Consider the following 57,671-nt stretch of genomic DNA (forward strand, 5'->3'; position numbering starts at 1 on the left):
GTCGCGCTTTGGGACGGTATATAAACAAGTTCTACAATGCGGTGAGGTTACACTCCGGAATCGGGTATTGCTCACCAGTGGAATATGAGCGAATGGTCGCTTGAAATGACGAGGTGTCCATTTTATCGGGGGAAGATCACGCACGCACGGACTTTCCCTAGTACAGCAACACCGGGCAGCCATCAGGCCACCCGGTCCCAATCAACAAGCCTCGAACTAACCGCCCTACCGCTCCAACGACCCCTCAAAATAATGATACGGCAACAACACCATCGGCTGGCCGCGATGCTCTACCAGGTCCCGCAAGTACTGCTGGCGATACAAATCCCGATTGAACACAAGTGCTTCTGCACCTTCTACATCGACCAGATACCGCAAGTCTTGCAAGGATGACACACTGGGGCGTGGGCTTTCGACCAGGAATACTTTATCGCGATCGGCAATGCCTGCCTGCTGACGGGCCAGATCAATGGCGTGGGTCAGACTGCCCAGCTCGTCGATCAGGCCTGCTTCGAGGGCGTCGCTGCCGCTGTATACCCGGCCCGCTGCCAGTGCTCGCATCTCGGCAACGCTGATGCCCCTGGCTTCAGCAGCCTGGGTCACGAAGGCGTCGTAGTAGCTGTCGAGGCTGCGCATAATGCCGGCGCGCTCTGTGGGTGTCAGGTCCCGGCTTGGCAGGGTTAGCCCGGCGATTGGTAATCCGATGCCAGCGGTTGCATCGGCCGAGGCGCCCCGGCTCACGGCATCGCTGTTCAGGTGCAACCGGTCGCCCAGGCCGTCATCCCACAGGCGTACGCCCGTTACGCCGATGCTGCCGGTGATGGTATTGGGTGCGGCAACCAGCGTGCCTGCGTGCATCGATACCCAATAACCGCCTGAGGTGGCCAGTGAACCCATCGATACCACGACCGGCTTCTCAGCCTGGGTCAGCTTCACTTCCTGGCCCAACAGATCGGCCGCCAGTATTAACCCGCCCGGTGAATCGACACGCAGCACAACAGCCTTGATCTCATCGTCTTCACGCAACTCCCTAAGCGATTCCGCCAGTTCACGGGTGCGCATACCGCTGTCGGTCGCGGTCATGCCGGTGGCGTACATCACGGCAATGCGGTGGGCTGGCCCCCATTGGTTGTCGCGGGGTTCGCGCAGCACTTGCAAGCCGTCGGGCGCGACCCGGCGGGGTTCGGTACCGGTCACGTCTTCCAGTACGTCATCCAGTTCGGAATACCGCGCCAGTCGGTCCACCACGCCCATGTTCAGCAAATCATCGGCGGTCAGGGACAGGCCGCGGTCGATCAGTTGATCGAAGGCGTTGGGCGAGAGATTCCGCCCTTGGGCCATGCTGGTTTGCCAGAGCTGATAAAAGCTGTCGATCATCGCTTGGCGTTGTACCCGGTCGGCGGCCGACATGTCACTGCGCGACAGGCTTTCAAAGGCGGTTTTGTATTCGAGGTTGCGGAATTCATCGACGCCGATGCCCCAGTGGGCCAGCAACTCACCGAGGTAGGTACTGCCGGAGACAAAGCCTGGTACGGTCAGGGTGCCCATCGGGTCCAGAATGACTTCGTCGGCGGCTGAGGTGAGCAACAGCTCGGTCATGCCACCGTTTTCAATGTACAGCACCACAGTTTTACCGGAGTCGCGGAATTCATCCAGTGCGGTTTTGATTTCCCAGGCCATGGCGGCCGGCACTTGCATGCGCGTGGTGTTGACGACAATGCCGCCAATGTTGTCGTCCAGACGGGCGGCATCGATGTAGCGCAGGGTATCGAGCAGTGACCGACGGCGATCGAACAGGCCGAAGGTCTGGTAGGCCATCTCGTCGTTGAGGCTCAGTTCCAGAACATCGTCGCCCGATGTCGACCAGGCATCGAACACATTGCGGTCCCAGCCACCGGCGCGCAGGGTGTACGATTGGTAGTTGTCGCCTTCATCCAACTGGTGCGACTGAACGCTGAAGCCGGTGTGGCCGAGGCTCACTTGCAGGCCGGCCGTGACGGTTCCGGTATCAAAATAACGGCCGGTAACTCGAATGCCCGGCATCACTTCGGTTGCAGCGCCAGCCGACCAATGGCCGTCTTCAAAGTCTTCATCGTTGCCCAGGGCGTAGTCGGCAAATACCGTCAGGGATTCATTGCCAAAGGGTCGTACGGCCACGTCTACGGTGCCCTGATAGTATTGCGTATCGGTCGCCAGGGTGCCGGTCAGGCCAATGGAGGTGTAGCGATTGGGGCGGTTGATTGAACCCAGCGTGAAATGTGTGCGCAGATCCTGGCTGTCGGTATCGCCACCGTACCAGCCGATGGAAAGCCCGCCGGCGCTGGCGTCGGTGCCGCCGCCAAAGGCCAGCTTATATTCCCGTATGGTGTCCGCGCCTCTGTGGTCCCGGCCGAAGCTGAAGCTCACCCCCGGCGCGGCGAGCGTGGCGTTCCAACGCTGGTCGTCATACAAGAAGTCATCACTGGTCCAGTTAACGGTGACATCGCCTTCGGTCAGGTAATGCAGCCCGGCCGGGTTGTCGTAGCCGTACAGCCCGAATTTCATCGCGCCTGGCGACGTCAGTGAAAATTCGTTTTGCTGGTAATACCGTTGAAAACCGGTTTGTTCAGCTAACGCAGGCAAGCTGGCACACACCAGCAAAGGCAATATCGTTAATCGGCGGGGCATGGCTCACGTCCTTATTGGCGATGTCAGACATTAGCTTAGGCCGATGTACCCGTCTCAAACAGTAACGAAAGTCCTGTTTTTCACGGCGATGCTGCAAACGTCACTGGGCACCTCGAATGGGAACATCCGGGTCAAGCACCCAGCAACGATCATTGTGCTGGTAGCCCAGGGGTTCGTAATAGGCGCTGGCCGAGGGAGCGGCAAGCAGAATCAGTTTACACCGCGGCCCAAGCTGCTGCTGAGTGACGGCTTGTAACTGTTTGCCAATGCCCGATTTTTGCAGGCTGGCATCGACCGCCAGATCAGACAAATAACAGGCGAAGTGAAAATCGGTGACGCTGCGGGCAATGCCCACCAACACGTCACCGTCCCAGGCAGTGACGGTTAAGCTGGCGTTGGTCAGCATGCCTTCTATGCAGGCGCGGTCATCCACGGGCCGGCGTTCCGCCAGGGTTGACCGGTGCAGCAGATCAATGAACTGATCTGCGCTGACCGGTGCGTTTATGCGGTATTCAATGGTCATGAACTCGCCCTCCTGTTTGGTAAACGCGGCGGATCTTTCTGAACGGTCTTCAGACAAACGTGAAGTCAGGCAAGGCATCCACAATGATCTGGTGGTCATCCACGTCTTTTAGGCCGGTCACCGTGATGGTCCCGATCAGGCCAGCACCGGTCACCACAATCGGAATGCAACCACCTTTGGCGATGTAGTCATCTTCGCTCAGGCCAAAGTCAGCCGCCAGCGTTTTGCCCATTTCTTCCAAATCGAGCCGCACCGCCAGCGAGCTTTCGGCAAAATTCAGCGTTGTATTCACTTTTCTTCGAATCCAGTTGGCTTTGTCGGCCGACAAATCATTGTCGATGAACTCGAAAACGGTTTGGTTCAGACGGCGAATCGAGACACCGATTCGGACGTCGCGCTTGCGGGCCAGTTCGATAATGGCCAGCCCCATATCCAGGGCGATCCGGTTGGTAAACTGGTCGGTGATCAATTGACGTTCCACAGGGGTTTCCTTGTTCAGTGGCAGAAGGGAGACGCCTCATTCTTCCAGTCCCGGTCGCCGTTCTCAACGTTTTTAACGTTTTTAACGTCCAGCGGCTGATGCCTGTGAAGTTGCTTTTGACCCGACCGCCCTCACCTCCCGTACCATTCGGATATCAATTCCAACTCACCGCAATCAAATTCAAGGACACACCATGAGCGATAGCAGCTACACACCCCCCAAAGTATGGACCTGGGAACCTGGCAACGGTGGCCGGTTTGCCAACATCAACCGACCCATCGCAGGCCCCACGCACGATAAACCGCTGCCGGTTGGCAAACACCCTCTGCAACTGCATTCACTGGCCACCCCCAATGGCGTTAAAGTCACCATCATGCTGGAAGAGCTGTTAGCCGCTGGCATTGCCGGCGCCGAATACGACGCCTGGCTGATCAACATCATGGAAGGGGACCAGTTTGGTTCCGGCTTTGTGGAAGCCAACCCCAACTCCAAGATACCCGCCCTAATGGACCACAGCGTCACCCCGCCGCAGCGGGTGTTTGAATCCGGCTCCATCCTGATGTATCTGGCTGAAAAATTTAACGCCTTCATACCCGACACCCCGGCTGGCCGCACCGAATGTTTCAACTGGTTGTTCTGGCAAATGGGCAGCGCGCCGATTCTGGGTGGTGGCTTTGGCCATTTTTACGCCTATGCGCCGGAAAAATTCGAATACCCGATCAACCGTTACACTATGGAAGTGAAACGCCAGCTGGATGTACTCGACCGCCACCTGGCTGACAACACCTACCTCTGCGGTGACACCTACAGCATCGCCGATATGGCGGTTTGGCCCTGGTATGGCTGGCTGGTTCAGAACAAGGTGTATGAGGCCGCCGAATTTCTAGAGGCCGATGGCTACACCCATGTGTTGCGCTGGGCTAATGCCATAGCCGAACGGCCCGCGGTGAAGCGCGGTGTGAAAGTGAACCGCACCTGGGGCGAGCCAGACGAACAGCTGCCGGAACGGCATGACGCCAGCGACCTGGACTGAGCCTCACCTGCCCGACTGAATCGGGGCTGGTTGCCGTTACTGACCAGACCCCGTGTTGAGGTACACTCTCTTACCCCCCTCTTCAGGAACCGTCGTATCATGAGTTTGTTTGAACACCAGACAGTGGAAGATGCGCTCCTGATCAACCGGCTGGACACCGAAGAGGTTCTCGGCTGTGCCATTGAGCGCCCATTTGAACTGGATGGCCATCGCTGGCTGACGGCCGAACATTACTACCAGGCCATGAAATACCCGGGGAAAAACCGTTTTCACGACATCCGCAATGCCCCAACCGCCGAAAAAGCCCGAAAACACGGCCGCGGCTGGCTAAAACGCACGCGGGAAGACTGGCCCGCTCTTCGTACCCGAGTGATGACGCGGGCGCTCTACACCCAGGCACACACCCACCCTGATTTTGCCCAGGCCCTGCTGGCGACCGGTGAAAAACCGATCCGGGAGAATTCCCTGTACGACTATTTCTGGGGCACCGGTCGCGATCAGCGTGGCGAGAATGCCTATGGGACTGTGCTCATGAATGTTAGAGAAAAATTGCGTCAGGAAGCTGGCTGAACCTCATTCCGCCACTGCCTGACCTGGCTTACATAGCCCCACTCCCGCTTGACCCTAATGCAGAAGCATCACAGAGAGCTTTGGCTCGGCCTACTCCGCTTTCAGCCCCTATTGCCCATGATTTAGCCGTCCGAGATCCGCCTTCATCAAGCCTCCCACAGCGCTATTTTCGAGTCGCTTAATCTTTTTTGCATTCGTATGCAAAAAGAGTAATATCAAGATATAAAACAACGACAGCCCACCGTGATTGGCCCAGGAGAAAACCATGGCGAGTAGCAAAACCCTGAACAAAGATGCGCTAACGTTCGTTAAAACACCCGAGCGCAATGCCCAGAGCGACAGTACGTCAGTTGAAGGGCTGGTTGCCGACATCATTCGATCGGTCCGCGAGCGAGGCGATGATGCCGTTCGGGATTATTCCGAACAGTTCGACAAGATCCGTCTGGATGCGTTCGAGGTCTCCATGGCAGACCGCGAGTTGGCCGTTGAACGCCTCGACCCGCAAACCCGGGCCGATACACAATTTGCGATCGACAACGTCTCAGCCTTTGCCAAAGCGCAATTGGGCTCGTTGTCGGAAATCAATGTCGAGATCCTGCCCGGCGTTCACATGGGCCATCGCAACATCCCGCTGGACCGAGTGGGCTGCTACGTCCCCGGTGGCCGCTACCCGCTGTTGTCGGCGCCCATCATGACGATTGTGCCGGCCAAGATTGCCGGCGTGGGCGAGGTCATAGCCTGCCTGCCACCCAATGCGCACGAAGCCATGATTGCGGGTTGTCATCTGTCCGGTGCCGATCGTATTTTCCGCATCGGTGGTGCCCAGGCGATTGCCGCCATGGCGATGGGCACCGAGACCGTGCCGGCCGTTAACAAGATCGTCGGCCCGGGCAATGCCTTTGTGAACGAGGCCAAACGCCAGGTATTTGGCCCCATCGGTATCGACCAGTTGGCGGGCCCCTCGGAAATCTTCGTGCTGGCCGACCACACTGGCGATGCCGAACTGATTGCGACCGACCTGTTGGGCCAGGCCGAGCACGATGTTCGCACCCGGGTCGGCCTGATCACCACTGATAAAGCACTGGCCGAGGCTGTGGTTAAAGAAGTCGACCGCCAACTGCAAACGCTGTCGACGGCAGAAACCGCAGCCCAGTCCTGGCGCGACTACGGCGAAGTGGTGTTCTGTGAATCCGAAGCCGACATGCTGGCCTATTCCGAGGACGTCGCGGCCGAGCATTTGCAACTGCACACCGCTGACCCCCATGCCATTGCCAAACAGCTGAACAATTACGGGTCGCTGTTTATCGGCGAGCTGGCCAGCGTGGTGTATTCAGACAAGTGCTCCGGCACCAACCACACCCTGCCCACCATGGGCGCGGGCAAATACACCGGCGGGCTCTGGGTGGGCACTTACATAAAGACCGCAACACACCAGTGGCTGACCGAAGAAGGCGTGAAACAGGTTGCCCCCTCTGCCACACGCCAGAGCAACAGCGAAGGGCTGGAAGGCCATCGCCGGGCGGCGCAGATTCGTCTGGATCGGATGAGTCAGTAAGCAGGAAAGAAGGAGCACCCAGTTGGGTGTTCGGATTTGGCTTGGTGGCATTATCCCGCGTCAGCTACCGGGTATGCCCCTGTGGGGTCGGCGTAGATCCGTCCGTGGAGCCTAGGCCGCAGCATCCCTGCTGCGGACTACCCCACAGGGGCATACCCGGCAGCCAACGCTTGCCTCTCGACCAACGGTGAAACTCGACGACAAAAGTTTTTGGGTCGGCATCCAAACTGGTGTCGGCCCTTTTTTATAAATTAGGTTTTATGACGGAGTGGTCGGTGCTTTGTTCGAACGCCTGGCCGATCTGACAGATTCGGGCTTCGTCGTTGCGCTTGCCGATGATCTGCATTCCCAGCGGCAGGCCGTTGGAAAAACCAATGGGTACGGTTAGCACCGGATGACCGGTCAGGTTAAACGGGAAGGTTCGCATGGGTGTCCAGACGGGCTGACCGTCGGTGAAGGCGGCAAAGGCCGGTGCGGGGGTTAGTGTGGTGAGAGTGATGAGCGCATCAACGCGGTGCAGCACCGCGTCCATCTCGTCGCTCAGGTGCTGTTGCATGGCTCGCGCAGCGGCCAGGTGCTCCGGCGTCAGCACCGTACCGGTGATCAGGTTTCTCAACGCCGCCCTACCATAGCGCTCAGGCATGGTGCCCAGCGCTTTCTTGTGCACCGCCAGCGCCTCGGCCTGCAAAATGACGGTACCGACCGCTTCAAACAGATCGTAATCCGGCAAATCTACCGGCTCAATTCGGGCTTCCAGCAGGCTGAGCTGGGAGGCGGCGGCATCCATGGCGGTCACGGCCTGCGGATCGACGGCCGGGTCATCGGCGAACCAGTCGCGGCCATAGCCCAGTCGCAAGCCAGCCAGGCTTTTCCACAGCCATTGGGTGGCTGCCGGGGCGTCCGCCAGTTCCGCAAAAGCATCGAAACACAGGGCCGCATCCGCTACGCAGGCCGCCAGCGGGCCTACATGATCGAGACTGTCCGACAACGGAAACACTCCCTGCCGGGACAGGCGTTCATAGGTGGGTTTGAGCCCGACAATGCCGCAATACGCGGCGGGGCTGCGCACCGAGCCACCGGTGTCGGTGCCCAGGGCACACCGAACCAGGCCACCCGCAACGGCTGCGGCTGAGCCGGAGGATGACCCGCCAGTAATGTGATCCAGGTTCCAGGGGTTACGGGGCGGCGGGTTGGGTTGGTCGAACGCCGGGCCAGTCAGGGCAAACTCGTAGGTCGCGACCTTGCCGAGCAGTACCGCACCGGCCGACTGTATGCGCTGCACTACCACTGCATCCTGCGTCGCGACTTGGCCTGCCTGCACATGGGAACCACAAGTGGTAGCAGTGCCGGCGACATCAAACAGATCTTTTAGTGCGACGGGAATACCGAGCATGGGTAAGTCGTCGCACTCCCCTTCCGTTAATCGGGCATCCGCTGCTCGCGCCTGCTGCAGCACCGCTTCCGGATTCACATCAATAAAAGCCAGCAAACGGTCATTCCGTTGCTCAATGCGCTCCAGGTGCGCCTGGGCCAGCTCGACGGCACTGAGCGTACCGTTGCGTAGGGCTTCGCCAGCTTCAGCGATGGTCAGGTCACAGGGGTGCGTCATCGTCAGCCTCCGCTGCCTGCAGTGCCGCACACACACGCTCGGCCTGTGCCAGCAGGTTCTGTGATGCTGCCAGAGCGGCGGCCTGGTCGTCTGGTGTGATGGTGAGCCCATGGCCTGACAATAAGCGGCTGAATGTTTCTGCGGTGAGTTGCCCGGTGGGGAAACGTGGCTCGGTCATGTTTAGGTCCTTGCGGCTTCAAACGCGGCCCAGGCTTGTTCGAACTCGGCAAAATCAAATGATGCCGAGCGAGCAGGTTCGAGCACCAGTTTTTCAGTAGCCAGCAGACGTTCAATGGCGTCGGCCAGTACCGGAATCACGGCGTCGGGAATGACCAGCGCGCCATGGCGATCGGCATGTATCAGATCGCCCGGGGCTACCTCCATGCCGAACACCTTTACCGGCGTGTCGAAGGCCTCAACCCGCACAAACGCATGGCTCGGTCCGATGCGACCGGCCAGCACCGGAAAGTCCGCTGGCAGGTCACCCAGATCCCGCATCACGCCATTAGTGACCACACCTGCCAGGCCAAAACCCTTATGCACGGTGGTGTTGATCTCACCCCAATAAGCGCCGACGGCGTTGTCACCATCGAGGTCTTCAATCACGACCAGCGACGGCCCGGTCGACTCCGACATGTAGCGATAGTAATCCATCCGGCGCTGACGAATCGTGGCCGGATCTTCCTTCGAGGGCGCCAGGGCGGCTATTGTTGCGGTTCGGGCGTAGCCGACCAGAGCACCGGCGTTCGGGTCTGATGACAACAACGTTTGCCGGGTATAGTTAGCAAAACCTCGCTGCCCCTGTGCCACTTCGATGGCATTACACACGGTGGGCGTGTCGACAGTTTGCAGTCGCTTCAGCAAATCGGGTGTCATAGTGCCTCCAGCCATTGAGCCATGGCTTTGTAGGTTTCAATCGGTTTTTCCAGAGAGACAAGATGCCCTGCCGCCGGAATAACATGCAGGCTGGCATGCGGCATCAGTTCACTCATAAAGTTATGGCGGGAAACCGGGCACAGCCGGTCCTGTTCGCCGCAAAGAATCATCGCCGGGCCACTGTAGTGCCTAAGTGTTTCTGTCTGGTCCGGCCGGTGCATCAGTGCTTCGGATTGCCGGATAAAAACGTCAGCACCCAGTGCTTCCGCCATGGCAAAACAAGTGGCCAGAATGGGCGCCTGGGTTGTTTCAATCGCCAGGTAATTCGGGAACACTTTGTCGACCAGCATATCCAACAACCCACCCTCCCGGGCGGTTTGCATTTGCGGGCCCCGGCCAGCCTTTACGCGAGCGTCTTCGGCCAGCGGGTTGGTATCCAGAAGGGCCAGGCCGGCCACTCGGTCCGGCGCCTGGCGCACCACTTCCATGGCGACAATGCCACCCATCGACAGACCGGCCAGTGCAAAGCGTTCCGGTGCTACAGCCAATACAGCGCGTGCCATTTCCTCAACCCGGTTGTGCCGGGTCAGGCAGGCCACCTGCACGGCACGCTCGGCCGAGAAGTAGTCTACCTGTGGCGTGAACAACCGTGCATCGCACATCATGCCGGGCAGCAAAACCAAAGGCGTCATCGGCGAATCCATCTTTTCAGAGCGGCCGGGTCAGGCCGGCAGGATCGTTCGTATTGCGCACCCGGAACAGGCTGGCTTCGCCGCTCATGGCAGGAACCAACTGGTGAGTCAGGCCAGGAGGTACTGCGCAGGTATCGCCCGGTGCCAGGGTTAGCTCACCGTCAGCCCAACTCAGTTTCCAGTGGCCGCGCATCACCATCAGCACCGAGTGCCGGTTCGATTCGATTGGTGCGTCGTTACTGGATGCGTGATTGATAAACTCCAGTTCGAAGCCAGGGCGGTCTTTCAACAAACCCTGCTCCGCAATCACCTTCACCGGGGCGCTGTCGGCCATCGCCATCATGTCCCAGTAACGGGCGACAAAATGTGGAACCACGTCAGATGCCGACGGCTCGGGAAACTGCTTCAATTCTTCGTCGGTCAATAACGGCATGGGCTGAACACCCGTTGGTAACGACTGGCCTTTTTGCTGATCGTACAGCTTGCCGTCGTCACCCAGAATCAACCCGTAGTCTTTAGCATCGGTAATCACCTGCGGTGCCCAGACCACTCCGCCACCGGCATCGTCGCCGCCGAGAATGGCCATGATCATGCCATAGTCGGTACCGATGTTTTCGAAACCGCGAAAAATACCGGTGGGAATGTTGAACACATCCCCCTCTTCCAGCACGACTTCACCGGCATCGCCCCAGCGGCCCCAGAAAAACCGCCAGCGGCCTTTCAATACGAAAAAAACTTCGGCCGTTCGGTGGGTGTGCAGACTGTTGCGGCAATGCGGCGGTTGCCCGGCGGCCCCAATATTGAAGCCTGGGGTTTCTGTGATGTGCACATACTGATCGGCACTTTCAGAGACACCGCCCCCGATGATGGTGAAGTTCTCTTTCTGGTTTGAGCCCGGTGTGTGGGCATCGATGAAGGCACTGCGACAAGGCTGTAATTCACCATATCGAACCGTACGTGACTCCATTTCCGTTTGCGTAACCATGATCGTCAATCACTCGCTTCTGTAAAGTATGAATTAGCTTTTTGGGCGCGCACGGGTAGAGCCGCGCTCAACCAGTACAACCGGTATTCTCACCTTGCTCGGTTCCGTCGCTCGACCTTCAACCATATCCAGCAACCGGTTCACCGTTTCGTCGACCATGGTGTCTACATCCTGGCGAATGGTCGTGAGATTAAACGACGGCCAGGCTGCAATGGGCACGTCGTCAAACCCGACCACGGCCACATCGCCGGGAATCGACAGATGAAACTCATGCCGTATGACATCCATGGCAGCAAAGGCCATGTGGTCGTTGCCGACAAACACCGCATCCGGCTTGGTGTCCATGCTGAACAAACGACGTGCGGCTGCAGCGGCCTGGTCGTAGTGAAAATCACCTACCTCGCGCGCGTACAGAGATTTACCCGCGGCTTTCAGCCCTTTCAGGAACCCCTGTTCGCGCAGGATCTGGGTGGACGCGCCTTCAAAACCGGCCAGATAAGCGATGCGTTCATAGCCACCCTTTACCAGCAATTCTGCGGCCAGCTCACCACCGGCCCCGTTTTCACTGGTGACTGAACTGAGCCGGTCGTCGGCCTGATCCCGGTTGAACAGCATGACCGGAATGCCCTGCGACGCGCACTGTTCCGCCAGCGTTGAGGACATCGATACCGACAACATCAGAATGCCATCGACCTGATAATCCAGCATTTCCTGAACAATGGGCTCAACATCGCCCACGGTTCTTGAAGCCATAAACACCAGAACGTGATAGCCCTTGGCCTGCAAACCGACCGACAACAACTCAATAACTTCTGGATAAAACTGGTTCTCAAAATAGGCGACGACCAGACCGACAATTTTGCTTCGGCCAGTGATCATTGAACGGGCCAGAACATTGGGCCGATAACCCAGCTCATCGGCCGCAGCTTGAATCAGCTCCGCTTTTTTCTTCGAGACCGATCCCCCGGGAGTGAAGTAACGCGACACCGCCGACTGGCTAACACCGGCATGGCGAGCCACATCGTGTGAGGTTACCTTGGTGTTGTTCATCAATGTGCCCTCCAGCCGCCATCGACACTCAGAGCGCTTCCTGTAACCAGGCCCGAAGCGTCTGAAGCCAGGTACAGCACCGCCCCCATGATGTCTTCAACTTCTCCAACCCGATCCAGCAAGATATTGCTCTGCAGCCATTGCACCCGCTCCGGGTCGGCAAAGGTCGATTCGGTCAGTGACGTGCGAATGAAGGTTGGGCATACGGTATTCACCCGAACGCCGGCCTTGCCCCACTCAATCGCCATGGCTTTGGTAAAGCCTTCGACAGCGTGCTTGCTGGCACAATAGACAGATCGGTCAACCCCGCCCACTGATCCCATTTGCGAGGAAATGTTGATCAGCGAACCGGGTTTGCCAACGCTCAGCAAACCACGCGCAACCGCCTGCGTGAGAAAATAGGCAGCGCGTACATTCAGGTTCATGGCCTGATCAAAAGCCTCTGGCGTGGTATCAACCGCCGGACCATGTCGACCCATGCCGGCACTATTGACCAGCACGTCGAATGGGCCATGTTGCTCGATCCAGTGGGCGGTCGCGTCAATGTCTGTAATATCCAGCCGAACCGCCTCGGCGGATTGCCCGCGTTGCTTGAGTTGGGCGACGGCCTCGCTCAGTTTGTCTTGCGAGCGAGCCGCCAGATAAACCTTGGCCCCGGCCCCGGCCAGTGCCGCAGCACAAGCCAGGCCAATGCCCGAGGAAGCGCCGGTAACCAGCGCAGTCTTACCGGTTAGTTGAAAAGACGGTGTTTGGGGAAGTGTCATTGCGCAGCGGTCCCATACTCAACGTGTCGGTTGCCATAGCGACGAACTCTGACATTGGCTTGTTCGGCATGGCCTACGAAACCTTCGAGTATACACAGTCTGGAACAACGGGCACCTATGTCGGCTGCTGCCTCATCGGTGGTGATGCGCTGGTAACTGTGGGTTTTCAGATACTTGCCCACCCAAAGCCCACCCGTGTACCGGCCCGCTTTTTTGGTAGGCAGCGTATGGTTGGTGCCGATCACCTTGTCGCCGTTGGAGACGTTGGTTCTCGGGCCCAGAAACAGAGCGCCGTAGCTGTGCATATGCTCCAGATACCAGTCATCCCGGTCCGTCATGATCTGAACGTGTTCGTACGCCATCTCATTGGCCAGGTCGAGCATTTCTTCGTGAGTCGAGCAGAGGATAACGTCACCGTAATCTTCCCAGCTTTTACGGGCGGTTTCCGCGGTCGGCAGAATGTCCAGCAAGCGGTCAACTTCCCTGAGTGTCGCCTCGGCCAATTCTCGGGAGGTGGTCAGCAATGCCGCCGGAGAGTTATATCCGTGCTCTGCCTGGCCCATCAGATCCGTCGCGCAGAGTTCGGCATCGACGGTATCATCGGCGATCACCATGGTTTCCGTCGGGCCGGCGAACAGGTCGATGCCTACCCGGCCAAACAGCTGCCGTTTGGCTTCGGCAACAAAGGCATTGCCAGGGCCAACCAGCATATCGACCGGTGCGATGCTTTCGGTACCAATCGCCATGGCACCGACGGCCTGAATACCACCGAGCACATAGATTTCATGAGCACCGCCCAGATGCATGGCAGCAATAACGGCCGGGTTGGGTTTGCCATGAAACGGCGGCGTCGCCGCGATGATGCGTGGTACACCCGCCACTGCCGCGGTGACCACCGACATATGGGCCGATGCCACCATGGGAAACTTGCCCCCGGGAATGTAGCAGCCGACCGACTGCACTGGAATGTTCTTGTGGCCCAGTATCACGCCAGGCAATGTTTCGACTTCAATGTCCGTCATTGAATCACGCTGCGCCTGGGCAAAGTTCCGCACCTGGGTTTGAGCGAACTTTATGTCGTCAAGGTCCTGCGGCGATACCTGTTGAATCAGTTCATCGATCTCTGACTGGCTCAAACGAAAAGAAGCCGGGCTGTAGTTGTCGAATTTTTCAGACAACGCCTTCACTGCATTGTCGCCGCTCTGCTCGATATCGGTCAGTGTTTTCTCAACAATATCGCGTACTTTTTGGTCATCGGCGCTGCGTTCGGTGCTGGGTTTGTTTTTCTTTAGATACTCTATGCTCATGGGATCGAGTCCTGTGTTGCGTTTATTCTGTTTTATTAAATATCTTGAGATATTCGGTCGCCGCTGTCGGCATCGAACAGGTGACAGTGACTGGGGTTAATCCCGATACTGACCTGTGAACCGATTTCGGCCCGAAAATCCTTGGGTGCTTTGATGTTGATCAGCTCCCCGCCGACCATCAGCGCGATCATTGATGAATCACCCAGCAACTCCATGGCATACACCGGTGCATTGATCGCGTTTTGCGCATCTTTCAGTTCAGCGTCCTCGGCGCGAAAACCGAGGGTGATTGAGCCCGAATGCTGGCTTGGCAGGCCTTCAATGCGAATGTTCTCTGCGCTAAAAACGCCGGATTCAATCGTGCCCCTGATCAGGTTCATCGCCGGGTTACCAATAAAGCCGGCTACAAAGGTATTGGCCGGGTTATCGTAAATCTCGGTCGGTGTGGCAATTTGCTGAATGCGGCCAAGGTTCATGACGACTACGCGATCCGCCAGCGTCATCGCTTCGATCTGATCGTGGGTGACATAGATGGTGGTGGTCTTCAACCGGAACTGCAGGTTCTTGATCTGTGCCCGTGTCGACACCCGCAGCTTGGCATCCAGGTTCGACAGCGGTTCATCCATCAGGAACACCGTGGGCTTGCGTACAATGGCCCGGCCGAGCGCAACACGCTGACGCTGCCCGCCCGACAATTCGGCCGGCTTACGATGCAGAAAGTCCACAAGGTCAACCATCTCCGCGGCCTTCATCACCTGCTCGTGATGCAGCTCTTTGGGAACTTTGCGAACCTTGATCGGAAAGCGAATGTTTTCATACACGGTCATGTTCGGGTACAGGCCATAGCTCTGAAACACCATGGAAACATCGCGGTCTTTGGGCTCAAGTTTGTTGACCATCCGGTCGCCCAGCCAGATTTCTCCGGAAGAGACATCTTCAAGGCCGGCGATCATTCTCATGGTGGTCGATTTACCACAGCCCGAGGGGCCCAGTAATACCAGGAATTCCTCGTCTTTAATGTGAAGATCAAAGTTGTCGACACCGGACACTTTGCCCCAGCGTTTACAGACGTTGTTCAGGCGGATCTCAGCCATCTTGTTACCCCTTCACTGCGCCAGCGGTCAGACCGCTAACGATCTGTCTTTGAAAAAACATCACCAACATAAACAGCGGCACGGTTGCCGATACCACCGCTGCGACGGCATACATCACAGCGCCTTCGGTTTGCACGGTGCCGAGGAAACTTGCAATTTTGGGGACCATGGTCTGGTTATCCTGATTCAACAACATGGCGGTTACCGCGAAGTCGTTATAGGCCAGCAAAAAGCTGAACAACCCGGTGGTGATCACCCCTGGCCACATGACCGGAATAACCACCTGGCGAAACGCCTGAAAGCGGGTACAGCCATCGACCATGGCGCTTTCGTCCAGGTCTTTGGGAATGGACAGGAAAAAACTGTGCAGCATCCACAAGGCAAACGGCTGGTTGATCGCGACCAGAACAATAATGGCCGTCGGTAAGGCACCCCAGACATTCCATTCGAAAAACGGCAGCATGTAGCCAGACACCAGCGTAATGTGTGGCATGGCGCGAAAGACCAGAGCCGTAATCAGAATCCACAGTGTATAGCGCCGGGCTGACCGGGCCAGTGCATAACCACCGAGTGTTCCCAGCACCAGGGAAATGGCAGTAACAGATACCGTGACAATCACGGTATTCCAGGCCGCTTTCCAGAAATCACGCTCTATCCAGGCACCCTGGTAGCCGTCTCCGGTAAACGCACTGCCTGTTTGCCCGATGGTGTTAAGACCGGTGATGGCCAACTGCCAGTTTTCGCGCGAAAAGAAATCGGCTTCGACTTTGAACGACCCCCAAACGGTCCAGAGAAACGGAAAAGCCGCCACGATTAACCACAACACCAGAAACAGGCTTGAGGTGGTCGACAACAACAGCGGTCGACGATTAACGGTTGATTGTTCCATATCGAAAACCTCACTACGCCTTGCGATTAAAGTCGCGCCAGAGCCGGATCAGTACAGGCATCAGCAGTACAACAACACCGAATACAGTAAGCACCGAGGTAGCAGCGGCTGAACTGTACTGCTGATCGACTTGTCCGCGCAGATCGTTAAATATGTTCCAGGATAGCGACGTAGCGTTGGCTTCGGCACTGAAACCAACGATGGGTTCAAACACCCGGAAATTATCCATCAGTTGAACCAGCGCAACGAAGGTAGCCAGAGGAATCAGATGAGGGATAACCACATAACGAATACGCTCCCATCGGCTGGCGCCATCGATTTTTGCCGATTCCAGAGTATCCGACGGTACGGTTTGCAACCCGGCATAAAACACCACAAAGGAGAAGGGCGCCATGCTCCAAACCCCGTAGACAATCAGCGTCACCCACGTCAGTAACGGGGAGGCGCGCAATGACAGGTCCGGATCATCAAACAACAATTGCAGATTCGAGCCAATAACGCCCTGGGTGTTGATCATCCAGAATAAGATCAGTGATCCTACCAGTGGCGTCACAATCATCGGCAACAACGAAAAGAAAATGATGGGGCCTTTAAGAATTTTTGGAATGGAATTGACCGCAAGTGCGATCGAGAAACCCAGTGCCATTCCCAGCGGAGTAACAATAAAGGTGTAGACCAGTGTAAACGACAACGCCTTGTAAAAAGGCAGGTTATACATTTGCCGTGCTATATCCGCCACACCCTCATTGTCACTGAATATGCGACTGACTTCTTCAGTGGCCAGGTGCCGGCGGTCAAAATAGGTTCCCAACCCGTTGAACTGCCCCATAGGCTGCGCTTCCTGCAGTGCCTGAGTGGCGGCGGTATCTACCCGGGTTTCACGTTCACAGCCAAAAGGACCACAATTTTCAACCTCTACCAGAACCCGGGGATGCTCTACGTGCAACGATTGCACAACGATGGATCCGATGGGTAAGGCGATGAACAGGATCATCGCAAGTAGAGAGGGAAAAATGAACGCAAAGAATGTTTTATGAGTCATGTTGAAGCTCCATGCGCCTGGAAGTGGGAGCTGCCACCGACCGTGGCAGCTCCCCTGCTCTGATCAGTCTGCCAGACCGGCCTCTCTGACGGAGGCAAGGTAACTTGCTTCTACATCCATCAGTGCCTGTTCGGCACTTTCACGGCCCTGCATGAAATCAGACAGCTCAGTACCCAGGGCAGCGTGCATGTACCCCATGAACGGACTCATTGGATAGCCACGAGCACCCAGACGGGCAGTTTGCAGTACACCCTGAGCGGTGTCTGGCGCATCAAAATCTTTAATCAGCCAGGTCGCCGCATTGGGGTTTTGTTGGGCCATGTCAGGACGAATGCCGTACATCATGGCCTGGAAGGACGCTTCGGCGTCTTCGTCACTGATGTTTTTGGCAATGCTAAACCCGTCCCACCAGAGTGCCGCTGCCGGTGTACTGTTGCCATGAGCGGTAGGTGCCGGAGCCAGAATAGTGGCTTCGGATATTTGTTGATTCCCGCTGTCTTCACCCAAATGGCCCGCAACCATGGAGCCCCACTGGTTCATGATTGCCACTTCGCCTGCCAGATACATCTGCTTCATTTCGTCGGCGGTCACCGTCAGGTACTCGGGTGACATGTAGTCGGTCAGTGTTTTCATCATTTCCAGAGTACGGACGCCCGCCTCGTTATTCAGCGCTGGCTGAGCCGACCCTGCTTCAAAGAACTGACCGCCCATGCCCAGATGCATGTTGACGAACTCGGCCGCCAGGTACCAACCGGCCTCGTAAGTGGCGGCAAGCGGGTATTCCATGATGCCTTCGCTGCGAATCATTTCCGCGACATCAATAATCTCTTCATAGGTTGCAGGTGGCGCCACACCCAGGTCATCCAGTATATCGCCACGCATAAACAAGTGCTGAGCATTGCCCATGAAAGCAATGGCAACAATGTCGTCGCCGGTTCGGATGAGCTGGTTCGGCAGCAGGTCTTGCCCGTGTTTCTCGACCAGATCATTCAGTGGACGCACCAGATCCGCAGAAAGAAGCGGGCTGATTGAGTTGTTGGCAATCAACGCGACGGTGTACTCCGCCGGGCTGATCGTCAGTGCTGGAACCTGAATGTTTTTATGCTCGGTGGTCAGGTTCACGCGAACCGTGGTACCTGAGGAGGCGCAGGTGCTGGCCTGGTCAGTCACCGTGCGTATTGAATCAAAATCGTTACCCAGGATGCGGACGGAGCCCGAGCTGATATTGCACTCAGCAATGGCGCTGCCTGCGAACAGGGTCAGCGTCGCACCGACCAGCGTTGTAATTGTAGCTTTCTTCATGACACTCTCCGTACAGTTGCTTTTATTGGACGTTCTGTTTTGGAAAGGGAGAAAAAACGCTTCCTCCCGGGCGTTAAATAAGTTTCATCGGTTAGTCGTGTGTCGGCTCCTCGCTAGCCTGAAGATCCTGTAACTGAGCCATCTTCAGTTGCATCAGCACCGAGAGTTCATCGTACACACACCACTCGTCGACGATTTTTTCGTTCTTATAGTGGAAGTGAGAGATACCCATCACTTGCAGACGCTTGCCAGTCGGATCGCCCAGCGATTCCAGGCCACCATAGCCAAGGTGATGCCCTTCAAGTACCCAGCGAACAGCCACTTTGGTGCCACCTTCCACACACTCGACTGAACTGACGTGTTGCGGCTGGAAAACGGCATCGGGCAAAGAGCCGACCAGGCCGATGACCTGATGCATGACCGCTGCAACACCGTAAAGTTCTTTCATTAACGGGCCGTGGTACATAACCGTTGGAGCGTACACATCCTTGATGGTGCCAAACATTTTCCGGTTCCAGACATCGTGCAGCCATTGCAGTGTCCGCTCTTCCAGTGCGTTATTGGCGATGCTGAGATCGGCCGTTTCAGCAGGCGGGTACTGGCCGATCATCAGGCGATTTTCGCCAATATCGAGGTTGGTCAGACCCTGGGCTACTTTGCCCCTGGCGATTTTTTCAGCAAACGCATGAGCATCCAGACCCAGCTGTTTGAAAATAGCCATCTGATCTGCGACAACCCACTCGCGATAAATCTTGTTCTCATAAACCATGCAATCAGCAATGGTACGGGAATGAAAGACGCGGCCCGTCGCCGGACCCAGGTGTCCGTTCTGGCTGTGCCGGCCAGAACCGGTCACCAGATGCGAGGTGTAGAAACCATCGGTGTCGTTACCGTTCCAGATAACGTGAGTCGCCATACCACGACGCTCGGGAAAACTGACCAGGCGTTGAATGGTATCGCGCACCACATCTTCCCGGTTGTACATCGTGCCCATGGTTCCGTAGAGCACGCAATTGTGGGTGTAATGGGTGTAGATAAGCCCCACATCCCGTTCATCCCAAATCTTGTGAGTGCAACGCACGATGTAATCGACAATGTCGGTGTAGCAATCATCAAAGCCTTTCATCGACTGCACACGCGGGCGGTCTTCGGGTACAAGGTCGACAAAATCCAGGCGCTCGCACTGCAGGACAGCGGTGTCCTGTAGCGCTGATGTGCTGGATTTCCGGGCTTCCGACTTGGAGGGACGACTGTCGTTACTGTCGGCTTTGGGGCTGGTCATGGAGGCGGCTCCTGAGGCTGCGTGATTGGGTTGGCACGGGTTTGAGGGGGCTCAAAACACCTGGGCATAAAACTACAATAGACTTTTTGCATACGAATGCAAATATTTTTATCAGTGTCTTTCAACGGATGGAAAGCGGGAGTGATAAGGGAGTCTGAGCGAGCGAATAGGCGTCAACAGCGAGGGCTGAATCAACCATTTAAAATCAGGAGGTTAAGAGAACAGCAGGGTCCCCGCGAACACTTAAGGCACCCTTAGATGTTGACCACATGGTCAGAGCTGCGGTGATTTAGACGATGAAACTCACCACCGCCTCTCGACTACTTTTTCAGAAACAGATAGAGGCCGACTGCAAAACTTACGGCACCGCTTAGGTAGAACATCATGACTCGATCGGTCTCAGAACCGGTAACGAGCTCAGTCACTTGCGAGCCGACCGATTCCGACAACTGGAATCCCCAGAATGCCAGCCCCGCTCCCAGTACCAATAATGCAATGCCGATTGCCCTCAACGGCAGCCCTGAACGTCTACTCATGGTCGTCTCCTTGTTGTTGGTCTGTGCCAGTTGCTGACCCTATTCATCAGAGTCGCACACCGATCGTACCTTACATTGCTCCTTTGGCCACGATACTGCAATATCGAAACGAGACCTCGATAGCTTCTGCCCAGTCAATCACTTCGGGCTCTGTGGTGACATCGACACATTGGCGATAGCACCGTTTGACCATGCTATGGCTGGCTGCTTCATAACACGGTGTGTGACGCACCGAATGTCTGGAAGCCGGGCAATGCCAGCGGCGGGTGTCACCCCGCCCAAGTCACACCGGGCTGCGCCGGCACTCTGCCTTGCATGGCCGTTGCCAGAAACTCGACAAATGCCCGTAACCGTTGAGGGGTGTGCCGGCGGTGAGGGTAGACGGCGTAAAAGTCGGCCCGACTGCCCTGCCATTCTGGCAACAACTCGATCAGGTCACCTCGCGCCAGATCTTCATGCACATGCCACCAGGACCGGTACAACACGCCATGACCATCGAGAGCCATGCGTTTGATCACGTCGCCATCGTTACTGGCCAGCCCCCCAGAGACTTTTACCGATTGAGCCGCATGTTGCCCTGCGCGATGTTCGAATCGCCAGACCGCGTAGTCCGCTTCGTTTTCACGAATCAACAGACAGCGGTGGCGGGTTAGATCCAGCGGTTCTTTTAGCGGTTCTGCCTGCTCGAGGTAGCTTGACGCGGCACACAATACGCGCCGATTCGGCAATATACGCCGGGCGATCAACCGTGAGTCTGGCGGCTCGCCAACGCGAATGCCCAGATCAAACCCCTGATCACTCAGGCTGGCGGGGTAATTGGTCAAATCCAGCAACCCCTCTAGTGCTGGGTGTCGGGTGCAAAATTGAGAGAGCAGCGGCGCAACGTGATGCCGCCCGAATCCGAAGGTCGCATTAATGCGCAACCGGCCCTGTAAATCAGCCTGCTGGCTCGCCAGTTGTTCCTCCAATTCACCCAACTCGTCAAGAATGGCAACGCCCCGTGCAAGGTACAGCTCGCCTTCGTCCGTCAGCGTCAGCCGACGTGTGGTTCGGTGGGCCAGGGCCACCCCCAGACGCGCCTCCAGTTGTTTCAATCGCTTGCTGATGGTGGACAGCGACACCCCCAGCTCCCGGGCCGTTACAGTCAGGCTACCGGACCGGGCCAATTGCCGGAAAAAGGCCAGATCGTCTAGTGGGCTCATGCATTATCTACTCAGGTGCAACAATAGCTTTCAGTATACTGGGATTATCGACTCGCACCCAGCCGCTACACTCTCAGTTCAGAGCAACCCGCTACTTAACCCTTGTACGCCAGGAGCAGTCACATGTCACAGTCCATTGCAGTCATCGCCGGCGACGGTATCGGTAAAGAAGTCATGCCCGAAGGGTTGCGGTGCCTGGAGGCCGTTTGCACGCGCTTTAATGTGCCACTCACCACAACAACCTTCGACTTCGCCAACTGCGACTACTACCTCGAGCACGGGAAAATGATGCCCGACGACTGGTTTGAACAGCTCAAAGACTACGATGCCATTTTCTACGGCGCCGTTGGCTGGCCCGAGACTGTGCCGGACCATATTTCACTCTGGGGATCTATCCTGCAGTTCCGCCGCGACTTCGATCAATACATTAACTTGCGCCCGGTCAAGCTGATGCCCGGCGTTCCCAGTCCATTGGCGAATCGCAAACCGGGTGACATTGATTTCTTTGTAGTCCGGGAAAACACCGAGGGAGAATACTCAAGCGTGGGCGGTAAAATGTTTGCCGGCACCGAACGGGAAATCGTAATTCAGGAAACGGTGATGACCCGAATCGGCGTGGATCGGGTGCTGAAATACGCTTATGAATTGGCCCAGAGCCGACCACGTAAAAAACTGACGTCAGCCACCAAGTCGAATGGCATCGCCATCACCATGCCCTATTGGGATGAACGCGTAAAAGCCATGGGTGAGCAATTCCCGGACGTTCAGGTCGACTCCTTTCACATCGATATACTCACAGCCCAGTTCGTCATGCACCCGGACTGGTTCGACGTCGTCGTTGCCAGCAATCTGTTTGGCGACATTTTGTCTGATCTGGGCCCCGCCTGCACGGGCACTATTGGCATCGCGCCATCCGCTAACATCAACCCCGAAGGCACCTTCCCGAGCATGTTTGAACCGGTACATGGCAGCGCACCGGACATCGCCGGTAAAGGCATCGCCAACCCGATTGGTCAGATCTGGTCAGCGGCGTTGATGCTCGAACACCTGGGTTACCACGACGCCGGTGACGCCATCGTGAAAGCCATAGAAAGCGTTCTGGCAGAGGGTAACCCAAACATCCTGACGCCCGACCTTGGTGGCCAAGGCACAACCGAGGGGTTGGGCAAGGCCATTGCGGTTGCTATTGCCACGCAATGAACCGGCTGCACATGAGTTCATTTGCACAAACACCTGTTGGGTGATTGGCCTGACTGGTTAATCGGTCTACGACCGCTTGTCATCGTAACCCGGGCAGGCGGGTTCTCAGAAATGGCATGATCCACCGGTCCAGGCCAATCAACCCTGTGTTTCGGCTGCCCGACAACAGGATAAAACTGACCAGTATCATTTGCGGGTTCACGCTGATCGCGCCCGACAACAGGAACGAAAAATTCATGACCATGCCAAAAAAAACAGCCAGCAAACTGAAAGCGCCAACAATCAGCCCCAGGCCAACCAGCACTTCACCCCAGGTGATCATAAATTCAAACAGCGCTGCGTTGGGTAATGCAAAGTTTTCCAGAAACGACGCCCACCAGGCTTGTACCAGGGGGCGCTCGCCCTGTGAGTTGGCAATCGCACCGCGCAGAAAGCCCACAGCGCTGAACTCGCCGGTCACTTTATGCCAGCCTGCCATCAGCCATTGATAACCGAGCCAGAGTCGGGCCACGGTCAGTAAGTAGGAAGCGACGGTCGCTTCCCGAAGCCAGGTTCCAATCATCTGTAAACTCCTGTGTTGTGTGTGTCAGGGCTTAACCGAAAACCAGGCTGAGCAATATTGCCAGCACCAGTATTCCGCTAAACAGCTTGTTGTAGTTGAATGCAAAGGCAACGAGATACAGTGGCCAAACGTCCTCGGGTATTGTCTCCGGCCGCTCCTGCGGGCGAGGTTGGCGAAACCGTTTAACCGTGACAATAAAGCGGGGCAACGCCAGCCAGACCAGTAAAAACCAGATGCTCAGCACCCCTGTCAGCGCGCCCAGTGTCAACACCAGATACTGCACGGCCCAAAGCCCGAGTGTTAGATTCCGGCTACCGGTCTCTCCCAGAATCACAGGCAGTGTGTGTACCCCTTTGGCACGGTCCTGTTTCAGTTTGTCGGTGTGTTTTCCCAGTAACACCGAGGTTGGGCCAATGCCATAAACCAGCGCGATCCAGAACTGAAACGACGTCAGTTCTGCAGACACCACATAGGCGGACCCCAACACCATCAGCGGCCCCCATACCAGCCAGACCGCGGGCTCGCCCAGGCCGATGTATTTCAGCGGCCAAGTGTAAAACAGCACAAAGAAGGCGCCCGCCAGCATGAAGTACAGCGTCGTGAGATCGGTCCGCACCACCAACGCGGCGCCAATGGCCAGAGCCGCGGCACCGGTGAGCCCGATGTAGCCCATCATTTGCCGCTCGGTCAGCAAGCCATTTTCCAGTGGTTGCGGACCGTATTGGGTTCGAAAGTAGTTGTCTTTATCCACCCCTTTTTTTGAGTCCGTCCAGTCATTCAGCAGGTTGTTGGTAGCGTGAGCCAGCACCAGCCCCAAGCACACGAGCGCAGCGTTGATCAGATCAAACTGACCGGCCGGAATGGCCAGCAACATGCCAATACCCGCTGAAAACAGTGTCATTACAAACACGGCAGCCCGGGTGGCCACAAACCAGCGTTTTGCCAAGCCCATGGCACCCCAGTCCGTCGCATCGAGTCGGGGAATTTTGGTCATTATTTCTGGCCAGGTTGGGATCATGGTGGTCGGATAACTCCTTAGAAAAATTGCGATCGCTCAGTAGGGTTATTAACGCACTGCCTTCGGAACTGCTCATGCATCAAAGTTTATCGAACACGGTAGCCGAAAATGTGCCGTCTGTTCTCAGGATCAGCCAATCAATTGATACAGGTCACTTTATGAGGATGATCAAACGCCAGCAGGGCTCAGCAAGGCCCGGTGATCGGTTTATTATTAGATTTATCTAATATATAATCCCGATGAACTTCTGAATGAGAACCAACCGATGGACTACACTCGCAAATTTCAAGCAATGGCCGACGCCGCGCGCGCTCAAGTCGAGGAAGTCGCACCAGAACAAGTCGATGCGTTGATGGCCCAAGGCGCCATCGCACTCGATATTCGCGACAAGGAAGAGCACGACAAAGGACACATACCGAATTCGCTCAACATCAGCCGCGGCAAGCTGGAAATGGTGATTGAGAAGAACGTCCCGGATTTGAACACGGTGCTTTTGTGTTATTGCAACGCCTATAACCGCGGGTCGCTCTCAGCGGCGTCACTACAGAGCATGGGCTACAAGAACGCCAAAGTCATCGCCGGCGGATTGAACGCATACAATGCACTGCAAAAAAGCTGAGACAACCGTTCACAGCCGTGCCCCGGACCTGCTTATCCTGATTAAAAAACGCTAGAATCGACCACTGTATATCACTTCAGAGGTCACCCATGTCTGTCGACCAATACCGAGCCACGTTTCGCGGCTGCCCGATCAATGCCAGCCGCCACGAACCCGAGTCGATCAAAGCCACCTTGCAGCGCCTGGCCGATGCCACTGGCGACGATGAACAGATCGACAATTACGGCAGTGGCGAACTGATCGAATCGTTCGAGCGAGAGGTCGCTGCCTTGTTGGGAAAAGAAGCCGCCATCTTCATGCCCAGCGGCACCATGGCACAGCCGATGGCGCTACGTATCTGGGCTGATCTGGCACGAACCGACTATGTAGCCCTGCACGCCACTAACCACGTCGCTCTGCACGAGCACAACAGCTATCAGGTTCTGTGGCAGCTGAAAGGGTGCGAATTGGGTGAATCACATCGGGTTCCGTTGCTGGACGATCTGAAAGCGGCCGCTCGTGACCCGCTGGCCGCTGTTTTACTGGAACTGCCCATGCGCGAAATCGGCGGCCAACTGCCACCGTGGGATGAACTGGTGCGCCAGAGCGGCTGGGCACGCGCTCAAGGCATCAAGCTGCACATGGATGGCGCCCGCCTGTGGCAGTGCCCGGCCGCTTACGGAAAATCTCTGGCGGACATCGCCGCCCTGTTCGATTCCGTCTATGTCAGTTTCTACAAAGACTTGGGCGGCATTGCCGGTGCCATGCTGGTGGGCGATGCGGACTTCATTGCCCGCGCCAAGGTCTGGCAACGCCGGGTAGGTGGCACCCTGTATGCACTGTACCCTTATGTGATCGCCGCGAGGGAAGGACTGGCCAGGCATCTGCAGGCACTGCCTGAACGTCGCCAGCAGGCACGCTGGCTGGCTGAACAACTGAACCAGCTACCCGGTGTTTCCACCTGGCCCAAAATTCCGCACACCAACATGTTCCGCATGCGCATTCGCTGCCAGCCAGAGGCCTTTCTGGTCAAAGGCGAGCGCTGGATGCAGCAACACAACATCGCCCTGATTCCACCGCCCTACCGCACCGATGACGATGCCCTCCACTGTGAAATCAATGTCGGCGATGCCTTCGACTTCCTGGAAAAAGACGAGTGGGCAACCTGGATACAGCAGTTTGGCAAAGATATGGCGGACACACTCTCGGCCTGACCACGCATCGGGCAAGGGCTCAAACAGCGCATCGGTCACGCAACCAGCCACGATGTACATCATTGGCAACGGGTCGGAACGGGCCTCGCGCTGGATCTCGACCCCGCCTTGTATGAAGAGCATATTCCCGGACACTGGTATGACCGGGCGCTGCGTGATCCCTGGGTCATCAAAGACCCCGAAAGCAAGGGATGGCTGATGTTTTTTACGGCGAGGGTGCCCGATCGTTGCGAAGCCAACGAAGGCGGGGCCATCGGGCTCGCCACGTCGGATGACCTCACTCACTGGCAACTGCAGCCTCCCGTGTTCACCGGCTACTTCGGCCAATTGGAAGTGCCTCAGGACTTTGAATACGGTGAGCGCTGGTCACAGCGGTACACCGAATCAACCGCTCAACATCCGGTCGGTGGCACTCATTACCTGATCACCAGCCATCCACGGGCCCCTGGGCAGTGGCGCCCAGCCCTTTCCTTGACGGTAATAACCCAATAATCCGTTATGCCGGTAAGATCACCCTGCACAACAATGAACTCGTTTTCATGGCCTTTATGCATGACTCCCCTACCGGTGAATTCATCGGAAAAATAACCAATCCGATGCGAGTCACTGTCCATCAACACCAGGGGCTGCTTCACCTGTCCGAATAACACGGCCCTGCCACGAAGAACGCCCCCATACCCGAGCAGGCCATTTCAAAAAAGAGCCTGCCTTTAATAAACGGCTTCCTTGTCTATACTGATAAGAATGTCGAGCGTCCGGGTGACGCAAACGGACGTGATAGCTAATCTGATCCACGGATAACCCCTACTGATGAGGTATCCATGATGGCCGCCAACGGCAATTCTCCAATGTACATGCTACAGGCCATCGTTCTATTACTGGGCTTCCTCAGCACACAGCCGTCAGTCAGAGCCGACACTCCCGATTTTTGCTTTTCAGATGACCAAAAAAGTATTTGCCCGATCACACCCACGGACATCCCAGAATTCAGTTCCAGCTTCGACTATCGCTTCATCGCACCTTCCGTGCAAGCGCCCTTCGACCGGTTTTCCTGGCAGGCGTTTATCGCATCACAGTGGCCACTGGATGAAACCGGCACGCCCATTTCCAACGGTTTCCTAAACCCCAACAACGGCACACCTCGCTGGAAAACATACACCAACCAACACGACATGCTGGCCACCAGCGACCAGGAAGCAGCGTGCTCAAATCAGACCGGTTTACTGCTCAGCCAATTTCGTCAATCCAGCGGGGAGGCACTGGTGGATTCGGCCGGGAATTTTGTTCTCTATGAAACCCGGCTTAACCCGGCCAGTGAGGCATTTATTCGCCAACAGCGACTGGTGACAACGGAAGAGCGAAAACGTTACTCCGATTCTGGCCAGGAGATTCAATTTCCGTTGCAAAGCACAGGCGGACCCGGCGCTCAGATGCTGAAATTCGCCTGGAAAGTAATAGATGATGCGGATAATCCGTCTGACTTCCTGGTGCAGGAAGCACACATTTCCGTAGCCGCCAGGCATGCGCATACCGGCCAGCCCAAGTGCTTGAGCGTTACGGTTGGGCTGGTGGGTATGCACTTGGTTCAACGCGTCCCGAGTGGCAATGGTGACCGATGGGTATGGTCCACGTTCGAGCACACTGATACGGCCCCACTGGCGACGAATGCCAGAGGCCCCAACAGCATCATGGTTGCCGAATTGTTCCCCGATGGATGTCAGGCACCAACCGACACCGCTGGCCGCGCGCACTTGTTCTTTAATGTTCAAAGTGACGCAACGGTTAATACTGGCCACAACCAGGCGCTCTGGGGAGACCGCACCCCTTATGCTCGTGATAGCTCCGGCTTGCCCATTCAGGCGTCTCGCATCGTGCGCTGCTGGAATATCTTTGAAGGCACGCGAGCGACCAATGGCCAGTGGCAACAGGCATTGCAAGGATCAGCCTTGGCACACTACCGCCTGGTCGGAACACAGTGGGTTGGTAACATTGGGGGAGCTCCCTTTGGCACCGGTGAAGTACCCAGATACCTGTCAAACGTGACGCTGGAAAGCTTTATTCAGGATAAGCCACAGGGAACCTGCCTGGGCTGCCACAACACAGCTAACACGGATGCCGGTCAGCCAGCGAATTCTACTTTTGTACTGAATCCAAGATAGTAGGATCGGTTTCATGGGTGTGTTAAGCCAATCGATAACGGCCCCTAAAGGCCCAGTACCTGGCACCTAGGAAAGGATTCTAACCAGCCTGAGTTCTTGAATGCTGGAGTGTTTGGGGTCGGTCTTGATACGACCTTCGCGGTTAAAGCCGTTGCGTTGATAAAGCCGCATGGCGCGCTCATTTTGTTCCACAACCCAAAGGACTATGGATCCAAATCCATCGGTGCTGAGTCGTTCGATCATAGAGCTCAACAGGGAGCGCCCCAATCCTAAACCCCACTTATCCGGGTCGATATTGATCGAAACGATTTCAGCAGACTCGGATCCATTAAGATCCTTGTCCCGGGCCGGGCCGGGCCGAACACAGCAAAGCCTTCTACACGACCACTCACCTCGGCAACCAGGTAGGACCCTTTGCCAGCGCGCTCCAGTGCATTGCGCCACATATCCGTCTTCTGGTTTATGTCGAGTGCATCCAGCAGCGCGGGCGACATCATGCCCGAGTAGGCGCGCCGCCAGGCCGCTACCTGGATCTCTGCCATGCGGACTTCATCGCCCACCTTTGCCTTTCTGACGTCGATACTCACCCTGGTTCAATCTCCCTCAATCCTATTCTTAGACGTCACTGGTCATCCGGTATTTCATACAGACTTGCAAGGTCACTCTACAGCCTTTAAACATTCTTCGGGTACCCAGCCTGCCCCTTTGTCTGCATGCTCTACCCAGCACCACTGGCAATGCTCGTCACTAACCATTAGCCGATCACCTGGTTCGACGTCTAACTCTTTTGCCGAATAGGCTTTCAACGCAACACCTGTTGAATGATGTTCAGATCGCTGAATGTATTCCAGGGGCGCCCAGCCCTCATTCCCGACTGGATCGATGATACGAACCCAGCCTGGAAACTCGGTGTCTTCTGCGCCAACGTCTAACCGGTCTCCCGGTTCAAATGAAACCGGGTTTGGGTAGTTCGATTTATGGTCGCGGGTCACAATGGCATGACGCAAGTGCATCGCTGACGGCCTCCCTAATTATCGGAATCCGACCGTGTTTCCAAATAGCCCAGATCCAGCTCAAGGGCACTGCCCGGCTCACTAAACATGGCGACAAGCCGGGAGCCCAGATCCGCTACAAATCCCGGCGTTGCCTGCGCCAGCGCCATCAGCTCAATTTCTTTGTCATTCAATATAAACGCGGCGCCTCGTGTGTGGTACAGCTCATCGTTGTAGGACGTGGCGTAAAGATATTCGTTGCGGGTATCCCACAAGGTAGCGGATACCGCACCAATGGCTTCCACCTCGGTGCCTGGCAGAATGTAGGCAGCAACGATAGTCAGATACGTAATCCCCAGCGGATTAATGTAGCGGTCTGAGCCCCGGTAGTTATCAATCATTAACACCGCATCGGCATGATGACGGGCGGCCGCTATCCGCACGTCTTTAATCGTGTTTTCCATGACCGTACTGTTGTTGATCACAAAAAAGTCATCGATGATGCCAGCGCTCTTAAGTTGCTGCAGCATCGGGGAAAGGTCATCCAGCACAATGCCCTTGGCCTTCTTGGCGTAAATTCCATAGTAATCTTCGAAATAGATACCCAGTGTAAAAGGCCGCCCCAGCGCCGGTTCCAGATCCAGGATGCGCTGAATATCCGCTTCGGTCTGCTCCAGCCCGGCCACGGCAAACTCGTTGTTAATATACCGCTGGTTAAAGCCCTGAGAAGCACACCCCGTCAGGATCAGGGTAATCAGCAGGGTCCATAGCATTCGAGGTGTGTTCATAGGGGTTTCCATTCTCAGTATGAGCTCGCGATCATCAGGTTGATCGTGAACAACAAGCGGTATTAGCGTTGCAATGCAGTGGGCATGGCGCAAGTTGGTTCCTATCCAGTCGGAGCCGGGTGCTAAGTCGACCAATCTAACTGACTACGCCAAAACTCGCCAATCGCTAGGTTGGCAATACAGTCATCCACTAACCGTACAAAAATGCCTTTGCCACGCGCGAATGCCAGCACCAAAATGGTTCGAACTGCACAATTCTGGTGCGAATTCAGTGACAAAAGACCCTAAAGTGCCCCTAAATTCAGCCAAAGTCGCCAATTGGTTCCAGTCTTGCTATAAACGCCCGGAGTGCAGCCCGGCTGGTTGGGTCGGCTGCAATAATGGCTTTTAGAACAAGGAACTTCCATTGGAATTACTGGATCAATACAGCCTGAGCTGGATCATCGGGCTGGTCGTGGCGTTATCGGTTACCGGGGTGATTGCCGGGTTAATGGCGGGTTTGCTGGGTGTGGGTGGTGGCATTGTGATTGTGCCAGTGCTGTACCACCTGTTCACCCTGCTGGGCATTGATGAATCGGTGAAGATGCATGTGGCGGTGGGCACATCGCTGGCGACGATTATTCCGACCTCGCTGCGCTCGGCACGGGCGCATTCCAACAAAGGTAATCTGGACTCCGCACTGCTGAAGTCACTGGCACCCTCGTTACTGTTCGGCGTTCTGGTAGGCACGCTGGTCAGCGGCCTGGTGTCGGGCCTGGTACTCTCGCTGGTATTTGGGGTTATCGGGTTACTGGTTGCGGCCAATATGGCCATCAGCAAAGAACCGGCAGCTCTGGCGGAAACACTCCCCAAGGGCATGGTTCGCCACAGCATTGGAACCGGCATTGGCGGGTTCTCTACATTGATGGGGATTGGTGGGGGCACACTCAGTGTGCCAGTGCTGACTCGCTGCCAGGTGCCCATGCATCGGGCTGTGGGCACGGCGGCAGCGATTGGTATTTTCATCAGCGTACCCGGTGCTCTGGGGTTTCTGATTAACGGCTGGGGCGTGCCGGAGCGGCCGCCGTTCTCACTCGGCTACGTAAACCTGATCGGCTTTGCGCTGATCGTCCCGATGACGTTATGGACCGCCCCCATTGGCGCGCGAATAGCGCACGCCATTAACGCCCGTTTGCTGCGCCAGCTGTTTGCTGTGTTCCTGTTTATCACTGCGGTGCGAATGCTCTATGGCGTGTGGGCGTAACCATTAGCTTTCGGTAGCTTTTTGCTACTACCCGTCGCAGCGAAGATGGTTTGAGGCGTGTCTGCCGCCTGCGCTACACCATCAGACCCGGCTGTAGTGGGCGAAAAACAGCGAATGAGCCGCCGCTACGGGAAGCCGGGTTCACCTGCAACAACTGAACGCAGGCTACTTTCCCGTCACAAAAGGGGGTGTATGATGGGCATCTCCAGCCTTGCAGGGAAATGGCATGACGATGGACGCCCCTCAACCGGCCATAGAAGTAACAGGCCTAAGTAAACATTTCGGTAACACCCGTGCGGTGAACGGCATAGATCTGCGCGTTCGGGCGGGCAGTGTTTACGGACTGCTCGGTCCCAATGGTGCCGGTAAAACCACCACAGTGCGTATGCTGGCCACTCTGATCCCACCGGACAGCGGCAATGCCCGCGTGCTCGGGCTCGATGTTGCTACCCAGGCAGCCGAAGTGCGTCAGCGCATCAGCCTGACCGGACAATTCGCCTCAGTCGATGAAGACCTGACCGGGCGTGAGAATTTGCGTTTGCTGGCTCGTCTGCTGGGTTTTCATGGTCGCTCGGGAAAAGCCCGCGCCCAGCAATTGCTCGATGCATTCGACCTCAGCGACGCGGCCGACAAGCAAGTTAAGGATTACTCCGGTGGTATGCGCCGGCGTCTGGACATTGCCTCATCGCTCATTGTTCCACCGGAACTGCTGTTCCTGGATGAACCGACCACCGGCCTTGACCCGCGCTCGCGCAATCAAGTGTGGGACATTGTACGCAGCCTCGCCGGGGCGGGCACCACAGTGTTGCTGACCACCCAGTATCTGGAAGAAGCCGACCAACTGGCCGAACGCATTGCCGTGATTGATCACGGCCGGGTGATTGCCGAAGGCACACCCGCAGAGCTGAAACGCTCGGTCGGCTCCGGCGTGCTGCGCCTGCGCCTGGCCAACCCGGACGACCGCCCGGCCGCGCACCAGTGGCTGGAGCAACAACTGGGTAGCGCCGTCACACTGGAAGCCGAACCAACCAGTCTGTCGATACAGCTCTCGGATACCGGCCGCGCCGCCAGCTTACTCTCAGGCCTGAGCGGTCTCGGCATTACCCTGGCCAGTTTCTCCATGGACCAGCCCAGCCTGGATGAAGTCTTTCTCGCGCTGACCGGCCACCACACCGAACCCGCCGAGGAGGCGCTGACCACATGACCGACGCGCTGAATACGACACCGACAAATCGCCAAAGCGATGCGCTGGCCCGGTTGATGGCTGATCGCACCCGGCCCACCCTGCCCGGCCCGATCTCGAACATTCTGACGTTCGGCTGGCGGGCGCTGCTGAAAATAAAACACGTGCCCGAGCAATTGTTCGATGTGCTGGTTACGCCCATTATGTTCACCGTCATGTTCACCTACCTCTTTGGCGGTGCACTGGCGGGCTCAACCGATGCCTACCTGAATTTCCTGCTGCCCGGCATACTGGCGCAAACGGTTGTTTTCACCACCATCTACACCGGCATGACGCTGAATACCGATATTCACAAGGGCATTTACGACCGCTTCAAATCGATGCCGGTCTGGCATCCTTCACCGCTGGTCGGCGCCATGGCCGGAGATGTAATTCGCTACACTGCCTCGGCGGTCATCGTGTTTTTCATCGGCATGATCATGGGCTACCGCACCGAAGCCGGGCTGTTCGGCATCATCCAGGCTGTGTTGTTGCTGAACCTCTTTGCTTTCGGCATCAGTTGGGTGTTTACCACTATCGGCCTGCTGATGCGCACGCCAGGCGCGGTGATGACGCTGAGCTGGCTGTTTTTGATGCCGGTCACCTTCGCCTCCAACATCTTCGTCGACCCGGCTACCATGCCCGGCTGGTTACAGACGGTGGTCAGCCTGAACCCGGTGGCACATCTGGTGACGGCCTTGCGTGCTGTGCTGGACGGTAATGCGACACTGCCAGTGATCGCCATCGCGCTGATTGCACCGGCCATTCTGCTGGCCATTTTTGGGCCGGTGACGATGCTGCTGTATCGACGCCAGCGTTAAAAAACGGCAGGATCGCCTGTTAATGTCCTACTTAAATAAGGTCAGTCAATGACTCTGGACCAAGGCATCATCTTTGCCGTTCTGTTTGCCACCCTGGGCCTCTTTATCTGGAACCGCTGGCGTTATGACCTGGTGGCGCTGGCGGCTTTGTTAACGGTAACCCTGGCCGGGTTGATACCCGCCGAAACGGCTTTTACCGGTCTCGGGCACCCGGCGGTGGTCACCGTGGCAGCGGTGCTGGTGATTAGCCGGGGGTTGTTGAACGCTGGCGTGGTGGATGCCATTGCCCGCAAGCTGACCCAGGTGGGAGATAAGCCCTGGATACAGGTCGCGACACTGACGGGCATCGTCGCGTTGTGTTCCGGGTTTATGAATAACGTGGGTGCACTGGCATTGTTTATGCCGGTGGCCATCTGGATGGCTCGCCAGAGTGGGCGGTCGCCTTCCTATCTGTTAATGCCACTGGCTTTTGGCTCGCTGCTGGGCGGCACACTGACCATGATTGGAACGCCCCCCAATATCATCATTGCGACCTACCGCCGGGAGATCGATGGCAACGCCTTTGGCATGTTCGATTTTCTGCCCGTCGGGTTGTCCATCACGGTCATTGGGGTGTTGTTTATTGCCCTGATTGGCTGGCGGTTGACCCCGAAGCGCGAAAATTCCAGTTCCGATGAGTTATTTGAAGTCAGCGCTTACCTCACCGAACTGACCTTACCGGAAGGCACCGACTACGTCGGCCGGTCACTGCATGATCTGGTAGATTCGGTACGGGACGAGGCCGATGTTCTGGTTGTCGGCCTGGTTCGCGACGACAAACTGACTGAAATGCCCTCCATCTACAAAGTGCTGCGTGCAGATGACATTCTGCTGGTCGAGGCGGATTCCGACAGCCTGAAAACCCTGGTCAAAGCCACCGGGCTCAGCCTGGCTCCAGAGCCTGACAACGCCGACGCCAGCGAACAAGGCACACAAAAGCCAGCCAGTGATGAGGCGGCTTCATCCGACTCTGAAGACAAGTCGTCTGACAAATCAGAGAAACACAAAGAGCTGTCACTCACCGAAGCCATCGTCACCCAGCGGTCACCACTGATCAATCGCTCGGCGTCTGCGCTCGGTTTGCGTGAGCGCTACAGCGTGAACATTCTGGCCGTTGCACGACAGGGCCAACGACTGAACCAGCGCCTGGGTCAGATTCGCTTTGCCGGTGGCGATATCCTGCTGGTCCAGGCCCACAAAGACCGCATACAACCAGCGCTGAATGACCTGGGCTGCTTGCCGCTGGCCTCACGCGGCTTGCGTTTGTTCACACCCGATAAAGTCTGGATGGCCAGTGGTTTGTTCGCCGTTGCCCTAGCGCTCATTGCCTTTGAAATGTTGCCTGCCTCGCTTGCCCTGGTAACCGCGGCACTGGTCATGGTGCTCACCCGGCTGGTACCACCCGGGGAGATTTACGACAGCATTGACCTGCCCGTCATTATTTTACTGGCGGCGATGATCCCGATCGGGGAAGCACTCGATACCACGGGCGGTTCCCAGCTCATCGCCGACAGTCTGCTCACGCTCGGCCAGTCGATCCCGCCTGCCGCCACGCTGCTGGTGTTAATGCTGTCTGTCATGCTGCTCTCGAATATTATCAACAATGCGGCCGCCGCCGTCTTGGCCGCTCCGGTTGCCATCAAACTTGCGGCTGGCATGGACGTCTCTGCCGACCCGATGCTCATGGCGGTGGCCATCGCCGCTTCCTGTGCTTTTTTAACGCCCATCGGTCATCAGTCGAACACGCTGGTCATGGAGCCCGGTGGATACAAATTCGGCGACTATTGGCGGCTGGGGCTGCCAATGTCGGTTTTGGTTATTGCCATCTCAGTTCCTGTTATTCTTTGGGTGTGGCCGTTCTGAATCCGGTTTACGTGATGCCAGTATCGGTCCGCGTTGCCCTCAGGAAAGGTAAGAAAGATCATTATGTCACTGGCGTATTACGCGTTTCAGGAACACAAAAACCTGCTGGCTATGGGGCTGCACAGTCTGAAGCCCGATGAATGGCTATTGCCGGACGAAAAACTGGCCGGGCAGACGGCGCTTAAACAATCGCTCTGGTCGGAACTTGGCGAACGGGTATACAGCCAGCTACCCGAATCGCGCGCTGCCCAGATGGAGGTCGCTCGTACGCTTGGCGAGTACCTGCCAGAACACTACCCCGATCTGTATGCGCCCTGCTCCGACGGACTGGTTTGCCGTTTCAACGACACAACCTACCAATGGGACGACCCGGATATCGCCTTACTGAAGGCCTCCTGGTGCGTGCAGGAAGACCTCTGCCTGCTGCAGCCACAGGATGACCACTACCGCCTGACGGCCGCCAGCTTGTGCGCCCCAAGCTACTGGCGCTTGCTAGAAAAAATCGGCCAGCCACTCGACCGTATTCATGCCCCGGTTCCCGACTATGGTGAAAAACTCAGTGGCAAGATCAACCGTTTTTTTCAGCACATTAAAGTCGACCGGCCGGTCTGGCGTGGAAACTGGTCGGTGGTGACCAGCGACCGTTTGTACCAACCGGGTAATGAGGAATCCGAGCCAATCACCAGCCCGGCCGATATACCGCGGCGTTGTTTCATTCGTACTGAACGTCAAACGTTAAGACGGCTGCCGCAGACCGGTGCGGTGGTATTTTCGATTCGAGTACAGATAAAACCCTTCACTGATTTTCTGGATAACCCGGCCTGGCTGAACGAGTTATCCAACGCACTGTCAGCCCTCTCTGCTGATGAACGCGACTACAAATCATTGCACCCGGTAGAGCCTGCACTATCACTCTGGCTTGAACATCACCTGGCTGGCTTATAGCCAGATCAGCGACAGACGCCCTCAACCCGTCTCTGTTTGAAGACACTCTAACCACCTGATTTTAAAGACTTTTTATATCACACCTTCAGAACTGTCTGCGATTGCAGACAGTTCAGCCCACCCTTCTCCGCAAAAAATCCTAAAAACCGCCCTAACCCATTGTTTTATATGAATATTTTAAACCTGGCACAGCCTCTGCAATACCTCTTGTGAACGCGTTGGTCAGCCTCGCTGATAAAACGCTTGCAGTAAGTAGCTGTGTCACACAGCGATATCACTCACGTAAATGTTAGATCCATCAAATACAGGAGTAAGGAATATGAAAACTGCACTGACTCTGACTGCCCTGGTGTTAGCCTCTGCCTCAATGGGTGTTGCTGCGGAAACTATGGGCGCTGAAGATGCGTTTAACCAACTCGATGCCAATGGCGATGGCGTTCTGACTCAGGACGAAGCCAATGTTGATCTGTTGCTGGCCGAGCAATTCGAAATGCTGGACGCCGACGGTTCTGGTGACCTGAGCATGGAAGAATTTGAAACGTTCTACACTGAAAGCGAGACTTCTGAAGGCAAATAAGCCTGACTGAAGACCCGTTTTCAGATCGACATCGATGACCGTTTTCATGGGCTAAAGGATTTAGCCCTTTTTCCGTGACAAGTTCGCAGCGCTACCCCTTTACTCTGTCTGCGGACCCGACATCATGAAATCTACGTCACATGCATCGCCTTTAACTTTGCCTACCGCTTCACGGCGACACTTTTCCCTTAAACATCTATCGTTGCAGCAGTTGTCTCTGCAACAGCGCCTGATCGTCAGTTTTGCCATAGCACTCATTCCACTGGCTGTTTTGTTGTGGCAGGGCCATACCGTTTTTCAGCGCATAACCGTTATGGCACAAACAGAGGCACAGGCTGCCATGCGCGAAGCGCGCCAGGTTGAAAACCTCGACCGGCTTGCCGTCGACAGTGAACGCGCCTTGCGCCAGCATGCCGTGGTAACCAGCGACAACACCCTAACCCAATCGCAACAAGCCTTGCAGGAATACCGGCAGGCAGTGAGCGCTGCGTGCCTGTTCATGGGAGGCGAAACCGCAACGCACTGCAGCAGCCATCTGCAGCTGATCGACGCACAATTAGCAGCACTCGGCACCTCAAATAGAGCGCCCAACCCGAACACCCTGACCTCCGATTTGCCGCAGCTCAGACAACACCAAAGCGAGTTGACCGAACACATCTGGCGTCAGCTGAACCAGCGACTGGAAGCACAGGGTGAAATCATTCAACAGGAACAGCAAGCGCTGTATTGGCAGACGCTCACCCTGGTGTTGCTGACTGCCGTCATGGTCGTCGGCTCAAGCCGGCGCATTGCGGCCCCGATACAACGCCTCGACCGGATGATCCGCTCGCTCGGCCAACCCGGTGCTACTCCCGACCACAAGGGCATACAAGGGCCACGCGAATTGAACGAGTTGGGTGAGCGGCTGACCTGGCTGTCGGGTCGGTTGCAACAACTGGAAGCGTTGCGCCTGGCCTTGCTGCGCCACGCAGCCCACGAATTAAAAACGCCACTGGCCAGCATTAAAGAGGGCTGTTCTTTGCTGGAAGAAGGCATCACCGGGCCACTGACCGGACCACAACGTGAAGTAGTCGCCCTGCTCAGCGGCAGCACCGACCGCCTGGCGCAACTGACCGAGCAATTGCTCGACTACAACCAGTGGTTGCAGCAAACCGAGGTCAGGCGACAAACCCTGAGCCCGTCGGCCCTGATCAACGACACGCTTAGCCAACACCAACTGGCATTGCACCAGCGGGGCATGAACATTCAGGTTGTGTGCACAGTCGATCGCCTGCACACCGACCCGACTCTGTTCAAGCGCATGCTCGACAACCTGATCACCAATGCCCTGGCCTATGGGGCTGACGCCGGTCAGATTCATATCCGGCTGGAACACCAGTCACCCTGGGTTGTACTTGAGGTGGCCAACACCGGGCCCGCCATCCCCGCTCACCTGCACCAGAGTATTTTCGAACCTTTTCAGCGCGGCGACGCGCCCCGGCAGGACAGTCTGCAAAGCTCCGGTCTGGGGCTGTCTATCGTGACCGACTGTGCCCGGCTGCTCGAAGGCCGCGCCGGGCTGGCCGAGCGCACCGGGTATGACGTCTGCGTGCGCATTCAATTACCGGTAAGAGAGGCGAACGCATGATGCACCAAACGGCAAGCCACTCATTCCCGGTTACCTTGGTGGTTTTACTGTTCCTGTTATCCGGCTGCGCCGGACTAACGCCTGAACCACCGGAGCCAACCACTGGAGGCACATTGCAAGGCCAATGCGAACGCCCCCTGCTGCCCGATGTGTTCGACGCCGAATCCAGTGCCTGGCACTGGCTGGACTTCAATCAGACGACGCCTGTGCTCAATTGGGCCGCGCTGCCCGCACACCCGGCGGACCAAGACCTGGCCTTTGCCTGGGCCCTGTACTTTAGCAAACCCGGCCAAAACCCGGTGCTGTTGCAATTGGGCATCGGACAATTACAACGGCTCAAACCCAACCTGCCCGCTAGCTTGCAACCGCTGATCGAGCTGCATCAAAGCGCGGCCCGCGAACTGCTGCACGAATACCGTCAACGTAATCAGCAACGCCAGGCACTGGAAAGCCAAATCACATCGCTGCAACAAGCACTGGAACAAAAGCAGGCACAAATCGATGCGCTGACGGCGATCGAATCCCAGTTGAATACCCGCGAGAACGGACCCGCACAGGAGGACACCCCATGAATCAGACTGCGTCCAAACCCGCGTTGCTGCTGGTCGATGACGATGCCAGCCTGCTGCGCCTCTTATCCCTGCGCCTGGCCAGCGATGGCTGGCAAGTTGAGGCTGTCAGCGATGGGGCTGCAGCGCTGGCGTACCTGGAGCGCCACACCGTCAACCTGGTGATCAGTGATCTGCGCATGCCGGGGCTGGACGGCATGAACCTGTTTGAACGCATCACCGAGCGGTATCCGGACCTGGCGGTCATTTTGATGACCGCACACGGCTCGATCCCCGAGGCGGTCCAAGCAACTCAGCAGGGCGTACTCGGCTTTCTGACCAAACCGCTGGATCATGACAAACTGCGCGACCTGATGAACCAGGTGATGGACCGGGGCGGCCCGCAATGCGACGACGACTGGGACCGCGACATCATCGCCCGCAGCCCGGCTATGACCCGCCTGCTCGACCAGACGCGCCAGGTCGCCCGCAGTGACGTCAGTGTGCTGATCAGCGGCGCCAGTGGCACCGGCAAGGAACTGTTTGCCCAGGCTATTCACCGCGCCAGCCCGCGCGCCAACGGCCCGTTCGTGGCGCTCAACTGCGGCGCTCTGCCCGAACATCTGCTGGAATCAGAATTGTTCGGCCATGCCAAGGGCGCCTTTACCGGCGCGATTCGGGAACAGGCCGGCCTGTTCCGGGCAGCCGAGGGCGGCACGCTTTTTCTGGATGAGATCGGCGATATGCCAACGCCGCTGCAGGTGAAGCTGCTGCGCGTGCTGCAGGAACGCCAGGTGCGCCCGGTAGGCAGCAGCGAAACCCTGCCAATCGACGTGCGCATCGTCTCCGCCACCCACCGCGACCTGAGCCGCGCCATGGAACAGGGCGATTTCCGGGAAGACCTGTATTACCGGCTGAACGTCGTCAACCTCACCCTACCCAGCCTGCGCGAACGCGCCGAAGACATCCCGCTGCTGGCGCGGCATTTACTGCGCCGGGCGGCGGAACAACACAACAGCCGCGTCACGCGCATTGAAGACAAGGCCATGCACTTGCTGATGACAGCGCCCTGGCCGGGCAACGTGCGCCAACTGGTCAATGTCATCGAGCAATGCGTGGCACTCTGCCCCAGCACCGTGGTTCACGAAGCGCTGGTGCGCCAGGCCCTGGCCGACCAGCAACCCCACTGGCCCACCCTGAGCGAAGCCCGCGACGCCTTCGAACGCCAGTACCTGATCCGCGCCCTGAGCATGACTGAAGGCAACGTCACCCAGGCCGCCGCCCTGGCCGGGCGCAACCGGACCGATGTGCACAAGTTGATTAAGAAGCATGGGCTAAGCAGTTAGCATCATGCGTTTGAAATTCGTTGGGTAATCTACTTAGTTGGTAACTGTTGCGCCTGTGCCAGTCGGACTGTCGGGTACGTCTACTGGGAGCACGTCGTAAATACATCCATGTAGACTCGGATACCGCATCCCTGGGGTCTAACGGCCCCCAGTAGACGCACCCAACAGCCCCTGGATCATCCGTGGTTCAATCACAACGAATTTCTAACGCATGACACCCCAGCGCTTCACTACAACCCGCCGATTTATACAAAGCTGACCTTTGGCCTACTTGCCAGCCGCGCTGGTGGCCCCATAATAGCGGGACCCATTTCTTATAGGTGTTGTTATGCAGCGCATCATGCTTTTCCTCGGGACGAACCTGGCCATCATTGTGGTGCTGGGTGTCTTTATGAACGTTATTCTGCCCGCTTTCGGGGTTCAGCTTGGCAATACCGGCGGTTATCTGGTGCTGGCCTTTGCCTTTGGTATGGGCGGCAGCTTTATTTCGCTGATGCTCTCCAAATGGATGGCCAAGCGCGCGACCGGTGCTCAAGTGATTGAAAAGCCGCGCAACGCCGAAGAACAGTGGCTGATGGAAACCGTTGCGCGGCTGGCCAAGCAGGCCAACATTGGCATGCCTGAAGTAGCGGTGTTTCCGGCACCCGAGGCAAACGCCTTTGCCACGGGCGCCAGCAAGAACAACTCACTGGTGGCAGTATCGGTTGGGCTCATGCGCACCATGAACCGCGATGAAGCCGAAGCGGTTCTGGCACACGAGATTTCGCACATCGCCAATGGCGACATGGTGACCATGGCGCTGGTTCAGGGCGTGTTGAACACCTTCGTGATCTTCTTTGCGCGCATCGTAGCGCAAATCATCAACAACGCCATCGCGCGCGGTAACGATAATGGCCAGGGCCTGGGTTTCTTCAGCTACCTGGCGGTGGTGATGGTGATGGAAATGGTCTTTGGCGTGCTCGCCAGCATCATTGCCATGTGGTTCTCACGCCAGCGTGAATACCGGGCTGACGCCGGTTCAGCGTCTCTGGTCGGCGCACCGAAGATGATTGCCGCGCTGGAGCGGTTGAAAACCGGGCAGGATTCACAACTGGATGGTCAACTGGTCGCCTTTGGCATCAAGGGCAAGCGCAAGGAACTCTTTGCCTCCCACCCCAGCCTGGATGACCGCATAGCCGCCTTGCGTCAGGCGGCCTGATAGCCGCGTCAGCGCTTTCGCCTTAAGCCTGGCTCCATCCCCCCCGAAAGAGAGGGTGTTAACGGAGCCGGGCATCCTTACGGATATTCTTTTACACTGCGCCTTTCAGACACCCAACCGGTTTTTTTGAAAGGAATCCGCTGTGACTTTTCGTGCGATTGCACTGGCCGTAACGGCCTTGCTGGTGAGCCTGGCACTGTCTGCTCATGCCAACGACCAGGACCGGACCGGTCGGGACTGGCACCAGATATCAATGCCCGGTTTCGATATTGTCTACCCGGAAGGGCTTGAAGCCGAAGCGCGCTATGTGGCGAATCGACTGGGTACTTACTGGCCGGCACTGACCGAATCGATGCCAGCCCACAGACCACCCCGACGCATTCCCATCGTGTTGTCCGCCGCTACGCTGACATCCAACGGCTTTGTACGAAGCGACCCCATTCAATCTGTGTTTTTCAATCAGCCATCCTCACTGGGCGGGCTGGAATGGCTCGACCTTCTAACCGTGCACGAGGGTCGTCATCTGGTGCAGTTTACCCAGCCACTGGATACCACCACCGGACGCGTGGCCCGAGTACTGGCCGGCGAGAACGGCACCATGGCCATCGTGCTGCTGTTTTACCCCAATTGGCTGCTCGAAGGCGATGCCGTCGCCGAAGAGACCCGGCTTACCCAGGGCGGGCGCGGGCGTGTGGCCTCGTTCGATCTGTGGCTCCGTACCCATGAATTGACCGGGCAACGCTACTCCTACGACCGGGCCATGCTCGGCACCGGCTTTGAACAGTACCCCCGGGTCAGCCCCTACGATTTCGGTTATCTGATGACCAGCTACCTGCGACGCGAACACGGCTCGCTGATTCTGGATGAGGCACTCGGAGGAGTTGCCGAACCCGGTGCAGGCTTCACGTTCGATGGTCGCATTCGCACCCTGACCGGCAAGAGCCTGAGCCAGACCTACCACGCCGCCTGGGATGAACTGCACCAGCGCTGGCAAGGCACGGTCGATGCCCTCGACATCACCCCGGTGACGCCGCTGTGGGAACCCGCGTCGGATCACTGGCAAAGCCTCTACCCGGTCGCCATAGACGAAGACTGGGTGCTGGCCGTGGAAATGGATGTAAAAACAGGCAGCCACCTGGTTATTCTGTCTCAGGATGAGACATACCGGGTTGTCACCTTGCCTGCGGCCGTCGCTGCGGGCTACACCGGAACCGCGAAGCAAAAAACGGTCAGTTACGCCAATGAACGTTTTTGCTGGGCTGAAGGCCGGGAGCACCCCCGTTTTAACCGTGACGTCACGCGCGACCTGTATTGTTATGACATTCAAACGTCCGAGCGGTATCAACTGACCGATCTGGGAGACATCACTTCGGCGGGTCAGGCCAGCACCGGGCACCTGCTCGCCCACCGCTTCAGCACGGACCGCAACAGCCAGCTCGATTTGCTAAGTCCGGATGGCCAGAGCCTAAAGCAGATCCAGCTGCCTAAGCGGAGTCTCGCCTTTGATATGTCGGCTAATGACGAAGGCGACTGGGTATTTGCCCTGCTTACCGACGCTGGCACCCAACTGATGCACTGGTCCGGTCAGACCGGTCAACTGCGCACCCTGGCCGGGCCAGTGCAAGGCGAGACCTGGCGTTCCCCGGTGCAGGCTAACGACCGGGTGCTTTACACCAGCGATCGCGGCGGCATCGACAGCCTCTGGGCGCTGGACACGGCCAGCGGCGCCCGTTATCGGATCAGTCAGCGACCCTTCGGGAACTACTTCATCGTTTGGGACGAGCAACAACAGCGGCTGCTCAGTACCGACTACCAGGCCAACGGCCATGCTCTGGTGGAACACCCCTGGCCCGGCGAGTCACAGCCTCAAGCGCACTGGGTGCCCGAAGCCGACGTCGCGCCTCAGGAACCCTACATCGCCCCACTAGCCCAACCGGTCGACCCGGTGCAGATAAACGCAGGCCCGGCCGAACGGTTTCGCTATGCACCCGGCGACTGGCTACCCAACAGCTGGCTGCTAAGCGCCGACAACCAGGCCGCCGCCATTAACCTGTACAACACCAACCTGATGAACACGCTGAGTACCAGCATCAGCCTGGGTTACAACTGGGAAGCAGATACCCCCACCGGGTCCCTGGCCCTCAACTGGCGTCGTTACTGGCCGGTCGTTTCTTTGTCCGCAGAGCAGCAACCCGATGCCGACCTAAACCGGATCGATACCGAAACCCGGCTGGCATTGTCCGTACCGCTGCAGCAAACCCGGGGCGTTGCCCGGATAGGTCTGGAGCCAAGCCTGGGCATCACACACTTGAGAGCCACCGCAATCGATTCAAACGCCTCGGCCGAAGCCAGCTTCATTGAGGCCGGGCTCTCCGGCTATTGGGCTCACCAGGCCGCACCGCGAGACCTACAGGCACCGATCGCCATCGCCCCGGCCGCTCTGCTCGACACCCAACTGGACACCGGCGGCTTCCAGCTCGCTTTGAGCAACTCCGTGCAAATTCCCGGTCTCGCGGACAACCATCACTTCAGCATCTCGGGCCAATGGCAACGCCGTGACCCGGACTTTACCGGCAGCAGTCGCATACCCACTTCCCCCGTGTTCGAATCCGCTCCGGTAACGCTCGATATGGCTGCCAGCCGGGCCAACTATCAGTTCAGTCTCGGACCCGTAGATGCCGCCCTCGGCCGACTACTCTATCTGCGCAGCCTGACCCTGGCGTTCGACGCCCGGGTGCAATACCGTGATGAAGAACAACGCAGCGCATACGGGGTTCAACTGAGCGCACCGTCCAATGTGTTCCGCAACAGTCGTTTGCGACTGGTGCCTACCGCATCGGTGTATTACCGACCTGAGCAGGCCGATTGGGTGCCGACCCTGAGCCTGACACTGGGTGGGTAACGCTGCAAAGCAGATCGCTTCGGTCTACACTGGGAATCAGGTACGGACCCAATAAAAACAGAGGTCGCCTGTTTCAGCCAGAACAGGCCGACCAGACAGGCCACTCGACCAGACCGACAAGGCAGTGTAACCACTATGAATCAACCCGACCGGGAACTCGTCGACCGTTTACAGCATGTACTGGAAGCCCGCCCATTTGATCATCTGGGCGTCTTTGAAACCGACGCCGGCTGGCTGATCCGGGTGTATCAGCCCGATGCCGAGCAACTGGAAGCCCATGATCTGAAAACGGGCAAGTTACTCGGTCGCTTCAGTCGCTGGCCGAACAGCGATGTCTTTGAACTGACGCTCAAGCAAAAAAAACGCCCAGCCTATCAGTTGCATGTACAGGGCAAAGGTGGACACGAGTGGGACGTCATCGACGCCTATCAGTGCATTGAACGCACCTTTGAAGACATGCCCTGTGATTCATCGACGCTGTATAAGACCATGGGCGCCCAACTGTGCTCAACCAAACTGAACGGCACCGAGGTGACCGGGGTTCGCTTTGCCGTCTATGCCCCAAATGCGCGCAGCGTCAGTGTGATCGGGGATTTCAATAACTGGGATGGCCGGCGGCACCCGATGGCCAGCCATCACGATGGCATCTGGCGCTTGTTTGTGCCGCACCTTCAGGCGGGTGATGCCTATAAATTCGAGCTTAAAGACGCGCGCGAGCACCTGCTCCCGCACAAGTGCGACCCCTACGCCTTTGGCATTACCCAATACCCGGATTTCAATTCCATCGTCATCGATCACGGTGCCTACAAATGGCAGGATCAGGCCTGGCAGAAACGCGCCGCCAGTGATCCACGGCACGAGCCGATGAGCATCTATGAGCTGCATGCCGGATCCTGGAAAACCCGGGATGGACAACCGCTTAACTACCACGATCTGGCCGATGAACTGATTCCCTACCTGCTCGACATGAAGTTCACCCACCTCGAACTGATGCCGGTGTCGGAATATCCCTACGATGGCAGTTGGGGTTACCAGCCGATCGGACTGTTTGCGCCGACCAGCCGCTTTGGTACGCCGGATGAATTCAAATACCTGGTCGACAAGTGCCACCAGCACGGCATTGCGGTCATCGTCGACTGGGTGCCGGCCCATTTCCCAGCCGACGAACACGGCCTCGCCCGTTTCGACGGCACGCCGCTTTTTGAGTACGCCGACCCCCAGCGTGGCTGGCACCCGGACTGGAACTCCTACATCTACGATTTTGGCCGCTACACCGTCTGTGATTTTCTGGTGTCGTCGGCGCTGATCTGGCTTGAGGAATTTCACGTCGACGGCCTGCGCGTCGATGCTGTCGCCTCGATGTTGTATCTCGACTACTCGCGCGAGGAAGGCGAATGGACCCCCAACGTCGACGGCGGCAATCACAACTATGAAGCCATTGCCTTCGTGCGCCGCTTCAACGAAACCGTTTATGGCCGCTTCCCGAATTGCTACACCATTGCCGAGGAATCCACCGCCTTCGACGGTGTTTCCCGCCCCGTTTACGCCGGCGGCCTGGGCTTCGGGTTCAAGTGGAACATGGGCTGGATGCACGACACCCTCGGCTACATGAAACAGGACCCGGTGTACCGCAAATTCCACCACGACGCCCTGACTTTCTCGGGGGTGTATGCCTTCAATGAGAACTTCGTACTGCCGCTGTCGCACGATGAAGTGGTGCACGGCAAAGGCACGGTAATGACCCGGATGCCAGGCGATGAATGGCAACAGGCCGCCAATCTTCGCGCTTATTACAGCTATATGTTTGCCCACCCCGGCAAGAAACTGAACTTCATGGGCAACGAATTCGGCCAGACGCTGGAGTGGAATTACCGGGCCCAGCTCGACTGGGGTCTGCTGCAATACCCGCGTCACCGTGGCATCCAGGCGCTGTTCCGGGACCTGAACAAGCTCTACCGCTCTGAGCCAGCGCTATATGAAACCGATTGCGAAGCCGAAGGCTTTGGCTGGATCAACGCCGGCGATGCCGAAGCGAGTGTGCTCAGCCTGTTCCGCCGGTCGCTGGATGGCAAAGAGCTGATGCTGATCATCGTCAACTTCACCCCCATGCCGCGCGAAGATTATGTACTGGGTACTCTGGTGCCAGGCCGGTACGAGGTCGTGTTGAACAGCGATTCGGAATACTACGGCGGCAGCAATTTCCCGACAGCCACCCACTTATCGACCGAGCCTGGCCCGGCCGATGGTCAGGCGCAGCATCTGCGGTTCACCCTACCACCTCTGGGTGCCATGTTTCTGAAACTGATGCCGGAGTGACGCCAGGCCGATACGCCAGGCAGGTCATGTCAGTCTGGGGCGCATTGGCGCATACTCTGGCGATGTATTCGCTCGGGCGTGAGTCGGGCTGAAAGGGCCTGACGCGAGGGGGGCCGCGTAACTGCCGTCGCTGACGCCCGGGTCTCACAGACGCCCGCTTCACCACGAGGTTTTCAATGTCGAGCTCAACATCCGCAGCCGAAATGCGGCTTGAACCCGGGCACCCCTTTCCGCTGGGAGCCCACCCGGGAGATAACGGCTGTAACTTTGCGATCTTCAGCCCCCAGGCAACCCGGGTACTGCTGTGCTTTTTTGACGATCAGGATCAACCCTGGGGCGAGCCATTGCCATTACACCGCACCGGTGACATCTGGCACGGCTATGTTCCCGATCTAGTGCCCCAAACGCGCTATGGATATCGCGCTGAAGGCGAGTTCAAGCCCGGCCTGGGGGCCCTGTTCAACCCGAACAAGGTACTGCTCGACCCCTACGCGGTGGCGTTGTCCGGCCCGTTTGAACCCAATCGCAGCCTCTACGCACATGATGCCAGCGATCTTACGTGCCTGAAGCCCTGCCCCATGGACAGCGCCGCCCTGGTCCCGAAAGGCCTGACCCCGGCAGCGGACGACTTTGACTGGCAGAACAGCCGGGCGCCGAAAACTCCCTGGCCCGATACCGTCATCTATGAAGCGCACGTTAAAGGCTTCAGCCAGTTGAACCCGGCGGTGCCCGAGCACCTGCGCGGCACCTACCTCGGCTTTGCCCATGAGGCGAGTGTGGCCCACCTGCAGTCACTGGGTGTCACCGCTGTGCAGCTGATGCCCTGCTTCGCCTTCATGAGTGAGCCCCGCCTGCCAAACCTGGGGCTGACCAATTACTGGGGCTACAACCCGGTGTCTTTCTTTGCCCCCGACCCACGCTATGCCGTCGACGATGCCGTCACCGAGTTCAAAACACTGGTACGCGCCCTGCACCAGGCTGGCATCGAAGTCATCATGGACGTGGTCTACAACCACACCGCCGAATCCGATTTGCTCGGCCCCTGCGTCAGCCAGAAAGGCCTGCACGGGCCCTGGTTCTACCGGCATCAGCAAGGAGACTTCAGCCACTTTATCGACAATACCGGGTGTGGAAACAGTGTGAACCTGCACGAGGAGGTAACGCTGCAACTGGTGATGGATAGCCTGCGCCACTGGTTGCAAACCTACCGGGTCGATGGTTTCCGTTTTGATCTGGCTGCGGCACTGGGCCGCGAGGAATGGGATTTTTCCAGCCGGGCGGCCTTTTTCATGGCCTGTAACCAGGACCCGGTGATTCGCCATTCAAAGCTGATCGCCGAGCCCTGGGACATCGGCCGGGGTGGCTATCAACTGGGCAACTTTCCCGCCAACTGGTACGAATGCAACGATCGCTTTCGCGATACCCTGCGCCGCTTCTGGCGGGCTGACATGGGTGTTATGCCAGAGCTGGCCAATGTACTGATGGGCTCGCGGGATGTGCTCAACAAGAACGCGCATTCAAGTTCAACCAGCCTGAATTATGTGACCTACCACGACGGTTTTACGCTCCACGACCTGGTGTCCTACAACGACCGGCACAACGCCGCCAACCAGGAACGCAACCTCGATGGCCATGGCAACAACCTGAGCTTTAACTGGGGAAGTGAAGGCGACACCGACGATGGCAACATCCTGGCGCATCGCCAGCAGATCAAGCGCAACATGCTGGCCACCTTGCTGTTGTCGCAAGGCGCTGTGCATCTGCTCGGCGGTGACGAGTTGAATCGCACCCAGCAAGGCAACAACAACGCCTACTGCCAGGACAACGAGATCAGTTGGGTTCACTGGGATCAGAAGGACGGTCCATTTCAGCGTTTTATTGCCCAGTGCATTAGCATACGTCAGTCCAGCACGCTGTTTCGCAATTTGGTGTTTGATGCGCCAGCGCATTCTAATGCACCGGTGACGACGGACGCCGTGCACTGGTATCGCAACGACGGGTACGCCATGGAAATCCGCGACTGGCAAAACCCTCATACCCGCTGCCTGGGTATCCTATTGTCTACCGACATCCGCAACCCGGCGATCAATCTGCATCGGTGTGAGGAATATTATCTGCTGATGCTGAACAGCGGTGGTCACGATTGCACCTTCACGCTGCCGGCCAATCCGCACTCGGGCTGGAAGGTGGAGTTCGATACGGCGCGCAATGAGGGCCTGAGGCCGGAACAAACGGAACGCATCAGGCGGGATTATGAGCTTAAGCCTCACTCGCTGGTATTACTGAGCCGGTGCGATCCCTACACAGAATAAAAAAGGGCCCCTTACGGGGCCAAATGTCGAGGAGTACTCAGAGAACCAGACGGGTTCTCCGCCATCCAACCGATCGAGCAGTCGAATGGCTAACCGGTGATGACCTCCACCGGCGAGAGGACTGCGGGGAATGCCCCTGGTACGGCGGGTTATTGCATCCAGGAGCGAGAATTTCCGGCTGTCTGCCGGGACGAGGCGTCGTGATCACGTCGATCGTAAGCCTGGTCGAATAATTGCGCTTGTTGCTCAGATAGGGGCATCCAGTCAGCATCGGGCCAGCGAATCCGGTAATACGTCAGATCGGGCACGTAGCTGGTATCGTCGTCACTGACCGCACCCCAGCACAAAACGGTTTGCTGAGCTTGTTGCGAGACAATGACCCCCATGGTCGCGCGATATCCCGGATGCGCATTAATGTATTCAAAAACAGTGGAAATGGCTGATTGAGTCACAGTGAATCCCTCCCTGCATTATCGTCTTGTTGTTGTTGTACTTCTTGAGCAGCCTTACATCGGCTGACGGGAGCCACTATAAGCGGAATAACGGACAGGAAAAGCGCGACGTTCAAAGTAGCGGTCCATGCTACTGAGGGTGTCGTATAGTGCGACGATTCGGGGGTACCAGGAATCCGTGCAAGCCACCAGGTCGGTTAATCCTGCTGATCTGCACGAACACTCGCCTGGTTCCAGGTTAACCAGGGATAACTATAAACCAGCGTAATAATCCCGGTAGGCCTGCAAGGATTCAGGGTTAGACAACGCGGTCAGGTTAGCGGGCTCTTCACCGCGCAGAATCTGGGTGACAGCGAGCTCGACTTTCTTGCCAGAGCGGGTATAGGGAATGGCCGGTACCTGAACGATGTCGGCCGGGACGTGGCGCGGCGTGGTGTTTTCGCGGATGCGCTGACGAATGCGGCCAGTCAGTGCCTTGTCCAGCTGCTGCCCTTCAGGCAGCTGCACAAACAGAATGACCTTCACGTCACCGTCGACGGCCTGCCCTACTACCAGGGAGTCTGCAACCTCCGTTAGTGTCTCTACCTGACGATAGATCTCCGCAGTGCCAATACGAACGCCTCCGGGGTTCAGGGTGGTGTCACTGCGGCCGTGAATTACCGCCTGGCCTGCGTCATCGAATTCGATAAAATCACCATGGGCCCAAACACCGTCAAAGCGCTCAAAGTACGCGGCCCGGTAACGCTCGTCGCCTGGGTCGTTCCAGAAGCCTATCGGCATGCACGGTGCAGGTTGTGCACACACCAGCTCGCCGCGCTGGTTAACAACCTTCTCCCCGGCCTCATTCCAGGCCTGCACGTCCATACCAAGATTGGCCCCCTGAATCTTACCGCGCACGACCGATGACCAGGGGTTGCCACCGACAAAGCAGGAGACAATGTCGGTACCACCCGAGATGGATTGCAGCATTACATCCGGTTTTAAGGCTGAGTAAACCCAGTCGTAGTCTTCCGGCGCCAGTGGCGAACCCGTCGAAAAAACCGTGGACAGAGCGCTCAGGTCAAAGGTTTTGCCGGGCTCGAGGTCCTGCTTGCGACAGGCAGAGAGGTACTTGGCGCTGGTGCCGAAGTGGGTGATGCCCAGCTTGTCCGCCAGCTGCCACAGCACATCCGACCGGGGGTACATGGGGTTACCGTCGAACAAAACCAGCGACGCACCGGTCATCAGACCCGAAGCCAGCCAGTTCCACATCATCCAGCCCGTTGTGGTGAAGTAGAAAAACACGGAATCCTGCGAGATATCACCGTGCAGCCGGAGTTCCTTGGCATGCTGCAACAGAGTGCCCCCGGCCCCGTGTACGATGCACTTGGGCTTGCCGGTGGTACCGGAGGAATACAGGATATAAAGTGGGTGATCGAACGCCAGTTCCAGTGGAGGAGCCACGGGCCATTCGCGATTGACCACCTCTTCCCATTGCCAGGCACCGTCGATCACGTCGGCACTGGGCAGTGTATCGACCTGTACCCACTGCCGCACCGTTGGCAGCGCTGCTTGCAGGCTCTTAGCGACCCCGGTACGTTCGATAGCCTTTCCACCATAGCCATACCCATTGCCGGCGATCACCACCTTGGGTTCTACCTGACCGAAGCGATCAAGCACGCCCTCGTAGCCGAAATCGGGCGACGCTGAAGTCCAGACAGCACCAATTCGGCTTGCGGCCAGCATTCCAATGATCGCCTCGGGAGTATTACCAAGGTAAGCCGCCACCCTGTCTCCAGGTTCTACGCCGCACTCATGTCGCAGAAAACCAGCCAGTCTAGCCACCGCCTGGCGCAGATCGGCGTAACTATAACGGTGCTCGTGGCGAGTCTCTGAAATCGCAATTAGAGCCGTGTCCGCATCACGGCCGACATGCAACAGGTTCGTACTGAAGTTCAGACGGGCCTCGGGAAACCAGCGCGCGCCAGGCATGGTCGACTGCTCGAGTACAGTCTCACCCGGATTTCCCTGCACACCGGCAAACGCCCACAGCTCGCGCCAGAACGTAGTCAGGTTCTGTACCGACCACTGCTGCAATGCCTGGTAGTCTTCTAATTCTACCGGGTATTTGCGCTTCAACAGGTCGGCAAAAACACCCATTTGGGATTTGGCCTTTTGTTCGGCCGAAGGCGTAAATAGCACAGTCATAGCATGGCTCAGTCTGTTGTTTTTATAAGCCTCGAGCCTACTGCTTTTATCACCTTTGGCAATGAACCCGGATCACGGACCGGTTCGATGCACTGTTCTGCTGAGCTTCCACTTTGCTTTTACAGCACCCACAAAAAAACCGCCCGGAGGCGGTCTTTGGGGTCTTTCCAATAGTTTACAGCGGGGCTTAAGAAGCCTCGTCGACCACTTCACCGTCTACAGGACGGTCTACCAGCTCAACAATCGCCATAGGCGCGTTGTCACCAGCACGGAAGCCACACTTCAGCACACGCAGGTAACCACCCGGGCGAGCCTTGTAGCGAGGACCCAATTCATTAAACAACTTACCTACAGCTACCGGAGAGCGAGTACGATCGAACGCCAGACGACGGTTGGCCACGGAGTCTTCCTTGGCCAGAGTAATCAGGGGCTCTGCGAAACGACGCAGCTCTTTTGCCTTCGGCAAGGTCGTTTTAATCACTTCGTGCTCAAACAAAGAATTGCACATGTTTTGGAACATGGCTTTGCGGTGAGCACTGGTACGGTTAAAGTGACGACCAATTTTACGATGACGCATTGTTACATTCCTTACCAGCCGGACATAAGGTTACGAAAGAACCTTATCGTCATTCTTCAAACTTGCAGGTGGCCAGTTCTCGAGGACCATGCCCAGAGAAAGACCCTTGGATGCCAGAACGTCTTTGATTTCAGTCAAAGACTTCTTGCCGAGGTTCGGTGTCTTCAGCAGTTCTACTTCGGTGCGCTGAATCAGGTCACCAATGTAGTAGATGTTTTCTGCTTTCAGACAGTTGGCCGAACGTACTGTCAGTTCCAGATCGTCGACCGGACGCAGCAGGATAGGATCGATCTTGTCTTCTTCCTTCTCCGGCTCGCTTTCAGCATGGTGATCCAGGTCTACAAAGGCCGCTACCTGCTGTTGCAGGATGGTGGCTGCACGACGAATCGCTTCTTCAGGATCCAGGGTGCCCTTTGTTTCCAGCTCAATCACCAGCTTATCCAGGTCTGTACGCTGCTCTACACGCGCCGCATCGACGTTGTAGGCAACCCGAACGACCGGGCTGTAGGTAGCATCCAACTGCAGTCTACCGATGGGTTTACTCTCGTCTTCACCACTGCTGCGGGATTCCGCAGGGACATAACCACGGCCAGTGGTCACACGCAGCGTCATGCTTACATCCGCATTGCTACCCAGGTGGGCAATAATGTGATCCGGATTGGCCACTTCAACGCCATGATCCAACTGGATATCGCCCGCGGTCAGATTGCCTGCGCCTTTCTTCTTCAGCGTCAGGGTCACTTCTTCGCGGTCGAACAGCTTGACGGCGACGTCTTTCAGGTTAAGCAAGATTTCCTGTACGTCTTCCTGCACACCTTCGATAGTGCTGTACTCGTGCAATACACCGTCGATCTCAACGTCGGTGATTGCGGCGCCAGGCATGGACGACAGCAGGATACGACGCAGCGCGTTGCCCAGAGTGTGACCGAAACCGCGCTCAAGCGGCTCGAGCGTGATCTTGGCCCGGTTGGCGCTGATTTCCTGCACATCGATATGACGTGGCGTCAAAAAGTCGTTGGCTGAACGCTGCATAGATGCCCCTATTTGCAGTGAGATTACTTGGAGTACAATTCCACGATCAGGTTTTCGTTGATTTCCTGACTCAGGTCAGCACGTTCGGGTTTGGACACGAACTTGCCTTCCATCTTCTTGGCATCAACTTCAACCCAGGAGACGGGCGAACGCTGTACAGAGATATCCAGCGCGCTTTGAATACGCAGCTGAGTCTTGCTCTTTTCGCGGATCGCCACGACGTCACCCGGTTGTACCTGGTAGGACGCAATGTTGACGGTTTCGCCGTTCACCAAAATGGCTTTGTGTGCAACCAACTGACGAGACTCGGAGCGGGTAGCACCAAAGCCCATGCGGTATACAACGTTATCCAGACGGGTTTCAAGAAGTTGCAACAGGTTTTCACCGGTAGCACCCTTGGAACGGGCCGCAGCCTTGTAGTAGTTACGGAACTGCTTCTCAAGAACACCGTACATGCGACGGACTTTCTGTTTCTCGCGCAGCTGTACGCCATAATCTGACAAACGACCGCGGCGTGCACCGTGTACACCAGGAACGGTTTCTGCTTTACATTTGGAGTCGAGTGAACGAACTCCGCTCTTCAGAAACAGATCTGTGCCTTCACGACGAGACAGCTTACACTTAGGACCAATATAACGTGCCATTAAACTCTGTCTCCTTTATTACACGCGGCGCTTCTTGGGCGGGCGGCAACCGTTGTGAGGGATGGGTGTCACATCGGTAATGTTGCTGATTCGATAGCCACACGCGTTCAATGCTCGTACCGCAGATTCGCGACCTGGACCGGGGCCTTTCACCTCGACGTCCAAATTCTTCAGACCATATTCCTGGGCTGCAACACCGGCTCGCTCAGCGGCGACCTGGGCTGCAAAAGGAGTGCTCTTACGAGATCCACGGAAACCGGAGCCACCGGAAGTTGCCCAGCTCAGGGCGTTTCCTTGGCGGTCCGTAATGGTCACAATGGTGTTGTTAAAGGACGCATGGATGTGCGCGATGCCATCAGCGACCTGCTTTTTCACCTTTTTGCGCGACCGGTTCGTACCTGGCTTTGCCATCTTCGATTTCCTATGCAAAAACTGTTATCAATACTGTGGTCAAAAGACCTGATTCAAGCGACCTTCAAACGGTGTTAGCGTTTGATCGGCTTCTTCGGACCTTTACGGGTGCGGGCGTTCGTCTTCGTACGCTGGCCACGCAAAGGTAGGTTACGACGGTGGCGGATACCACGGTAGCAACCCAGATCCATCAACCGCTTGATGTTCATCTGAATTTCACGACGCAAGTCACCTTCTACAGTGTACTTGCCGACTTCATTACGGATCTCGTCCAGCTTCTCGTCGGACAAATCCTTCACTTTAGCCGTAGGTTCAACCCCAACCGATGTACAGATGGCATAAGCAGTGGTGCGACCAATACCATAGATATAGGTCAGCGAGATCACCGCATGCTTGTTGTCAGGAATATTGACGCCTGCTATACGGGCCATTCAACTTACTCCGTTATCAAACGTTTAATAGAGCCGTTGTGGCTCTATTAATGAACCCCCTATTTAAGGGGCGCGAGATGATAGCGCCTGGGCTTTACAAAATCAACCCGTAATGCCCTGACGCTAACCAACCGACTGCAATTAACCCTGACGCTGCTTGTGCTTTGGATCCGTGCAGATCACACGAACAGCACCGTTACGGCGGATAATCTTGCAGTTACGGCACATTTTCTTGACTGACGCACGTACTTTCATGCTTCACTCCAATAACTGGTAATCACTCAGTCTCTTCAGTTGTTGCCAATCGACTTCAGATTGGCCTTTTTCATCACTGACGAGTACTGGTGGGACATCAAGTGACTTTGCACCTGAGCCATAAAGTCCATCACAACCACCACCACGATCAACAGCGAGGTACCACCAAAGTAAAACGGAACGTTGGCGGCTATCACCAGGGCCTGGGGCAGCAAGGACACAGCGGTAATGTACATCGCACCAAAGAAGGTCAGCCGTGCAGACACACCGTCGATATAACGGGAAGTCTGCTCACCTGGGCGAATCCCCGGTATAAATGCACCGGACCGCTTCAGGTTTTCAGCCACATCCTTCGGATTGAAGGTTACTGCTGTGTAGAAATAGCAGAAGAAGACGACTGCGAATGCGAACAGCAGAATGTACAGCGGCTGGCCCGGACTGAGCAGCAGAGCGATATCCTGCATCCAGCCCATACCGTCACCACTGCCAAACCAGTTACCCAGCGAAGCCGGGAACAGCAAGAGGCTGGAGGCAAAGATGGGCGGAATCACACCGGCCATGTTGATCTTCAGCGGCAAATGACTGCTCTGAGCCTGGAACACCTTACGACCTTGCTGACGCTTGGCGTAATTGATGGTGATCCGGCGCTGGCCGCGTTCAATAAAGACAATGAACGCTACCACAGCCACCGCAACCAGACCGATCAACAGCAGAGCAATAATGCTGAGTTCACCCTGACGGGCACTCTCAAAGCTCTGGCCGATTGCACCGGGCAAGCCCGCTACAATGCCCGCGAATATCAGCATGGAAATACCATTGCCAATACCGCGTTCAGTGATCTGTTCACCCAGCCACATCATGAACATGGTGCCGCAAGTCAGCGTGACCACGGCAACAAAGTAAAATGACGGACCAGTATCGAACGCTATGTTCTGGCTGGCCAGACCCGCCGAGAGGGCGAAAGACTGGATAATTGCCAGCACCAGCGTGCCGTATCGGGTGTACTGGCTCATCTTGCGACGGCCAGCTTCACCTTCCTTCTTGAGCTGTTCCAGATGGGGACTCACGACCGTCAGGAGCTGCATGATAATCGACGCGGAAATGTACGGCATAATGCCGAGCGCGAAGATACTCATACGTTCCAGTGCGCCACCGGAGAACATGTTAAACATGCTCAGGATGGTGTCACGGTTACGCTCGAACAATGCAGACAGACTGTCCGGGTTAATACCCGGAACTGGAATGTGTGCACCGATACGGTAGACCAGGAGCGCTAACAGAAGGAAGCGAAGGCGAGTCCAAAGCTCGCCCAGCCCTCCTTGCGACCCGGCCGGTAGTCCTTGTCTGGTCATGGAGAATTATTCCTCTACCTTTCCGCCCGCAGCTTCAATGGCTGCCTTTGCACCCTTGGTGACTTTCAGACCCTTGACCGTAACGGCCTGGCTGATTTCACCTGACAGGATGACACGCGCCCGCTTGATCTTTTCACCGATGATATCGGCTTTTTTCAACGCAGCGAGATCCACAACCTCGACACCGGCCTTGACCAGTTCGTGCAGGCGAATCTCAGCGACAAAAGGCGCCTGACGGGAGGTAAAACCAAATTTCGGCAAGCGACGCTGCAAAGGCATCTGACCGCCTTCGAAACCTGGTTTGACGGAACCGCCTGAACGGGACTTCTGACCCTTGTGACCACGACCGCCGGTCTTACCCAGACCAGAGCCGATACCACGGCCAACCCGCTTGGGAGCGGTTGTCGAGCCCTCAGCGGGGCTCAATGTATTCAGAAACATGTTACTCACCCTCAACCACGCGAACCATATAGTTCACTTTGTTGATCATGCCACGAACGGAAGGTGTATCTTCCAGTTCGCGGACCTGGCCCACCTTCTTCAAACCCAGACCCTGAACGCACAATTTATGCTTGGGCTGAGTTGCGATGGGGCTGCGGAACAGCTGAACCTTTACTGTTTTTGCTTTAGCCATGTCCGTTACTCCGTAATGTATTCGACGGACTTGCCACGCTTGGCAGCCACATCTTCAGGAGAACGCATCTTGGCCAAACCGTTAACGGTTGCACGTACGACGTTAACCGGATTGGTTGAGCCGTAGCACTTGGCCAGAACGTTTTGCACACCGGCAACTTCCAGAACGGCACGCATCGCGCCGCCTGCAATGACACCAGTACCGTCTGAAGCAGGCTGCATGTATACCTTGGAAGCGCCGTGACGGGCGTTTACCGGATATTGCAACGTGCCTTCAGTCAGTTGAACCTGGATCATGTTGCGGCGAGCCGCGTCCATCGCCTTCTGGATCGCAACAGGCACTTCACGCGCCTTGCCACGGCCAAAGCCGACTTTACCATTGCCGTCGCCAACAACTGTCAGTGCAGTAAAACCGAAAATCCGGCCACCTTTCACCACTTTGGCTACTCGGTTTACCTGGACCAATTTTTCCTGCAGATCGCCGCCAGCTTGAGCTTGATCGTTATTTGCCATCATTCGCACCTTAGAATTTCAGGCCACCTTCACGGGCAGCGTCTGCCAAAGCCTTCACACGGCCATGGTATTTAAAACCAGACCGGTCAAAAGCCACCTGTTCGATACCGGCTGCCTTGGCCCGCTCTGCGATCAGAGCGCCTACCTTGATAGCGGCATCTACGTTACTCGTCGCGTCTTTACGCAGCGATTCGTCCAGCGTAGACGCTGATGCAACCACAACGCTGCCATTGGG

Annotated in this window: 58 protein-coding genes (1 of these 58 running past the window's edge); 22 read left to right on the top strand and 36 right to left on the bottom strand. The window is 56.9% G+C overall.

Annotation, left to right across the window (positions count from 1 at the left end):
• Positions 1–104: IS3 family transposase (locus tag ABJT94_RS18050; RefSeq protein ID WP_348483176.1), on the top strand; the 104-nt coding region annotated here is incomplete at its 5' end.
• 121 nt (positions 105–225) lie between these two features.
• Here the strand turns inward: ABJT94_RS18050 and ABJT94_RS18055 are convergent.
• From ABJT94_RS18055 to ABJT94_RS18065, 3 genes are all read right to left on the bottom strand, one after another.
• Positions 226–2,667, bottom strand: a complete 2,442-nt coding sequence (locus ABJT94_RS18055; protein ID WP_348474090.1) for a S49 family peptidase — start codon at positions 2,665–2,667, stop codon at positions 226–228.
• Positions 2,668–2,767: 100 nt separating this feature from the next.
• Positions 2,768–3,190 (bottom strand): GNAT family N-acetyltransferase, encoded by a 423-nt coding sequence (locus tag ABJT94_RS18060; protein ID WP_348474091.1) that lies wholly within the window; start codon positions 3,188–3,190, stop codon positions 2,768–2,770.
• Between the two features lie 49 nt (positions 3,191–3,239).
• Complete coding sequence (locus ABJT94_RS18065; RefSeq protein ID WP_348474092.1) at positions 3,240–3,671, bottom strand: heme-binding protein; 432 nt, start codon at positions 3,669–3,671, stop codon at positions 3,240–3,242.
• A gap of 193 nt (positions 3,672–3,864) precedes the next feature.
• Between ABJT94_RS18065 and yghU the strand changes: the two genes are divergently transcribed.
• The 3 genes from yghU to hisD (ABJT94_RS18080) all read left to right on the top strand — a co-directional run bounded on the left by yghU (position 3,865) and on the right by hisD (ABJT94_RS18080) (position 6,829).
• Complete coding sequence (gene yghU, locus ABJT94_RS18070) at positions 3,865–4,704, top strand: glutathione-dependent disulfide-bond oxidoreductase (protein ID WP_348474093.1); 840 nt, start codon at positions 3,865–3,867, stop codon at positions 4,702–4,704.
• Positions 4,705–4,803: 99 nt separating this feature from the next.
• A complete protein-coding gene (locus tag ABJT94_RS18075) occupies positions 4,804–5,274 on the top strand; it encodes an NADAR family protein (protein ID WP_348474094.1) in 471 nt (156 codons plus the stop codon).
• Positions 5,275–5,539: 265 nt separating this feature from the next.
• Positions 5,540–6,829, top strand: coding sequence for a histidinol dehydrogenase (hisD, locus tag ABJT94_RS18080; protein ID WP_348474095.1), 1,290 nt, complete (start codon positions 5,540–5,542; stop codon positions 6,827–6,829).
• Between the two features lie 244 nt (positions 6,830–7,073).
• Here hisD (ABJT94_RS18080) and ABJT94_RS18085 read toward each other — a convergent pair whose 3' ends face one another.
• From ABJT94_RS18085 to ABJT94_RS18155, 15 genes are all read right to left on the bottom strand, one after another.
• Positions 7,074–8,438, bottom strand: a complete 1,365-nt coding sequence (locus ABJT94_RS18085; RefSeq protein ID WP_348474096.1) for an amidase — start codon at positions 8,436–8,438, stop codon at positions 7,074–7,076.
• Complete coding sequence (locus ABJT94_RS18090; RefSeq protein ID WP_348474097.1) at positions 8,422–8,616, bottom strand: hypothetical protein; 195 nt, start codon at positions 8,614–8,616, stop codon at positions 8,422–8,424. The genes ABJT94_RS18085 and ABJT94_RS18090 overlap by 17 nt, the downstream gene beginning before the upstream one ends.
• A gap of 2 nt (positions 8,617–8,618) precedes the next feature.
• Complete coding sequence (locus ABJT94_RS18095) at positions 8,619–9,314, bottom strand: RraA family protein (RefSeq protein ID WP_348474098.1); 696 nt, start codon at positions 9,312–9,314, stop codon at positions 8,619–8,621.
• Positions 9,311–10,006: an alpha/beta hydrolase gene (locus ABJT94_RS18100; RefSeq protein WP_348474099.1), complete on the bottom strand. Its 696-nt coding sequence runs from the start codon at positions 10,004–10,006 to the stop codon at positions 9,311–9,313. Before ABJT94_RS18100 ends, ABJT94_RS18095 begins: the two co-directional genes overlap by 4 nt.
• Positions 10,007–10,022: 16 nt before the next feature.
• Positions 10,023–10,991 carry a cupin domain-containing protein gene (locus ABJT94_RS18105; protein WP_348474100.1) on the bottom strand — a complete coding sequence of 323 codons (969 nt, stop codon included), beginning with the start codon at positions 10,989–10,991 and terminating at the stop codon, positions 10,023–10,025.
• Positions 10,992–11,024: 33 nt separating this feature from the next.
• The gene (locus ABJT94_RS18110; protein ID WP_348474101.1) at positions 11,025–12,041 is read right to left on the bottom strand and encodes a LacI family DNA-binding transcriptional regulator; all 1,017 of its coding nucleotides are present in this window, start codon (positions 12,039–12,041) and stop codon (positions 11,025–11,027) included.
• Positions 12,041–12,805, bottom strand: coding sequence for an SDR family oxidoreductase (locus tag ABJT94_RS18115; RefSeq protein WP_348474102.1), 765 nt, complete (start codon positions 12,803–12,805; stop codon positions 12,041–12,043). Before ABJT94_RS18115 ends, ABJT94_RS18110 begins: the two co-directional genes overlap by 1 nt.
• On the bottom strand, positions 12,802–14,112 hold the full coding sequence (gene hisD / locus ABJT94_RS18120) for a histidinol dehydrogenase (RefSeq protein ID WP_348474103.1): 1,311 nt from the start codon (positions 14,110–14,112) through the stop codon (positions 12,802–12,804). The genes ABJT94_RS18115 and hisD (ABJT94_RS18120) overlap by 4 nt, the downstream gene beginning before the upstream one ends.
• A 35-nt stretch (positions 14,113–14,147) precedes the next feature.
• A complete protein-coding gene (gene ugpC, locus ABJT94_RS18125) occupies positions 14,148–15,206 on the bottom strand; it encodes a sn-glycerol-3-phosphate ABC transporter ATP-binding protein UgpC (protein WP_348474104.1) in 1,059 nt (352 codons plus the stop codon).
• Positions 15,207–15,210: 4 nt separating this feature from the next.
• Positions 15,211–16,095, bottom strand: coding sequence for a carbohydrate ABC transporter permease (locus tag ABJT94_RS18130; protein WP_348474105.1), 885 nt, complete (start codon positions 16,093–16,095; stop codon positions 15,211–15,213).
• Between the two features lie 13 nt (positions 16,096–16,108).
• Positions 16,109–17,137 (bottom strand): sugar ABC transporter permease, encoded by a 1,029-nt coding sequence (locus ABJT94_RS18135; protein WP_348474106.1) that lies wholly within the window; start codon positions 17,135–17,137, stop codon positions 16,109–16,111.
• A 63-nt stretch (positions 17,138–17,200) separates the two neighbouring features.
• Positions 17,201–18,439: an extracellular solute-binding protein gene (locus ABJT94_RS18140; RefSeq protein WP_348474107.1), complete on the bottom strand. Its 1,239-nt coding sequence runs from the start codon at positions 18,437–18,439 to the stop codon at positions 17,201–17,203.
• A 91-nt stretch (positions 18,440–18,530) separates the two neighbouring features.
• Positions 18,531–19,721, bottom strand: coding sequence for an ester cyclase (locus tag ABJT94_RS18145; protein ID WP_348474108.1), 1,191 nt, complete (start codon positions 19,719–19,721; stop codon positions 18,531–18,533).
• Between the two features lie 320 nt (positions 19,722–20,041).
• Positions 20,042–20,257, bottom strand: a complete 216-nt coding sequence (locus tag ABJT94_RS18150) for a DUF3185 family protein (RefSeq protein WP_348474109.1) — start codon at positions 20,255–20,257, stop codon at positions 20,042–20,044.
• 269 nt (positions 20,258–20,526) lie between these two features.
• Entirely contained in the window at positions 20,527–21,459 is a 933-nt protein-coding gene (locus ABJT94_RS18155) for a LysR family transcriptional regulator (RefSeq protein WP_348474110.1), read from the bottom strand.
• Positions 21,460–21,582: 123 nt separating this feature from the next.
• Here ABJT94_RS18155 and ABJT94_RS18160 point away from each other — a divergent pair, with 123 nt between their 5' ends.
• A complete protein-coding gene (locus ABJT94_RS18160; RefSeq protein WP_348474111.1) occupies positions 21,583–22,659 on the top strand; it encodes a tartrate dehydrogenase in 1,077 nt (358 codons plus the stop codon).
• Positions 22,660–22,738: 79 nt separating this feature from the next.
• Here the strand turns inward: ABJT94_RS18160 and ABJT94_RS18165 are convergent, their stop codons facing one another.
• Both ABJT94_RS18165 and ABJT94_RS18170 read right to left on the bottom strand, forming a co-directional pair.
• Entirely contained in the window at positions 22,739–23,221 is a 483-nt protein-coding gene (locus ABJT94_RS18165) for a DoxX family membrane protein (protein WP_348474112.1), read from the bottom strand.
• 31 nt (positions 23,222–23,252) lie between these two features.
• Positions 23,253–24,215, bottom strand: a complete 963-nt coding sequence (locus ABJT94_RS18170; protein WP_348474113.1) for a prenyltransferase — start codon at positions 24,213–24,215, stop codon at positions 23,253–23,255.
• A 289-nt stretch (positions 24,216–24,504) separates the two neighbouring features.
• Between ABJT94_RS18170 and ABJT94_RS18175 the strand changes: the two genes are divergently transcribed.
• From ABJT94_RS18175 to ABJT94_RS18190, 4 genes are all read left to right on the top strand, one after another.
• Positions 24,505–24,858 (top strand): rhodanese-like domain-containing protein, encoded by a 354-nt coding sequence (locus ABJT94_RS18175; protein WP_348474114.1) that lies wholly within the window; start codon positions 24,505–24,507, stop codon positions 24,856–24,858.
• Between the two features lie 89 nt (positions 24,859–24,947).
• A complete protein-coding gene (locus ABJT94_RS18180) occupies positions 24,948–26,051 on the top strand; it encodes a beta-eliminating lyase-related protein (RefSeq protein WP_348474115.1) in 1,104 nt (367 codons plus the stop codon).
• A gap of 108 nt (positions 26,052–26,159) precedes the next feature.
• Positions 26,160–26,543, top strand: a complete 384-nt coding sequence (locus tag ABJT94_RS18185) for a hypothetical protein (protein ID WP_348474116.1) — start codon at positions 26,160–26,162, stop codon at positions 26,541–26,543.
• Between the two features lie 329 nt (positions 26,544–26,872).
• Positions 26,873–28,210 (top strand): hypothetical protein, encoded by a 1,338-nt coding sequence (locus ABJT94_RS18190; RefSeq protein ID WP_348474117.1) that lies wholly within the window; start codon positions 26,873–26,875, stop codon positions 28,208–28,210.
• Positions 28,211–28,479: 269 nt separating this feature from the next.
• Here the strand turns inward: ABJT94_RS18190 and ABJT94_RS18195 are convergent, their stop codons facing one another.
• The 3 genes from ABJT94_RS18195 to ABJT94_RS18205 form a co-directional block, all read right to left on the bottom strand.
• Entirely contained in the window at positions 28,480–28,797 is a 318-nt protein-coding gene (locus ABJT94_RS18195) for a hypothetical protein (RefSeq protein WP_348474118.1), read from the bottom strand.
• 72 nt (positions 28,798–28,869) lie between these two features.
• The gene (locus ABJT94_RS18200) at positions 28,870–29,223 is read right to left on the bottom strand and encodes an SH3 domain-containing protein (RefSeq protein ID WP_348474119.1); all 354 of its coding nucleotides are present in this window, start codon (positions 29,221–29,223) and stop codon (positions 28,870–28,872) included.
• A gap of 14 nt (positions 29,224–29,237) precedes the next feature.
• On the bottom strand, positions 29,238–29,990 hold the full coding sequence (locus ABJT94_RS18205; RefSeq protein ID WP_348474120.1) for a hypothetical protein: 753 nt from the start codon (positions 29,988–29,990) through the stop codon (positions 29,238–29,240).
• Positions 29,991–30,396: 406 nt separating this feature from the next.
• Between ABJT94_RS18205 and ABJT94_RS18210 the strand changes: the two genes are divergently transcribed.
• The 13 genes from ABJT94_RS18210 (at position 30,397) to glgX (ending at position 48,949) form a co-directional block, all read left to right on the top strand.
• Positions 30,397–31,233, top strand: a complete 837-nt coding sequence (locus ABJT94_RS18210) for a sulfite exporter TauE/SafE family protein (protein ID WP_348474121.1) — start codon at positions 30,397–30,399, stop codon at positions 31,231–31,233.
• A gap of 226 nt (positions 31,234–31,459) precedes the next feature.
• Positions 31,460–32,437, top strand: a complete 978-nt coding sequence (locus tag ABJT94_RS18215) for an ATP-binding cassette domain-containing protein (RefSeq protein WP_348474122.1) — start codon at positions 31,460–31,462, stop codon at positions 32,435–32,437.
• Positions 32,434–33,276: an ABC transporter permease gene (locus ABJT94_RS18220; RefSeq protein WP_348474123.1), complete on the top strand. Its 843-nt coding sequence runs from the start codon at positions 32,434–32,436 to the stop codon at positions 33,274–33,276. The genes ABJT94_RS18215 and ABJT94_RS18220 overlap by 4 nt, the downstream gene beginning before the upstream one ends.
• 48 nt (positions 33,277–33,324) lie before the next feature.
• Positions 33,325–35,178, top strand: coding sequence for an SLC13 family permease (locus ABJT94_RS18225; RefSeq protein WP_348474124.1), 1,854 nt, complete (start codon positions 33,325–33,327; stop codon positions 35,176–35,178).
• 63 nt (positions 35,179–35,241) lie between these two features.
• Complete coding sequence (locus tag ABJT94_RS18230; protein ID WP_348474125.1) at positions 35,242–36,123, top strand: DUF3445 domain-containing protein; 882 nt, start codon at positions 35,242–35,244, stop codon at positions 36,121–36,123.
• Between the two features lie 319 nt (positions 36,124–36,442).
• The gene (locus ABJT94_RS18235; RefSeq protein ID WP_348474126.1) at positions 36,443–36,700 is read left to right on the top strand and encodes a hypothetical protein; all 258 of its coding nucleotides are present in this window, start codon (positions 36,443–36,445) and stop codon (positions 36,698–36,700) included.
• Positions 36,701–36,824: 124 nt separating this feature from the next.
• The gene (locus ABJT94_RS18240; protein WP_348474127.1) at positions 36,825–38,327 is read left to right on the top strand and encodes a HAMP domain-containing sensor histidine kinase; all 1,503 of its coding nucleotides are present in this window, start codon (positions 36,825–36,827) and stop codon (positions 38,325–38,327) included.
• Positions 38,324–38,899 (top strand): hypothetical protein, encoded by a 576-nt coding sequence (locus ABJT94_RS18245; protein ID WP_348474128.1) that lies wholly within the window; start codon positions 38,324–38,326, stop codon positions 38,897–38,899. The genes ABJT94_RS18240 and ABJT94_RS18245 overlap by 4 nt, the downstream gene beginning before the upstream one ends.
• On the top strand, positions 38,896–40,221 hold the full coding sequence (locus ABJT94_RS18250) for a sigma 54-interacting transcriptional regulator (protein ID WP_348474129.1): 1,326 nt from the start codon (positions 38,896–38,898) through the stop codon (positions 40,219–40,221). The genes ABJT94_RS18245 and ABJT94_RS18250 overlap by 4 nt, the downstream gene beginning before the upstream one ends.
• A gap of 328 nt (positions 40,222–40,549) precedes the next feature.
• A complete protein-coding gene (gene htpX, locus ABJT94_RS18255; protein ID WP_348474130.1) occupies positions 40,550–41,419 on the top strand; it encodes a protease HtpX in 870 nt (289 codons plus the stop codon).
• Positions 41,420–41,561: 142 nt separating this feature from the next.
• The gene (locus ABJT94_RS18260; RefSeq protein WP_348474131.1) at positions 41,562–44,321 is read left to right on the top strand and encodes a hypothetical protein; all 2,760 of its coding nucleotides are present in this window, start codon (positions 41,562–41,564) and stop codon (positions 44,319–44,321) included.
• 135 nt (positions 44,322–44,456) lie between these two features.
• Positions 44,457–46,637 carry a 1,4-alpha-glucan branching protein GlgB gene (glgB, locus tag ABJT94_RS18265; RefSeq protein ID WP_348474132.1) on the top strand — a complete coding sequence of 727 codons (2,181 nt, stop codon included), beginning with the start codon at positions 44,457–44,459 and terminating at the stop codon, positions 46,635–46,637.
• Positions 46,638–46,813: 176 nt separating this feature from the next.
• Positions 46,814–48,949 carry a glycogen debranching protein GlgX gene (gene glgX / locus ABJT94_RS18270; protein ID WP_348474133.1) on the top strand — a complete coding sequence of 712 codons (2,136 nt, stop codon included), beginning with the start codon at positions 46,814–46,816 and terminating at the stop codon, positions 48,947–48,949.
• Positions 48,950–49,098: 149 nt separating this feature from the next.
• Here glgX and ABJT94_RS18275 read toward each other — a convergent pair whose 3' ends face one another.
• The 13 genes from ABJT94_RS18275 to rplR all read right to left on the bottom strand — a co-directional run.
• On the bottom strand, positions 49,099–49,401 hold the full coding sequence (locus ABJT94_RS18275; RefSeq protein WP_348474134.1) for a hypothetical protein: 303 nt from the start codon (positions 49,399–49,401) through the stop codon (positions 49,099–49,101).
• A gap of 252 nt (positions 49,402–49,653) precedes the next feature.
• On the bottom strand, positions 49,654–51,588 hold the full coding sequence (locus ABJT94_RS18280) for an acetoacetate--CoA ligase (protein ID WP_348474135.1): 1,935 nt from the start codon (positions 51,586–51,588) through the stop codon (positions 49,654–49,656).
• Between the two features lie 187 nt (positions 51,589–51,775).
• Positions 51,776–52,165, bottom strand: coding sequence for a 50S ribosomal protein L17 (gene rplQ, locus ABJT94_RS18285; protein ID WP_127559608.1), 390 nt, complete (start codon positions 52,163–52,165; stop codon positions 51,776–51,778).
• Between the two features lie 30 nt (positions 52,166–52,195).
• Positions 52,196–53,197 carry a DNA-directed RNA polymerase subunit alpha gene (rpoA, locus tag ABJT94_RS18290; RefSeq protein ID WP_028671271.1) on the bottom strand — a complete coding sequence of 334 codons (1,002 nt, stop codon included), beginning with the start codon at positions 53,195–53,197 and terminating at the stop codon, positions 52,196–52,198.
• A gap of 23 nt (positions 53,198–53,220) precedes the next feature.
• Entirely contained in the window at positions 53,221–53,841 is a 621-nt protein-coding gene (gene rpsD / locus ABJT94_RS18295; RefSeq protein WP_348474136.1) for a 30S ribosomal protein S4, read from the bottom strand.
• 18 nt (positions 53,842–53,859) lie between these two features.
• Complete coding sequence (gene rpsK, locus ABJT94_RS18300; protein WP_028671273.1) at positions 53,860–54,252, bottom strand: 30S ribosomal protein S11; 393 nt, start codon at positions 54,250–54,252, stop codon at positions 53,860–53,862.
• Between the two features lie 74 nt (positions 54,253–54,326).
• Positions 54,327–54,683: a 30S ribosomal protein S13 gene (gene rpsM / locus ABJT94_RS18305; protein ID WP_028671274.1), complete on the bottom strand. Its 357-nt coding sequence runs from the start codon at positions 54,681–54,683 to the stop codon at positions 54,327–54,329.
• Positions 54,684–54,824: 141 nt separating this feature from the next.
• On the bottom strand, positions 54,825–54,938 hold the full coding sequence (gene rpmJ, locus ABJT94_RS18310; RefSeq protein WP_348474137.1) for a 50S ribosomal protein L36: 114 nt from the start codon (positions 54,936–54,938) through the stop codon (positions 54,825–54,827).
• Positions 54,939–54,973: 35 nt separating this feature from the next.
• Entirely contained in the window at positions 54,974–56,290 is a 1,317-nt protein-coding gene (gene secY, locus ABJT94_RS18315; RefSeq protein WP_028671275.1) for a preprotein translocase subunit SecY, read from the bottom strand.
• Between the two features lie 6 nt (positions 56,291–56,296).
• Complete coding sequence (gene rplO / locus ABJT94_RS18320; RefSeq protein WP_028671276.1) at positions 56,297–56,731, bottom strand: 50S ribosomal protein L15; 435 nt, start codon at positions 56,729–56,731, stop codon at positions 56,297–56,299.
• A gap of 1 nt (position 56,732) precedes the next feature.
• Entirely contained in the window at positions 56,733–56,924 is a 192-nt protein-coding gene (gene rpmD / locus ABJT94_RS18325) for a 50S ribosomal protein L30 (RefSeq protein WP_127559604.1), read from the bottom strand.
• 5 nt (positions 56,925–56,929) lie between these two features.
• A complete protein-coding gene (gene rpsE / locus ABJT94_RS18330) occupies positions 56,930–57,436 on the bottom strand; it encodes a 30S ribosomal protein S5 (protein WP_028671278.1) in 507 nt (168 codons plus the stop codon).
• A gap of 10 nt (positions 57,437–57,446) precedes the next feature.
• Positions 57,447–57,671: the 3' portion of a 50S ribosomal protein L18 gene (rplR, locus tag ABJT94_RS18335; protein ID WP_348474138.1), read on the bottom strand. The gene runs 126 nt beyond the window's last position; only the last 225 of its 351 coding nucleotides appear in the window; its start codon lies beyond the right edge, outside the window — the gene reads right to left on this strand; its stop codon occupies positions 57,447–57,449.

The sequence above is a fragment of the Saccharospirillum sp. genome (assembly GCF_039982735.1).
Classification (GTDB): Bacteria; Pseudomonadota; Gammaproteobacteria; order Pseudomonadales; family Natronospirillaceae; genus Saccharospirillum.

Excerpts from the sequence above, each read along its gene's own strand:
- ABJT94_RS18055 (WP_348474090.1), bottom strand. The coding sequence starts at position 2,667 with ATGCCCCGCCGATTAACGATATTGCCTTTGCTGGTGTGTGCCAGCTTG.
- ABJT94_RS18060 (WP_348474091.1), bottom strand. The coding sequence starts at position 3,190 with ATGACCATTGAATACCGCATAAACGCACCGGTCAGCGCAGATCAGTTC.
- yghU (WP_348474093.1), top strand. The coding sequence starts at position 3,865 with ATGAGCGATAGCAGCTACACACCCCCCAAAGTATGGACCTGGGAACCT.
- ABJT94_RS18075 (WP_348474094.1), top strand. The coding sequence starts at position 4,804 with ATGAGTTTGTTTGAACACCAGACAGTGGAAGATGCGCTCCTGATCAAC.
- hisD (WP_348474095.1), top strand. The coding sequence starts at position 5,540 with ATGGCGAGTAGCAAAACCCTGAACAAAGATGCGCTAACGTTCGTTAAA.
- ABJT94_RS18085 (WP_348474096.1), bottom strand. The coding sequence starts at position 8,438 with ATGACGCACCCCTGTGACCTGACCATCGCTGAAGCTGGCGAAGCCCTA.
- ABJT94_RS18090 (WP_348474097.1), bottom strand. The coding sequence starts at position 8,616 with ATGACCGAGCCACGTTTCCCCACCGGGCAACTCACCGCAGAAACATTC.
- ABJT94_RS18095 (WP_348474098.1), bottom strand. The coding sequence starts at position 9,314 with ATGACACCCGATTTGCTGAAGCGACTGCAAACTGTCGACACGCCCACC.
- ABJT94_RS18100 (WP_348474099.1), bottom strand. The coding sequence starts at position 10,006 with ATGACGCCTTTGGTTTTGCTGCCCGGCATGATGTGCGATGCACGGTTG.
- ABJT94_RS18105 (WP_348474100.1), bottom strand. The coding sequence starts at position 10,991 with ATGGTTACGCAAACGGAAATGGAGTCACGTACGGTTCGATATGGTGAA.
- ABJT94_RS18110 (WP_348474101.1), bottom strand. The coding sequence starts at position 12,041 with ATGAACAACACCAAGGTAACCTCACACGATGTGGCTCGCCATGCCGGT.
- ABJT94_RS18115 (WP_348474102.1), bottom strand. The coding sequence starts at position 12,805 with ATGACACTTCCCCAAACACCGTCTTTTCAACTAACCGGTAAGACTGCG.
- hisD (WP_348474103.1), bottom strand. The coding sequence starts at position 14,112 with ATGAGCATAGAGTATCTAAAGAAAAACAAACCCAGCACCGAACGCAGC.
- ugpC (WP_348474104.1), bottom strand. The coding sequence starts at position 15,206 with ATGGCTGAGATCCGCCTGAACAACGTCTGTAAACGCTGGGGCAAAGTG.
- ABJT94_RS18130 (WP_348474105.1), bottom strand. The coding sequence starts at position 16,095 with ATGGAACAATCAACCGTTAATCGTCGACCGCTGTTGTTGTCGACCACC.
- ABJT94_RS18135 (WP_348474106.1), bottom strand. The coding sequence starts at position 17,137 with ATGACTCATAAAACATTCTTTGCGTTCATTTTTCCCTCTCTACTTGCG.
- ABJT94_RS18140 (WP_348474107.1), bottom strand. The coding sequence starts at position 18,439 with ATGAAGAAAGCTACAATTACAACGCTGGTCGGTGCGACGCTGACCCTG.
- ABJT94_RS18145 (WP_348474108.1), bottom strand. The coding sequence starts at position 19,721 with ATGACCAGCCCCAAAGCCGACAGTAACGACAGTCGTCCCTCCAAGTCG.
- ABJT94_RS18150 (WP_348474109.1), bottom strand. The coding sequence starts at position 20,257 with ATGAGTAGACGTTCAGGGCTGCCGTTGAGGGCAATCGGCATTGCATTA.
- ABJT94_RS18155 (WP_348474110.1), bottom strand. The coding sequence starts at position 21,459 with ATGAGCCCACTAGACGATCTGGCCTTTTTCCGGCAATTGGCCCGGTCC.
- ABJT94_RS18160 (WP_348474111.1), top strand. The coding sequence starts at position 21,583 with ATGTCACAGTCCATTGCAGTCATCGCCGGCGACGGTATCGGTAAAGAA.
- ABJT94_RS18165 (WP_348474112.1), bottom strand. The coding sequence starts at position 23,221 with ATGATTGGAACCTGGCTTCGGGAAGCGACCGTCGCTTCCTACTTACTG.
- ABJT94_RS18170 (WP_348474113.1), bottom strand. The coding sequence starts at position 24,215 with ATGACCAAAATTCCCCGACTCGATGCGACGGACTGGGGTGCCATGGGC.
- ABJT94_RS18175 (WP_348474114.1), top strand. The coding sequence starts at position 24,505 with ATGGACTACACTCGCAAATTTCAAGCAATGGCCGACGCCGCGCGCGCT.
- ABJT94_RS18180 (WP_348474115.1), top strand. The coding sequence starts at position 24,948 with ATGTCTGTCGACCAATACCGAGCCACGTTTCGCGGCTGCCCGATCAAT.
- ABJT94_RS18190 (WP_348474117.1), top strand. The coding sequence starts at position 26,873 with ATGATGGCCGCCAACGGCAATTCTCCAATGTACATGCTACAGGCCATC.
- ABJT94_RS18200 (WP_348474119.1), bottom strand. The coding sequence starts at position 29,223 with ATGCACTTGCGTCATGCCATTGTGACCCGCGACCATAAATCGAACTAC.
- ABJT94_RS18205 (WP_348474120.1), bottom strand. The coding sequence starts at position 29,990 with ATGAACACACCTCGAATGCTATGGACCCTGCTGATTACCCTGATCCTG.
- ABJT94_RS18215 (WP_348474122.1), top strand. The coding sequence starts at position 31,460 with ATGACGATGGACGCCCCTCAACCGGCCATAGAAGTAACAGGCCTAAGT.
- ABJT94_RS18220 (WP_348474123.1), top strand. The coding sequence starts at position 32,434 with ATGACCGACGCGCTGAATACGACACCGACAAATCGCCAAAGCGATGCG.
- ABJT94_RS18225 (WP_348474124.1), top strand. The coding sequence starts at position 33,325 with ATGACTCTGGACCAAGGCATCATCTTTGCCGTTCTGTTTGCCACCCTG.
- ABJT94_RS18230 (WP_348474125.1), top strand. The coding sequence starts at position 35,242 with ATGTCACTGGCGTATTACGCGTTTCAGGAACACAAAAACCTGCTGGCT.
- ABJT94_RS18235 (WP_348474126.1), top strand. The coding sequence starts at position 36,443 with ATGAAAACTGCACTGACTCTGACTGCCCTGGTGTTAGCCTCTGCCTCA.
- ABJT94_RS18240 (WP_348474127.1), top strand. The coding sequence starts at position 36,825 with ATGAAATCTACGTCACATGCATCGCCTTTAACTTTGCCTACCGCTTCA.
- ABJT94_RS18245 (WP_348474128.1), top strand. The coding sequence starts at position 38,324 with ATGATGCACCAAACGGCAAGCCACTCATTCCCGGTTACCTTGGTGGTT.
- ABJT94_RS18250 (WP_348474129.1), top strand. The coding sequence starts at position 38,896 with ATGAATCAGACTGCGTCCAAACCCGCGTTGCTGCTGGTCGATGACGAT.
- htpX (WP_348474130.1), top strand. The coding sequence starts at position 40,550 with ATGCAGCGCATCATGCTTTTCCTCGGGACGAACCTGGCCATCATTGTG.
- glgB (WP_348474132.1), top strand. The coding sequence starts at position 44,457 with ATGAATCAACCCGACCGGGAACTCGTCGACCGTTTACAGCATGTACTG.
- glgX (WP_348474133.1), top strand. The coding sequence starts at position 46,814 with ATGTCGAGCTCAACATCCGCAGCCGAAATGCGGCTTGAACCCGGGCAC.
- ABJT94_RS18280 (WP_348474135.1), bottom strand. The coding sequence starts at position 51,588 with ATGACTGTGCTATTTACGCCTTCGGCCGAACAAAAGGCCAAATCCCAA.
- rplQ (WP_127559608.1), bottom strand. The coding sequence starts at position 52,165 with ATGCGTCATCGTAAAATTGGTCGTCACTTTAACCGTACCAGTGCTCAC.
- rpoA (WP_028671271.1), bottom strand. The coding sequence starts at position 53,197 with ATGCAGCGTTCAGCCAACGACTTTTTGACGCCACGTCATATCGATGTG.
- rpsD (WP_348474136.1), bottom strand. The coding sequence starts at position 53,841 with ATGGCACGTTATATTGGTCCTAAGTGTAAGCTGTCTCGTCGTGAAGGC.
- rpsK (WP_028671273.1), bottom strand. The coding sequence starts at position 54,252 with ATGGCAAAGCCAGGTACGAACCGGTCGCGCAAAAAGGTGAAAAAGCAG.
- rpsM (WP_028671274.1), bottom strand. The coding sequence starts at position 54,683 with ATGGCCCGTATAGCAGGCGTCAATATTCCTGACAACAAGCATGCGGTG.
- rpmJ (WP_348474137.1), bottom strand. The coding sequence starts at position 54,938 with ATGAAAGTACGTGCGTCAGTCAAGAAAATGTGCCGTAACTGCAAGATT.
- secY (WP_028671275.1), bottom strand. The coding sequence starts at position 56,290 with ATGACCAGACAAGGACTACCGGCCGGGTCGCAAGGAGGGCTGGGCGAG.
- rplO (WP_028671276.1), bottom strand. The coding sequence starts at position 56,731 with ATGTTTCTGAATACATTGAGCCCCGCTGAGGGCTCGACAACCGCTCCC.
- rpmD (WP_127559604.1), bottom strand. The coding sequence starts at position 56,924 with ATGGCTAAAGCAAAAACAGTAAAGGTTCAGCTGTTCCGCAGCCCCATC.
- rpsE (WP_028671278.1), bottom strand. The coding sequence starts at position 57,436 with ATGGCAAATAACGATCAAGCTCAAGCTGGCGGCGATCTGCAGGAAAAA.